Consider the following 57,671-nt stretch of genomic DNA (forward strand, 5'->3'; position numbering starts at 1 on the left):
GCGGAACAGCCCGGCTTCGGCCGGGCTTTTCCGTTACTGCCGCGAGTGCATCGGCTCAGTGTGACACTCGATCGCGCAGCGATCGAGTGGGAGTAGCGGAACAGCCCGGCTTCGGCCGGGCTTTTCCGTTACTGCCGCGAGTGCATCGGCTCAGTGTGACACTCGATCGCGCAGCGATCGAGTGGGAGTAGGCGTGAAGCGAACGGTCACTTCTGACCGTTCGTAGCCTGCCCCGAAGCCGTCTCGGCCTCGGGTGCGATCGAGAGAACAGAAAGGCCCGGCCTCGGCCGGGCTTTTCTGTCGCTGCATGCTGGCGCGACCTATTCTTCGTGCACGGGGCGGGTAGCGAAGCGTGGTCTTCTGAGGCGTCAGGGGCGCGACAGGGGCGTATCAGGGGCGCGACAGGGGCGCGACGGGGGCACGAGAGCGCAGTTGGGCACCATGCAGGTTTGTGCGTGAGCACAAACTGCGCTCTCGCGACGAACAGGAGGGCTCGAAGGCTGGACATGCCGGGCGGCCCCGCGGCGCGCCATCCACCACTGGGGCAGACACACGAAAGCGGGCCCGGCGCCGAAGCACCGAGCCCGCCCGAAAACACCCTCTGGCTTAGTCGCCGCGCAGGATCGCGAGGATGCGCAGAATCTCGACGTAGAGCCAGATCAGCGTGACCATCAAACCGAACGCTGCCGACCATGCCCACTTCTCGGGCACGCGGTTCTTGACGCCGTTCTGGATCAACTCGAAGTCCATGACCAGTGAGTACGAGGCGAGCAGCACGGCGAGCGCGCCGATCGCGAGACCCAGCGGGCCGCTGCGCATGCCCCAGGGGTCCTGGTTCACTCCGGTGAGCATGAGCACGAGGTTGACCACGGAGAACGCGAGGTACCCGAAGATCGCCACCATGAAGATCTTGTTGAGCTTCGGGCTGGTGCGCACCTTGCCGCTGCGGAACAGGATCAGCACGGTGGCGAAGACCGCCAGCGTGCCGATGATGGCCTGCGAGACGATGCCCGACCACTGGGATTCGAAGATGCCCGAGATGCCGCCGAGGAATACGCCCTGGAAGACCGCGTACAACACGATGAGCGGAACGCTCGGCTGCTTCTTGAACGCGTTGACGAGCCCGAGAACGAGCCCGACGATCGCGGCCGGGAGCGCGAGGGCTGGCATGAACCAGCCGACGGCTCCGAATGCGAGCACGATGACGAAGAGCATGACGGTCTTCGAGATCGTGTTCTCGTAGGTCATGGGCTTGTCTGACGGCGCGACCGGCGGATGCTGGATGCCTCCGTACGACGCCTCCGCCGCCGGAGTGTCGACGCCCGGACGCTGCGTCTGCGCGGCGGGCTGTTCGTAAATGCGGCGCAGCTCATCGGCGGTAAGTGATTTACCGTTGAGTGCCGGGTTGTTGCTGAGAGCCGGGTTGCTCATGCGTCAGGATCCTTTCCAGGCGTATGGGTCTGATTCAGTGTATCGAGCGCGCGCTTCGGATCGGCTGTGACTTCTGGACTCTGTTCATCGACGGCGGCATGCGGGTCTGGCCTAGGCTGAGAGCATGGTCAGCCTGGAACGCCGCCCGCTCGTCATCGGCCACCGTGGAGCGTCGGGGTACCGCCCAGAACACACAGCGTCGGCGTACCGGCTCGCCTGCGAAATGGGTGTCGATTTCGTGGAGCCCGACATCGTCGCAACGCGTGACGGAGTGCTCGTCGTGCGGCATGAGAACGAGATCTCGGGCACCACCGACGTGGCCGATCGAGCGGAGTTCATCGACCGCCGCACGACGAAGTCGGTGGACGGCGAGCAGCTCACCGGGTGGTTCACGGAAGACTTCACCTGGGCAGAGCTCGCGACGCTCGGAAGCCGGGAACGGCTGCCGCGTGTACGCCCCGAGAACACTCGGTTCGACGGCGCCGAGGGGATCCTGCGGCTGCGAGACGTCTTCGCGATCGTCGACGAGCAGAGCGCCGCACTGGGTCGCGAGATCGGTGTGGTCGTGGAGGTGAAACACGCCCAGTTTTACGAGGATCGCGGAATCGATCTCGTCGAGATGCTCTGCGTCGAGCTCGCCGGGAGCGGCTGGGCCGATCGGCCGGAGCGGCTGGTGGTCGAGTCGTTCGAACTCGGCGTGCTGAATCGACTGCGTGCTGCCGGCGTACGTGCGGAGTTCGTCTTTCTCGCGGAGCGCTTCGGCTCGCCTGCGGACGAGCCGGTCGGCGACGCGCCGCCCCGCAGCTACTCCTGGTACCGCAGCGACGCGGGTCTCGACTTCCTGGCGACGCGGGTCGACGGGATCAGCGTGGCCAAGGCGAATCTGCTTCGCATCGGCGTGCTCGGCCAGGCGCTCGGACCGACCAACCTGGTGGAGCGAGCGCACGCCAGAGGTCTGCGGGTGTTCACGTGGACGCTGCGACCGGAGAACCGCTTCTTGAATCTGGTGTTTCGGGGATCGGCCGCTGCGGAGCAGTGGGGAGATTGGAACGCTGAATTCGCGATGATCGCGTCTTCCGGAGTCGACGGCGTGTTCGTCGATCATCCCGATCTCGGTGTCGCGATACGCGACGATGCGGTGGCCTGAGGCGAACGCCCGCGGCGCTTCAGACGCTCGCGCTCGTACGTTCGCCCACGAGATTCTGCTGCATCAGCATCCGCAGCTCATCATCGCCGTGGCCGCGGTCGAGCAGAAAGCCGAGTTTTCCCGTGGCCGCCTCGACCGTCATATCGCCGCCATCGATGACCCCCGCTGCCGCGAGTTCTCTGCCGACCGCGTAGCGGTTCAGGTCGACGCCCCCGGTGGTGCACTGCGTCACGGCGACGACGGGCAAGGCAGCGCAGAGTTCCCGCAGCGTGCCGAGCATGCCCGGGCGAGCCATCGGCCCATTGCCGCTGCCGTAGCACTCGAGCACGAGTCCTTGGGGGCGTCCGCCCACCGAGGCGCGCACATCGTCGGAGGTGACTGCGGGAACGAAACGGAACGCGAGCACGCGCGATGGCGCCTCGGGAGCCGGCATATCGTGACCGACGGGTGGTGCCGCCGGCACCCCGGAGGCTCCCGCCGCGAGCGGGAGTTCCGCCCGAAACGCGGAGAGCGCGACGCTGTCGTGCTTGATCGCGCGCACCGCCGGAAGCAGCTCTCCGCCGAAGGCGATGGCGGAGGGTGAGCCGGGGGCGGCCTTCACCGCGGCGCGGATCGCGAGAGTGAGGTTGCCGATCGCATCGGTGTCCATCTCGCCGTGGGGAAGCTGGCTACCCGTGACGACCACGGGCACGCCGAGGTCGCCGAGTTCGAATGCGAGCCGCGCGGCCGTGTAGGCCAACGTGTCGGTGCCGTGGGTGATGACCACCCCGCGGGGGCGCTGGGTGCGCACGCGGGCGCGAACGGCGCGGGCGATCTTCGGAGCGGTATCGGCGTCGGCGTTCGCGCTGTCGATCGCGGGGGAGAGGTGATTGACCCGGGCTTCGACGCCGAGCGGGGCGCAGATGCGCGCCACGAGATCTTCGAGAATCTCGGGGAACTCCGGATCGGGGGCCAGACCGCTGTCGGTGCGGCGCATGCCGATGGTTCCCCCGGTGGCGAAGACGAGCACGGACGGGCGCCGAGTGGCGGAGGCAGACATACCTCCTATTCTGCGGGATCGGAGGGCATCGGCCGTACGCCGGGCCAGCGAGGACGAATGTCGGGTTTGTCTTCTGCGGTGATATGAGCCGAGCGTGCGAGGGGCTTCACGTGTGTGCCTCGAAAGCCCGCGCTCATTGCTGCGTCCGCCTGGTCTCCGGCGAGCGATCAAGGCTCTAGAGATTACTGAAGCCGGTCGTGATTGCTACGGAAACGCGACGGTCCCGTGCTGAACCGGCATCGATGCAAGAAACCAGATCCGTCACGTGGCGCAAGATCGATAGCGAGATCCCGAGGTCGGCGATGTCTGGGAGCTCGCCTCCCGCCCCCTCCGAACTGTTGGACCGGCAGGTCAAGCTCACACCTTTACAACATCATGGAGACAAGAATGCGCACAGACCCCATCGCCATTCCAGACCTGGATGGACCAGTGGTCGTCGAACAGAACCTCTGGAGTGGAAAGCCGCGACTGCTCGTCGGGAGTGTCGAGGTCCCGTCGACTGGACGACGCTCTTTCTCCGTTCGAACACGGGAGGGTTCGTCGGTCGAAGTCACTGTGAAGAGCACGCTTGTGAGGCCATTTCCGACGATTCAGATAGGAGAACGCAATTTTGAAACTGGCCCGGCGCTCCCCGTTTGGCTGGTCATTCTCATGCTCCTGCCCTTGGGACTGCTTGTCATGGGCGGCGCACTGGGTGGAGCAATCGGTGCTCTCGGGGTTGTCGTCAACACGATCATCGCGCGCAGTGCGTGGGGCGGCGTCGCGAAGGCTCTGACGATGCTCGGCGTCTTCGCCGTCGTTCTCGGTCTCTGGTTCTCGCTCGGACTGGCAGCGAGGCTCTTGTAGACCGAGTTCGTCCGCCTGACCGGGCCAGCGAGGCCGAATGTCAGAGGCGCCTCGTAGACTGGGGGCACGATGAGCGACTTCGAACTTCTCGACCCTTCAGGTCTCCCGGTCGGCGGCGGAACAGGCGCGAACGGCACGGCCGACGACCCCCTGGTCGACGGTCTCAACCCCGCGCAGGCACGTGCGGTGACGACTCGCGGGCCCGCGCTGCTGATCGTCGCGGGAGCAGGCTCGGGCAAGACCCGGGTGCTGACGCATCGGATCGCGCATCTCATTCGTGAGCGCGAGGCATGGCCGAGCCAGATCCTCGCCATCACGTTCACGAACAAGGCCGCGGCCGAGATGCGGGAGCGCATCGAGGGGCTGCTCGGAGACGCATCGCAGGGCATGTGGATCTCGACCTTCCACTCGGCGTGCGTGCGCATTCTGCGTCGCGAGGCGGAGCGCTTCGGCTATGTGTCGGGCTTCACGATCTACGATTCAGCCGATTCCCGTGCGCTGCTCAAGCGAATCATCAAGGAACTCGACGCCGACACGTACGGCTTCACTCCGGCGAACTCGGGTTCGAAGATCTCGAAGCTCAAGAACGAGCTCGTCGATGCCGCGACCCACGCGGCCACGATGAACGAGAACGACCCGCGCGAGCGCCTGTTCGTCGAGATCTTCAGAATGTACGAGCAGGAGCTCAAGCGGGCGAATGCCTTCGACTTCGACGACCTCATCGGGCAGACCGTGCACCTCTTCCGCGCGCACCCCGAAGTCGCCGCGGTGTACCAGCGGCGTTTCCGCCACATTCTGGTCGACGAATATCAGGACACGAATCACGCGCAGTACTCGCTGATCCGCGAGCTCACGCGTCCCATCGAGCCGGAAGTGGTCGAGCGTCTGGTGCCGCCGGCGCGTGAGCGCGAGGTCGACGCCTCCGGCCGAATCTCCGCCGCGAGCCTCACCGTCGTCGGTGACTCCGACCAGTCGATTTACGCGTTCCGCGGCGCCGACATCCGCAACATCGTCGAGTTCGAGCGCGATTTCTCCGGCGCCGAGGTCGTGAAACTCGAGCAGAACTACCGCTCGACGCAAAACATTCTGTCAGCAGCGAACGCGGTGATCGGCAACAACTTCGACCGTCAGGAGAAGCGCCTCTGGACCTCGGAGGGCGACGGTGAACGCATCGTCGGGTTCACCGGGTACTCGCAGCACGATGAGGCACGGTTCGTCGCTGAAGAGGTGGAAGACCTGCACCGCGCGGGCGTCGGGTACAGCGATATCGCCGTGTTCTACCGAACCAACTCGCAGACGCGAGCCCTCGAAGAACTGCTGATTCGGTCGGCGATCCCGTATCGAGTGCTCGGCGGTACGAAGTTCTACGAACGTGCCGAGGTGAAAGACGCGATGTCGTATCTCACGAGCATCGCGAATCCCTACGATCCGATCGCATGGTCGCGTCTCCTCGGTGCGCCGAAGCGCGGTGTCGGCGCGATGGCGGAGGCCCACCTCGCGAACTTCCAGGAGGCACGCGGGCTTTCCTTCCACGAGGCCATGCTGCGCGCCGAAGAGGTTACCGCGATCGGGCCGAAGATTCGCGCGACGGTGCGCGCACTGGGCGAGATGCTCGTGAGGGCATCGCGCATGGCGGCTGGCGGGGGAGCGACCGATGTGGCGGGTGAGGAAGCAGTACCCGCACCGGTCGGCGACGTGATGAAGCTCGTGCTCGACGAGACCGACATGATCGAGAAGCTGCGGGCCAAGCGCGACCCGCAGGACGACGCGCGCGCGGAGAACCTCGAGGAACTGCTCGCCGTGGCCCGGGAATTCGACGTGAAGCAGCCCGGCGCCGGACTGCTCGCCTTCTTGACCGAGGTGAGCCTCGTTGCGGCTGCCGATGACCTCGATGATTCGAGCGGCACCGTATCGCTCATGACCATGCACACGGCGAAGGGGCTGGAGTTCAAGGCCGTCTTCATCACGGGAGTCGAGGAGGGACTGCTGCCGCACCAGATGTCAGTCGACGAGATCGGCGGCATCAACGAGGAACGGCGGCTGATGTACGTGGGGATCACGCGTGCGCGCGAACGCCTGTACCTCACGCTCGCCTCGACGCGGGCGACGTTCGGCGATGTGTCAGTCGCGATGCCCTCTCGCTTCTTGCAAGAGATTCCCGAAGGGCTCATCGATTGGCGACAGTCTCCGGGAGAAGTCACCGGCCGCGGCGGCACCGCTTCGCGCGCGCTGAATGCGCCCCGCGCCGCGGGGAGCGGCGGATCCTGGTCGCGCACCCGCAACGACTCTGCGGTCTCGTTCTCCGGTGGGGGAGGCGGATCGGGTTCTGCAGCGGTGAGTGAGCCGGCGAGCGGGAACATGCAATCTGCGCTCGACAAGTGGCGCGAGCGGAAGCGACTCGCAAAGGAGGCGCAGGCCACTGGCGGGGGCTTCCCGAATCTCGTCGGAGGGTCGGTGCGCGACAATGGCGACCTCGAGCTCGCAACCGGAGATCGGATTCGCCACGACGAGTACGGTGACGGAAGAGTCACCGGGATATCGGGAGTTGGCACGAAGCGCATCGCTCATGTCGTGTTCGACAGCGTGGGAGAGCGCAAGCTCCTGGTGAAGCTCGCGCCGATCGAGAAGCTCGAGCCGTAGCCGTAGCTGTGGCCGTAGCGGCGTGGTCGGTCGTCCCAGCCGGGCGATCCGTCGTCTCAGCCGAGCAGTCGTCGGAAGTCGGCCGCGACGCAGAGGAAATCGGACTCGTCGGCACTGACGTCACCGCTTCCGCTCGACCATGCGGTGATCTGCGCCGTCATCGTGCCGTGCACCAGCGCGAGCGCCAGCGTGGATTCGCGCTCGGGCGAATCGAGCTTCGCGTGCTCCGGATGAGCCCGTAGCCACGCAACGGCCACTGCGCCGAGTTGGTGACCCGATTCCAAGATCGAGATCATCATGAGTCGCCCGGCCTCGTACTGCTCCGCGACCAGCCGCATGCGCTCTCGCGCGACGTCGGCGTTGACGCTCCGGTGGCCAATCGCCGCGAACAGCAGGCGGAAGAGGCCGAGCGGCAGGTCGTCGGGCGTGCTGTCGAGCACGGCGAATGCGGCTTCACCGTCCGGGATGTCGATGGCGCGACCCACGATGGCGTCGTCGCGCGAGGGAAAGTAATTGAAGAACGTGCTGCGGGAGATGTCGGCGCTCTCGCAGATCGCGTCGACGGTGACGTTCTCAACGCCGAGTTCGAGTGCGAGCCGCACTGCAGACGACTCGATGGCGTTCTCGGTGCGCCGGCGCTTCCGGGCTCGCAGGCCTTCAGGAGGGGTGCCCTCGGTTGTGCTCACGTGACTTCTTTCCCACCGCGCCGACTCGAATACCTGCCCGGGAGCGGGAGGGCGGCGGTCGCAGCGCCATCGAGTGTATTCTTCATCGCTGAGAGAACGGGTCGAGTGCTGCAACCGTGGCCAGCGGCAAATGTCGGCATATCCTTTGGCCTCTGGAATGTGTACCCTGTATTCGGGCTGTTGGGGAACTCGGGGGATGCACAACAACGGAGGGAGGGTGACTTGTGCCCTCGGTGACCGCATTCCTCCGCAGACAGGACCCTCACTCGTGGTACGTGGCCTCTGCTGCAGCGCTCATGGCGGCCACACTCGCCATCGACCTGGCGTTTCACGACTACATCGAGCATCGCGTGCTGATCTGGGTGCTGCTCGTCATCACCCTGAGCGGTGGTGCGACAGCGATCATCCTGGGGCGCCGGCTGCCGCGCTGGGTCGGAATCGTCGCGGTGTTCATCTTTCTCGCGGCTCAGGCGTACTTCTTGAGCCTCGCACATGACTCGCAGACAGTCATCTCTGCACTGCAGCAGCTTCCCATCGTCGCGTTCTACCTCGGGTGGTTCGTGCGGCCGAGGCTCGCGGTCCCGCTGACCGCGCTGAGCATCACGGTGTTCGGCGCTGTGATGTTCACAAACCCGCTCTTCCACGCTGATGGACGCATCGGTTCACCGGTGGCCGTGCACGGCCTGCTGAGCCTCCTGTTCTGCTACGTCGCCGGAAACTATCTGTGGCGCCGGGCCAAACGTGTGGAATCCACTGACGCACTCACCGGCGCGCTGCATCGAGCGCCGTTCGCCGAGCGAGCCGAGGCCAAGCTTCGACGGAGAGCGGCCCCGCTGTGCTTGCTCGCCGTGGATTTCGACGGCTTCAAGCAGATCAACGATGCCAGCGGTCACGCCGCGGGCGACCGGGCGCTCGAGACGACGGTCGCCGCGTGGCGGGCTGAACTCCGCAGCGCCGACGTTGTCGGGCGTCTGGGCGGCGACGAGTTCGCGATCCTCCTTCCCGACACCGATCGGTCGACAGCGACCGTGATCGCCGAGCGCCTGCAGACAGCGTCGCCGCACCCCTGGTCGTGGGGGCTGAGCGAGTACGCGGCGGGAGATGATGTCGCGGACCTGCTGCGGCGCGCCGACGCTGAGCTGTACGAGCAGAAGCGTTGCAAGCAGAAAGCGGATCGTGCGTAGACGCCGCGCGGGGCGATACATGCTGCACGATGCGCGCGACGCCTGGGAGCGCTTCAACCGCAGGCAGACGCCGTTCTCGTACATGAGCGGGGCGATTCCGCTGCTGCTCGCGACCGTCTTCGTCTCCGACCTGCTCATCGCCCATCCGCACCTCAACCGAGTGACCGTCTCGCTGTGGCTGGTGTTCTACACGGTCGCCACCGTGCTGCCGTTGGCGCTCGGCACTCGATACCCCCGCTGGGCCGGGCTCGTGATGTTCACGGCGATCGAGGCGTGGTCGACCTACTTTCTGCTCTCCTCGATTCATGTGCACGCCGAGATCAACGCGCTCCTCGAGCTTCCGCTGGTCGCGCTGTACATCGGATGGTTCTACCCCGGACTGCTCGGTCGCGCGCTCATCGTGTTCGGCGTGGTGCGGCTGCTACTGGTGCTTCAACTCAACCCCGACCTGGGGAACGGCGTCTCAGACCCGAGGATGCTCGTGGGGTACGCGATCCTCGTCGCACTGTTCTGCTTCGAGGGGGCCCGTACCGTGAGGCGTCAGCTGCGCCGTGAGGCGTGCCTCGATTCGCTCACGGGGGCCCTGAATCGGCGCGGATTGCGCGAGCTCGAGGGGTCCCTGCGCAAGCGAGCTTCCCGCCGGGGGGAAACCGTCACCGTCGCCATGCTCGATTTCGACGACTTCAAGGGCGTGAACGACGCGGGCGGCCACATCGCCGGTGACGCAGCGCTCACGGCGAGCGTGCGCGCGTGGAACGAGCTGGTCGAGCGCCGCGGCACCGGAGCGAAGCGGGGCGGACTCGTCGCGCGATTGGGCGGCGACGAGTTCGTGCTCGTCTTTCGCGGGGATGCGGCAGTCGCCGAGGAGCGACTGCGGCAGCTCAGCGCGGGCTCCGATTTCGCGTGGTCATGGGGGATCGCGACGGCGGAAACGGGGGAGACGCTCGACGCGGTGCTCGCGCGAGCCGATGCGGCGCTCTACCGCTCGAAGCCCGAGAGCGGTCGAGGTTCGCCCATCGCGCGATGATAGGCTGAGCACCGGTCGAGTTACCTCGACATCGAGACATTTTTCTGCCTCGGATCACCCCGACTCCCAAGCAAAGGACAGTACGTGGATCTGTACGAGTACCAGGCACGAGATCTATTCGAACGATACGAGGTGCCGGTACTGGCCGGCATCGTCGCCGACACCCCGGAAGAGGTGCGCGCGGCCGCCGAGAAGCTCGGTGGCGTCGTCGTCGTGAAGGCTCAGGTGAAGACCGGAGGCCGCGGCAAGGCCGGCGGCGTGAAGGTTGCGAAGACTCCCGATGAGGCGTTCGAAGCGGCGAAGTCGATTCTGGGACTCGACATCAAGGGGCACGTCGTCGAGCGCGTCATGGTAGCGGCCGGCGCTGATATCGCCCAGGAGTTCTACTTCTCCGTGCTGCTCGACCGTGCCAATCGCTCGTATCTGTCGCTCGCCTCGGTTGAAGGCGGCGTCGAGATCGAATTGCTCGCGGTGGAGAAGCCCGAAGCGCTCGCCCGCATCGCCGTCGATCCCATTGTGGGCATCGACGCTGCGAAGGCCGAAGAGATCGCTCGGGCTGCGAAGTTCCCCGAGGAGCTCATCTCGAAGGTCGTTCCCGTCTTCCAGAAGCTCTACGACGTGTACGTCGGCGAAGACGCCACGCTCGTCGAGGTGAACCCACTCGTGCTCACCGGCGCTGGCGACGTGATCGCGCTCGACGGCAAGGTGTCGCTCGACGAGAACGCCGACTTCCGCCAGCCGCAGCACGCGGAGCTCGCCGACAAGTCGACCGAGGATCCGCTCGAGGCGAAGGCCAAGGCGCAAGATCTCAACTACGTGAAGCTCGACGGCGAAGTCGGCGTCATCGGCAACGGAGCGGGTCTCGTCATGTCGACGCTCGATGTCGTCGCCTACGCGGGCGAGAACCACGGCGGCGTGAAGCCCGCCAACTTCCTCGACATCGGCGGCGGCGCATCGGCCGAGGTGATGGCGGCGGGTCTCGACGTGATCCTCGGCGATCCGCAGGTGAAGTCGGTGTTCGTCAACGTCTTCGGCGGCATCACCGCGTGCGATGCGGTCGCCAACGGCATCGTGGGCGCGCTGGAGAAGCTCGGCGACGCCGCGAACAAGCCGCTCGTTGTGCGCCTCGACGGCAACAACGTCGAAGAGGGCCGCGCGATCCTCAACGAGGCGGCGCACCCGCTGGTCACGCAGGCTGCCACCATGGACGAGGGCGCCGACAAGGCCGCCGAACTCGCGAACGCCCGCTGATCCGAGACGAAAGACTGTAGGAGAACCACCATGTCGATCTTCCTGAACAAGGATTCCAAGGTCATCGTCCAGGGCATTACCGGCGGCGAGGGCACGAAGCACACCGCACGCATGCTCGCGGCGGGCACCAATGTCGTCGGCGGCGTGAACGCCCGCAAGGCCGGCACCACCGTCTCGCACGTCGACGCCGCGGGCAACGCGGTCGAGCTGCCCGTCTTCGCCTCCGTCGCGGAGGCCATGGAAGCCACCGGAGCGAACGTCTCCGTGGCGTTCGTGCCGCCGGCCTTCACCAAAGACGCGGCGATCGAGGCCATCGACGCGCGCATCGGCCTGCTCGTCATCATCACCGAGGGCGTGCCCGTGAAGGACTCGGCCGAGCTGTGGGCTCACGCCCAGGCGACCGGCAACGAGACCCGCATCATCGGGCCCAACTGCCCCGGCATCATCACGCCGGGCGAAGCGCTCGCCGGCATCACGCCCGCGACCATCACGGGCAAGGGGCCGATCGGCCTCGTCTCGAAGTCGGGCACCCTCACCTACCAGATGATGTACGAGCTGCGCGATCTGGGCTTCTCCACCGCCATCGGCATCGGCGGCGACCCGGTGATCGGCACGACGCACATCGATGCGCTCGCAGCCTTCGAGGCCGACCCCGAGACGCAGGCGATCGTGATGATCGGTGAGATCGGCGGCGACGCCGAGGAGCGCGCTGCCGACTACATCAAGGCGAACGTGACGAAGCCGGTCGTCGGCTACGTCGCGGGGTTCACGGCGCCCGAGGGCAAGACGATGGGCCACGCTGGCGCCATCGTCTCGGGCTCTGCTGGAACCGCGCAAGCGAAGAAGGAGGCCCTCGAGGCCGCCGGCGTGAAGGTCGGCAAGACGCCGACCGAGACGGCGAATCTGCTGCGCGCGGCGTTCAACGCACTCTGAGTGCGCACGCGGTGACGCACGGACAGGGGCGGTCTTCTTCGGGAGGCCGCCCCTGGTGCGTTCACGGGGCGGAGCGGGCGCACGGCGCTGGTCTGCCGTAAACTGGTGAGGTTGTGCGCGAAGCCGCGCCGCCGCGCGCCCCACTGGCCGCGCCATCTCGAAAGGATCGCCGTGACCCGCCTCACCCGCTCGCTCTCCCTGACAGCCGCCGCGACCGCAGCGCTCGCGCTCGCGCTGACCGGCTGCTCGTCGCAGAACGCAGACACCGGTGCCGACGCGTCATCGGACGCCCTGCGCATGGGCACGCAGCCCTGGCTCGGCTACGGCCAATGGTACGTCGCCGAAGACCAGGGGTTCTTCGCCGATCGCGGGGTCGACGTGCAGCTGTCGAGCTTCAACGCCGACTCCGATGTGAATGCGGCACTCGCCGCCAATCGTCTCGATATGGCGAACGTCGGTGCACAGGCCGCACTGCAGTTCATCGAAGAAGGCGTGGACGTGTCGATCGTGCTCATGCTCGATTCCGCGACCGCAGCCGACGCGATTCTCAGTACATCAGGCATTGACGATGTTGCCGGGCTGAAGGGAAAGACGGTCGCGTTCGAAAAGGGGGCCACCAGCGAGATCCTGCTTGCCGAAGCGCTCGAACAGGAGAACCTCGACTTCGACGACATCGAGATCGTGGAGTCGTCCGCCGATAAGGTGACGCCCATGCTCCTCGCCGGTCGCGTGGACGCCGGCGTGACGTACGAGCCGTACATCAGCGAAGCGCTGGGCTCGGATGCGGGTGTCGATACCGTGGTGACGGCGGGCGAGTTCCCGGGACTCATCACCGACGTGCTGGTGGTGCGCAACGAGGTGCTCGACGAACGGCCCGACGAGGTGCGCGAGGTGCTCGCCGCATGGGACGATTCCGTCGCGTACTACGAGAGCGACACGGAAGCGGCGCAGGGCGTCATCGCCGCCGGTGTCGGATCGGACCCCGCCGACCTCGAGACGGCCTTCGCGGGCGTGCACTACTACTCGCTCGCCGAAAACCGTGACGAGCTGTCTGGCGCCTACGCGACCGATACGCTGCCCGCGCTGGCCGAGGTGGCGCAGCGCATCGGCCTGATCTCGGGCGATGTCGACGCGACGAGCGCGATCCGCTCCGAGTTCCTCGGAGAGTAACCGGCACCATGGCGCAACCCATCGCAGCACCTCCCGTGCGCCGGCGTCGGCGCGCGCGCATCGGACGGCCGATCGGGCGCCCTGCGTACCTCGCGATCGCAACCGCCACGTTCGTCGTGCTCATCGTCGCGTGGTGGGCGGCGGGCGCGACCGGCCTCGCAGACCCGATGTTCCTTCCGGGCCCGGGTGCGGTGCTCGATGCGCTGGGCCGACAGGTCGCGAACGGCGAGCTGTGGAGCGATGCCGGGGTCAGCGCCTTCCGCATTCTCATGGGCTTCGCGATCGCCACGGTCATGGCGATCCCGATCGGCACGCTCATGGGCGTGAACGCGCGGGTGGAGGCAGCGCTCGAGCCGCTCATGGATTTCATCAGGTATATGCCGGTGGTGGCATTCGTGCCGCTCACGATCGTGTGGGTCGGCATTGACGAGAACCAAAAGTTCTTGATCATCTGGATGGGCACGTTCTTCCAGCAGGTGCTCATGGTCGCCGACGCGGTGCGACGCACCCCGCGCACCCTGGTGAGCCTGGGCGAGACGCTCGGCCTGAGCTGGGGCCAGCTGCTGGTGCGGATCGTCGTGCCATCGGCGATGCCGCGCATCTGGGACGCGCTCAGGATCACGCTCGGCTGGGCGTGGACCTGGCTCGTCGTCGCCGAGCTCGTCGCAGCGTCGAGCGGCATGGGTTACCGCATCACGGTGGCGCAGCGCTTCTTCGAGACGGACCTGATCATCGGGTACGTGTTCGTGCTCGGTGTGCTCGGACTGATTCTCGATCAGGCGATGCGCGCTGCCGGTCGGCGCATGTTCGCATACCAGGAAGGCCGCCCATGAGCGTGCAGAACGCCGCAGACCTGAAGCTGCGGGCGACGGGGATCGTGAAGCGCTTCGGCGACGTCACCGCACTCGAAGGCGTGGATCTCGAGATCGGCACCAACGAGTTCGTCTCGATCGTCGGCGCGTCGGGCTGCGGCAAGTCGACGCTGCTCTCGCTCATCGCGGGGCTCGAAGAGCCGAGTGCGGGCACGCTCGAGGTGAACGGGATGCCGATCACGGGCCCGGGCAGGGACCGGGGTGTGGTCTTTCAGCAGGCGACGTTGATGCCGTGGCTCACGGTGCAGCAGAACGTCGAATTCGCGCTTCGCGGCGAGACGGATCTCTCCCGCGCCGACCGGGCCGATCGCGCGCGCGAGTTCCTGGGGCTCGTGGGCCTCGAAGGATTCGAGCGCGCTCGGCCGGCGCAACTCTCCGGCGGCATGCAGCAGCGCGTGGCGCTGGCCCGTTCGCTCAGCTATGGCCCCGAGATCCTGCTCATGGACGAGCCGTTCGGCGCGCTCGACGCCCTCACGCGCCGCACGATGCAGGAGCTGCTGCTCGAGATCTGGGACCGCCACCGGCTCACAGTACTGCTGGTGACGCACGACATCGGGGAGGCCGTGGTGACGAGCGACCGAGTCATCGTCATGAGCCGTCGACCCGGCCGCGTGCAGCAGATCGTCGACGTGCCGATCGCGCGCCCGCGTGCGCTGTCCTCCGAGCGAACGGTCGAGTTCCAAGATGTGCAGGATCGCATCCTCGGCCTCATCCACGGCACCGAATAGGGGCGGTTACCGGCTGTACGCCTCGCGCAGAGCGGGTTCGAGCTCGGGGTACCGGAAAGCGAACCCCGCCCCTTCCAGCCGCTTGGGCAGCACCCACCGGCTCTTGAGCACGAGTTCCGTCTCGGTGCGGATCGCGATTGCGCCGACCTCCTGAATCCAGCGGGGCAGCGGCGGGCCGATCGGCACCCCGAGCACTCTGCGCACCGTTCGCATGAACGTGCGGTTGTCGACCGGGTTCGGTGCGCTCAAGTTCACCGCTCCATCGAGCTCTGCCCGCTGCTCCAGGAAATCAAGGGCCCTCGCGGCGTCTTCGATATGGATCCAGCTGAACCTCTGCGAGCCACTGCGCGTCGCGAATCGATGCGCGGTGCCGGCACGCTGGCGGCCCCGGCTCGACGGCCAACGGCCGTCGAATTGTGATCCACCCAGACCGAGGCGAGCCAAACCGCGAATCGTCGGAAGCACCCCGCCGTGGCCGAGCACGATCGCCGTGCGCAGCGCGACGCGTCGCGTGCGAGGCAGATCCTCGCGAAACAGCGCTTCCTCCCACGCCTGTGCGACGTCGACCGAGAAGCCCGAGCCGATCTCGCCGTCGGCCTCGGTCATGGGGCGATCGTCGGCGTGGCGGTAGATGGTCGCTGTGGAGGCGTTCAGCCAGACCGGGGGAGGGTCGGTGGCTGCGGCGATGGCGCGCGAGAGCCGTTGCGTGGTCACGACGCGGGATCGCATGATCTCGGCGCGGTTCGCGGCCGTGTATCGGCAGTTCACGCTCTTCCCGGCCAAGCCGACGACGAGCGACGCGCCGTCGACCGCGTCGCGCAGCGCATCGGCGTCGTCCCAACCGATGTGCGACCCGGTTCGACCCACCGTCACCGCATCACGCCCAGCGTCTCGATACCGCTCGGCGAGATACCGGCCCATGAAGCCGCTCGCCCCGGTGATCACCACCCGTCCCTGTGGCGCGTCGGCCGGGTGTCGGAGAGAAGAATGCGGCACGTGCGACCCGGCCTTCTGTGCGTGATTCGTGGGCTGTCACTTCACCCTACGGCAGTGGGGCCAGGGAATTCGAGGCGCGGCGCGGAGTAAGATTCTGGCAATGAGATCCTTGGTGACCGCGGTGATCGCCGCAATCGAGGCGGTCGCCGTGGCGCTCGCCGGGCTCGCCGTCGTCGCGGTTCCTGCAGTGCTGGTCTGGGTCATCACCTTCGGCCTCGCGGCCGAACCCGCATCGGTTGCGGCCGACGTCGCCGGGGTATGGCTGCTGGCGCATTTCGTGCCCCTGCAGTTCTCGGTCTCGGCCGAAGCCGCTCTGAGCCTGGGGCTCACTCCGGAAGCGCTCAGCTTCAGCCTGTCACTCGCTCCGCTCGGAATCACGCTGATCTCGGTGCTGCTCGCGCTGCGGGCCGGCTGGCGTTTCGCGGGGCGCGGCGGTGTCGGTGCGATGGGCGTGCTTGGAGGGATTGTGGGCTTCGGCGCGGTGTCACTCGGGGCGGCCGTGGTCGCCGCACCGTTGCTCGAATGGACGGCGATGCAGGCGGCGTTCAGCGCGGCAGCGGTCTACGGTGGCGCGTCGGCAGTTGCATTTCTGGTGCGCGCTGGCCGTGACGGCCACCCCTGGTGGGAGGCGGCCGTGCGGCGCATCTTGCGAGGGCTCGAATATCTCGGGGTGCGTTCGGGTGCCGCGTTGCCGCACCGTGCAGCGGACATGATTCGGCTCGCCGCTGCGGCGCTGGCGCTCGTGTTCGGCATCGCCGCCGTCGGCTTCGCCATCGCGGTGGCCACGGGGTACGCCGATGTCACGGCGTTGACGCAAGGCCTCCAGCTCGATCCGATCGGATCGCTCACGCTCTTCCTGGCTCAGCTCGCGCTCGTGCCGCTCGCCATCGTGTGGAGCCTTGCCTGGATGTCGGGCACCGGTTTCGAGATCGGCGCGGGGAGCTCGGTCACGCCGTTCGAAACATTGCTCGGTCCGCTTCCGGCGCTGCCGATGCTCGGGGTGCTGCCCGAAGGATGGGGCGAGCGCGGTGCATTCGCACCCGGACTGCTGGTCGTCGCGGCACTCGCGCTCGGCATCCTCTTCGCGAGAAGGCCCGGCATGCGCCGCGCCTCATGGCCCGCTGCCGTTGCGATCAGCCTGCTCGCAGCGGCGTTGACCGGCCTCGCCGTCGCAGGCATCAGCGCGCTCTCACGCGGTTCGATGGGGCCTGATCGCCTCGCTTCGAACGGTCCGGACGCGTGGCTCACCGGCGGGTTCATCGCTCTCGAGGTGGGCGGCGGGTTGCTCATCGGGACCATCGCGGGACGCTTCGATGTTGCGAAGATCCGCGCAGCGCTGCCGAGCGCGGTGCCAAGCGCGGTGCCGGGAAGCGGAGTGCTGCACCGCCGTCACGAGACCGCGGACACCGCTTCGGTGCACGAAGACGACGTCGACTTCGACTCCGCGGTCGACGAGGCGCTCGACATTGCGGCGGACCGTGATGAGACCGATGCGTTTGCGACGGATGTCTCTGAGGCGGCGACGCTGATGCCGAATGATCAGGAGACCGCGGCGTATGCGACTGAAGAACTGGCGCTGACGGATTCGGGGTTCGAACCTTCCCAAGCGGCGACGACAGAAACGGCCGGCTCCGCTGATCGTGCAGCCGAGGCGCTGACTGACGAGCTGACCGATGAGGCGACGCTCGTTGAGGCGTACGCATGGGACGCCGAAACTCCCGCGGCTGAGGAGAGCGAGGATCATCCGAAGCCCGGCCGCCGCGCGGGTTGGCGCTGGCCGAGCCGAGGGCACTAGGGTAAGAGGGCAATCCACGGGAGTCCCGACGCGCGGGGCTGAGAGGGAGCACGCGAGCTCCGACCGTTCACCTGATCTGGTTCATGCCAGCGGAGGAAGGACGCCTCAATGACACCTACGCCCAATTCCCGTCGAGTGACGCGAGCAGCCGCGCCCGTGGTCACGGTCATCGCCGTGCTGGGTCTCGGTCTCACCGGCTGCACGACCGGGGCCGAAGATCGCACCGACGCGCAGACCGTGACACTCGCCGTGCACGACTCGTTTCCGAATGAGGATTTCGCCGCCGCGGCGAGTGCGGCGACCGGCTACGACGTGCAGGTCGTCTCGGCCGGCGACGGCGGAGAACTGACGAACAAGCTCGTGCTGACGAAAGGCGCACCCATCGCCGATGCGTTCTTCGGCGTCGACAACATCTTCGCCTCCCGTCTGATCGACAACGATGTCGTCGCCGACTACGCTCCTGCGCAGCAGCCAGAAGGCGCCGAGCAGTTCGCCGTCGACGGCGATCCGGGTTCCGGACTCGTCGCAGTGGACCACGGCGCGACCTGCATCAACATCGATACGGCCTGGTTCGCGGATCAGGGGATCCCGGAGCCGCGATCCTACGACGACCTGGCGAAGCCGGAGTATCGCGATCTCACCGTGCTGCTCGACCCGACCGCTTCGTCGACGGGCGCCTCGTTCCTCGTCGGCACCGTCGCCGAGTTCGGGGAGGACGGCTTCGCGGAGTACTGGCAGGGACTTGTCGACAATGGAGCGCGCATCGAGCAAGGCTGGAGCGACGCCTACTACGGCCAGTTCACCCAGGGCGGTGACGACGGCACGCGGCCGATCGTGCTCTCCTACGCTTCGTCGCCCGCCTTCACCGTGGACGAGGCCGGCACCGCCTCGACCACTACGGCTCTGCTCGATACGTGCACGCGGCAGGTTGAATACGCAGGCGTGCTGGAAGGGGCTCCGAACGAAGCCGGGGCGAAGGCGGTCGTCGACTATCTCGTCTCGCACGAGTTTCAGCAGACCATTCCGGATGCGATGTTCATGACCCCGGTCGATGACACGGTCGAACTGCCGACAGTCTGGACCGAATTCGCGCCGTCGCCCGAGGCGGGCCAGACGCACGACCTCTCCTCGCGTGAGATCGAGTCTGGCCGCGAGGAGTGGCTCAAGACGCTGAGCGAGCAGATCGGCCTGTAGATCATTCGTCGCACCGCCCGCAACGCCCCTCGCGCCGCACTCGGCCCGTGGGGCGTTGCGGCATGGGTGCTGGCCGCTGCGCTGCCGCTCGCGTTTCTCGCGCTGTTCTTCGTGTGGCCGGTGCTCTCGCTCATCGCCACCGGGTTCATCGACGAGGGCGCCCTCGATCTGAGTGGGATTCCCGAGGTCTTCGGGGCGGACCGCACGTGGCGGGTCATCGGCCAGACGTTCGCGCAGGCGGGCCTCGCAACGGTGCTCTCGTTGGCCCTCGGTGTGCCGGCGGCATACGCGCTCTACCGACTCGATTTTCCGGGCAAGACGATGCTGCTCGGCTTTCTCACCGTTCCGTTCGTGCTGCCCTCCGTGGTGGTCGGGGTCGCATTCTCGGCGCTGCTCGGGCCGGGCGGACCGCTGGGCGGATGGGGTCTGGACCAGAGCTTCGCGGCTGTAGTGCTCGCTCTCACGTTTCCGAACGTCGGCGTCGTCGCGCGCACCGTCGGAGCCTTCTGGGCCCGGCTCGATGACAGCTCCGAGCAAGCAGCGCGCGTGCTCGGGGCTTCGCGGGCGCGGGCCTGGTGCACGGTGACCCTCCCGGCACTCGGTCCCGCGATCGCCTCGGCCGCCGCCCTGGTGTTCCTCTTCTGCTCGACCTCCTTCGGCATCGTTCTCATTCTCGGCGGCACGGCCTTCGCGAACGTGGAGACCGAGATCTACCGGCTGACCGTGCAGTTTCTCGATCTGCGCGGCGCGGCGGTGCTCTCGATCGCCCAGTTCGCGATCGTCGCTCTCGCACTGATCGTGTCGACGCAGCTGCGCCGCGCGGGTGAGCGAGCGGTGGTGCTGCGCGAGGAGCGCGGGCGCGGCGTGCGACCGAGGCGAGCCGATGCTCCGGTGCTGGCCGTGTTCGGGGCAACCGTGCTGCTGGTGCACGTGCTTCCGCTCGTCGCTCTGGTCACACGCTCACTCAGGGATCGCGATGGAGCCTGGACCGTCGCGAACTATGCGGCACTCGCGGATCCGCCCGACGATCTCCCGATCGACGGAACGGTGGTCGAAGCGATCGTGGCGTCGCTCCGCATCGCGATCGTGGCGGCACTCATCGCGATCGTGCTCGGCATGCTGCTCGCCCTCGTGCTCTCCCGACGGCCGCGAGCACTGATGCTGCGTCGAGGGATCGATGCCTTCGACGCGCTCGTGATGCTGCCGCTCGGAGTCTCGGCCGTAACGCTCGGCTTCGGGTTGCTGCTCACCATGCACCGGCCGCTCGGCATCGGCCTGGATTTGCGCACGTCGACCGCGCTCATCCCGGTCGCGCAGGCACTCGTCGCGCTGCCGCTCGTCGTGCGCACGCTGCTGCCCGTGCTGCGGGGCATTGCGCCGGAATTGCGCGACGCGGCGTCATCGCTCGGCGCCGGCCCGCTGGCGATGCTGCGCACGATCGATCTGCCGCTGCTCGGCCGTTCGGCAGGCCTCGCACTCGGCTTCGCGTGCGCGGCCTCGCTCGGCGAGTTCGGGGCGACGTCCTTTCTCGTGCGGCCGGGGGAGCAGACGCTTCCCGTCGCCGTCGCCGCACTCATCGGTCACCAGGCCCCGGGCAGCTACGGGGCTGGGCTCGCAGGGGCTGTGGTGCTCGGCGCCGTCACGGCCGGAATCATGCTGCTGGCCGAGCGGTGGCGGACCGATGGAAACCGGGAGTTCTAATGCGGGATGCGGATATCAGCGAGTTCAGAGAGTGCGACGTGCTGCTCATCGACGGGCGCTCCGGCTCGGGCAAAACGCGGCTCGCTGAACGACTCGAGGCTGAGGGAGCCGCGGCCGGCCGGGCGATGCAGGTGCTGCACGTGGAGGCGCTGTATCCGGGGTGGGACGGCCTCGCGGAGGGATCAGAAGCGCTCGCCGCAGCGCTGCACGCGGGCACCTATGGGGTGTACGACTGGGTCGCCGCAGAGTTCAGTGAGCGGAAGCGCATTGAACCTCGCCTGCCGCTCGTGATCGAGGGCTGCGGTGCCATCACGGTTTCGAACCTCGCGGCAGCGCGAGAATGGGCAGGCAGGATCGGCGGGGTCGTGTCGCCGTGCGTGCGCAGCGTCTGGCTCGAGGTCGAATCCGAGGTTCGGAAGCGGCGCGCACTCGCACGAGACGGCGAGGTCTACGCGCCGCACTGGGACCGGTGGGCCGCCCAGGAGGAAGCGCTGTACGCGCGGCACCGCCCGTGGGAACTCGCGGACCGCACGATCAGGTTTCAGGAGACCGCGTAGCGGCCAGCTCAGAAGGCCACGGGCACGTCGGCGTCTTCGAGCGCCTGGCGCACCTCGTCGCTGTGGAATGCCTCGGCGAGCGCTGCGATTTCCGGCGAATCCGCGTTGTCTTCGCGCGATACGAGCGACACGGCGAACTGAGAGTCCTGCTCCACGGCGATGGCATCGTCATCCGGTGTGAGCCCGAGCTGACGAGCGAACGTGCCGTGCAAGAACACGGCGTCGGCCTCGGGGTACGCCGCTGAGAGCTGCATGATGTCGACCTCGACGAACTCGAGATCCTTCGGGTTCTTCGTGATGTCATCGACAGTGACGGTCCAGGTGTCGACGTCAGGGTCGAGTTCGATCAGTCCGGCGCTCGCGACCATCTGCAGTGCCCGAGCGGCATTCGAGGTGTCTTGCGGAATCACGATGCGCCCTTCTTGCGGCATGTCGTCCATGCTCGCGTGCGTGCTCGAGTACATGCCGACCACGGTCAGATACACGGGCTCGATGACCACGAGCGAGGCATCGTTGCCCGCGTTGAACTCTTCCATGAATGGCGGATGCTGCACGAAGTTCGCGTCGAGCTCCCCGTGCTGCAGCATCGAGTTGGGCTGTACGTAATCGGCGACCTCGACCATCTCGATCGCATAGGGCTCTTCGATGGCCTCGGCGGCTGCCTGCACCACGTCGGTCATCGGCGTGGTGGTCGCCGCGACCTTCAGCGTCTGGGTGCTTCCGGAGTCGCCCGAGTCCGCGGTATCGGCGGCGTTCTGACCCGAAGCACATCCGACGAGGGTGAAGAGGGCGGCGGTGGCGGCGGTGGCGGTGATCATCAGGCGTTGGCGCATGGTGGGGCTTTCTGTCGTGGTGCGGTGGGGTGGGAAATTGCGGGAACCGACTAGCGGTGATCGATGGCGCGCGAGAGTCGCGTTCCGGCGCTCTGCAGCAGCATGACGCAGGCGACGATGAGCGCGATCGTGACGTACATGAGCGTGAAGTCGTACTGGTGATAGCCGTAGCGCATTGCGAAGTCGCCGATGCCGCCGCCGCCGACGACGCCGAGCACGGTCGAATAGGAGACGAAGCTGATCGTCGCCGAGGTGAGCGCGTAGACGAGACCGGATCGCCCCTCGACGAGGAGGAAGCGGAACACGGTCTGCGGAATGCTCGCGCCCATGGACTCGGCCGCCAGCAGCAACCCGCTCGGAAGTTCGAGCAGGATCTGTTCGGTGAGGCGAGCGTAGATCGCGACCGCGACGAAGCCGAGTGGGAACGTCGCGGCCACGGTGCCGAAGCTCGTATCGAATACCAGGCGTGTCAGGGGAATCATGAAGACCACGAAGAGCAGGAAGGGGAAGGAGCGCACGATGGTGACGTACGCATTCGCCGCAGTCCAGATCGCGCGCCTCGGCATGACGCCGCCCGGTCGTGTGAGGGTGATCACGATGCCGAGCGGAGTGCCGAGGAGTACCGCGACGATGATCGATGCGAGAACCATGTAGCCCGTCTCGCCCAGTGCTCGGGCGATCTCTCCGCCGTGCTCCCCGAAGACGCGGTCGAGCTCGTTCCAGAAGTTCATGATGCGAGCCTCGATTTCACGTGGTCGAGGTATCGGGGCTCCCGGTGCTGTGCGACTCGGGGAACCTCGACGATGTCGAGCAGGCGTCCTCGCTCGAAGACCGCTGCGGCGTCGCACACGGCCTTCACCGCGTCGAGTTCGTGGGTGACCAGTGCGATCGTCGTTCCGAACTCCGCCCGGGTCGCCTGCAGCAGTTCGAGAATCTCCGCCGTCGTGTGCGTGTCGAGCGCGGACGTGGGTTCATCGCATAGCAGCAGTTCAGGGTCAGTGACGAGTGCGCGGGCGATCGCCACTCGCTGCTGCTGCCCCCCGGAGAGCTGAGCCGGATACCGGTCGGAGAGCCCTGCGAGCCCGACGAACTCCATCATGGCGGTCACGCGCGCCGGGTCGCGGCGATGCTGCAGGCGCAGCGGGAGGGCGATGTTCGCGCGCACCGTGAGATTGCCGAGCAGGTTGAAGTGCTGGAAGACGACGCCGATCCGGTGGCGCATGGCGCGCAACTCTCGAGAGCCGAGCGTGGCGAGATCCGTACCGCTGACGATGACGCGTCCGCTGGTCGGCAGATCGAGACCGTTCATGAGCCTCAGCAGCGTGGATTTGCCCGCGCCGCTCTCGCCGAGCACTCCGAAGATCGAACCGCGAGGAATGTCGAGGCTGACGTCGGAGAGCGCGTCGACTTCCGCCTCACCGTGAAGGAAGCGCCGACTCACGCGGTCGAAGACGACCGCCGTCGAAGTACTCGTTGTGTCGCTCATCGGCTCTTCACGGTGCTTTCACGAATCATATTAATTAGACTGGGTCTAACATAGAGTGCGGAGCCCACAATCGCAAGTCACGTCAGGAGCACCATGCCAAGCAGTGAAACGACGCACCGAACACTCGAGCCACCGATCTACACCGCAGTGGCCCGCAACTCCGACGGCATCAGCGGGGAGAGCTTCGTCGACGGCGGCCTGCGCGTGCGCGTCGCATCGCCGACCGCGGAGAACCGGGCGGGAGCCACGAACCCGGAGGAACTGCTGGCCCTGTCGTGGGCGACATGCCTGAACGCGGCAGCTCGCGTCGTCGCGGGGCCGGGCATCGACGTCGAAGCAACCGTGGAGATCTCGCTGCACCCGCTGGCCGACCAGGGTTTCGAATTCTCCGGAGCCGCCGAACTGCACTTCGACGGCGTACCGCTCGACGAGGCGCACGCGCTCGCCGCAGCCGCGCACGAGCGCTGCCCGGTGTCCCGCATGCTCAGCGGTCGCTCGGCGGTACGGGTGACGGCTGTCGCGTAAACTGATGCGGTGCTGAAAATCGCGGTTCTCATCTCCGGTGGCGGCAGCAACCTCAAGGCGCTGATCGACGCGACCGCCGACCCCGATTTCCCGGCAGAGATCGCCTGCGTCGGATCGGACACCGACGCGCCCGGCCTGGAGCACGCGCGCGCCGCAGGGATCCCCGCGTTCGTCGTGCGACCCCGCGACTCGGACTCTCGGGAGGCGTGGGGCGAGATGCTCGCCGCGGCGATCCAAGAGCACCACGTCGGCACCGGCCCGCACCCCGGTCTGGTGGTGAGTGCCGGACTCATGCGAATTCTTCCCCCGGGCTTCGTGCGCGCATTCAGTCCCCGCCTCATTAACACGCACCCGGCACTGCTTCCCGCATTCCCCGGGGCCCACGCGGTGCGCGACGCGCTCGCCGCCGGCGCCGAGCGCACCGGGGTCACCGTGCACGTCATCGATGAGGGCGTCGACACCGGCCCGGTGCTGCGACAAGCCGCCGTCGACGTGCGCCCTGGCGAGACCGAAGCGGAACTCCACGAGCGGATCAAGCAGCTCGAACGCCCCTTGCTCGTGCAGACCGTGCGAGAGATCGCACTCGGAGAGCTCGCGCTGCCCGGCGCGCGGTGATCCTGCGCTCAAACTGCGCACCAGCCCACGAATCGTTTCCCTCCAGCGAACACCGACCTAAGGAGCCCCGCCGCATGGCCGTTCAGAGCCACGACCCCAGCCTCTACGAACACCGCGATCTCGTTCCCGTGCGGCGAGCACTCATCTCGGTCAGCGACAAGACGCGACTGCTCGATCTCGCTGCGGCACTCGCGGAGAGTGGCGTCGAGATCGTCTCCACCGGCTCGACGGCCGCGACGATCCGCGACGCGGGCCACGCCGTCACCGATGTCTCCGAGGTCACCGGATTCGCTGAAGCCCTCGACGGCCGAGTCAAGACGCTGCACCCCGCCGTGCACTCGGGGCTGCTCGCCGACCTGCGCCTCGCCGACCACCGTGCGCAGCTCGACGCGCTCGGATTCGCTGCGTTCGAGCTGGTCGTCGTAAACCTGTACCCGTTCGAGGAGACCGTCGCGTCGGGCAAGCCCGCGGCCGACGTCATCGAGAACGTCGACATCGGCGGCCCCGCGATGGTGCGGGCGAGCGCGAAGAACCACGCGAACGCGGCGATCGTCGTGTCGCCCGGACGCTACGACGAGATCATCGCCGCCGTGCAGGCCGGCGGAACGACGCTCGCCCAGCGCCGCTCGCTCGCCACGGAGGCATTCGTGCACACCGCGCAGTACGACGCCGCGGTGGCGAACTGGTTCCTCGAGCAGGAGGACGCCGAGTGGGGCGAGGCGCCTGCCGCTGAAGCCGATTCGAGCGAGGCGTCGATCGACAGCATCTTCGAAACCACCGAGGGGTACGTCGGCTACGAGGTCTTCGGGCTCCGAGAATCGGTGCTGCGGTACGGCGAGAACAGCCACCAGCGGGCCGCACTCTTCACGGAGAACGAAGGATCGGGCATTGCACAGGCCGCGCAGCTCCACGGCAAGGAGATGTCGTACAACAACTACGTCGATGCCGACGCCGCGCTGCGGGCCGCATTCGATCATGATCGCCCCGCCGTCGCCATCATCAAGCACGCGAACCCCTGCGGCATCGCCGTCGCACCAGAAGGCGCGGCCGACCCGATCGCCGCCGCGCACGAGCTCGCGCACGCCTGTGATCCGGTCTCCGCGTTCGGCGGCGTGATCGCGGCGAACCGCATCGTCACGAAGGCGATGGCGGAGACCGTCGCCGGGATCTTCACCGAGGTCATCGTGGCTCCCGGCTTCGAGCCCGACGCCTTGGCGGTGCTCACGCAGAAGAAGAACGTTCGCCTGCTCGTACTGCCGGCCGACTACCAGCCGAACCCCGTGGAGCTGCGTCAGGTCTCCGGCGGATTCCTGCTGCAGGATTCCGATCGCTCCTTCGCACCGGCATCCGAGTGGACGCTCGCGACGGGCGAGCCCGCTGATGCCGCGACGCTCGCCGATCTCGAGTTCGCGTGGCGTGCGAGCCGCGCCGTGAAGTCGAACGCCATCCTGCTCGCGCAGGGGGGTGCTTCGGTCGGTGTCGGCATGGGCCAGGTCAACCGCGTCGATTCCTGCCGCCTCGCGGTGGAGCGCGCGGGAGACCGCGCGCGCGGATCGGTCGCCGCCTCCGACGCATTCTTCCCGTTCGCCGACGGACTGCAGGTACTGCTCGACGCGGGCGTGCGCGCGGTGGTGCAGCCGGGCGGGTCGGTCCGAGACCCTGAGGTCGTCGATGCGGCTCAGGCAGCAGGCGTGACCATGTACTTCACGGGCGAGCGGCACTTCTTCCACTGATCCTCTGATCTGCGGTTTTTCCGCTCATTCATCTGGTGTGAGCAAGCCTCGCCTTCGTTGCGGCAGGGTGCTCGCCCCGGGAGAATCGAGACGTGGAAATCGTCAAGGGAATACTCATCGTCTTGCACATCGTCGGATTCGGCGCGGTGTTCGGCAGCACGCTCGCACAGCTGTCGGCGGTGAAGCATGCTCGCGCTCGCATCACTCCTGGCATCTTGCACGGCGCGTGGCTGCTGCTGGCGACCGGCCTGCTGCTCGTCGGCATGGTCTACGCGACCGGAGGCCAGCCGAACAACGCGAAGATCGGCGTGAAGCTCGTCGTGCTGCTCGTGCTGATCGCAGTCGTGCTCATCGGCCGGAAGAAGCAGCCGGTGCCGGGTGGATTCCTCGGTGCCATCGCCGGACTCTCGGTGGTGAACGTCGTACTCGCGGTGCTCTGGAACTGACTCTGGTCAGAGACCGGCACAAATCCCCCGGGAGGCTGAGCCTCTCGGGGGATTTTGGTGGGTGTCAGCGGGTTAGTGCCAGCGTGTGCCCCAGTGGTGTGATTGGCCTGCCGGTGCGATGTGTTGGGGGATGCCGAGTGGGTTGGTGTCTTGGAGTGCTTCGGGGAGGAGTGCTTGGGGTGCGTTTTGGTAGGCGACGGGGCGTTGGAAGCGGGTGATCGCTGCGGTGCCGACAGAGGTTGATGCGTCGTTGGTGGTCGCGGGCCAGGGGCCGCCGTGTTGTTGTGCTGGGGTGACGGCGACGCCGGTGGACCAGCCGTTGAACAGAACGCGGCCGACTTGGTTCGCGAGGGCGGTGATGAGGGCGCGGAGGTCGTTCGCGTTGTCGGTTTTGCCGGTGGCTTCGGCGTCGCTGATGTGGAGGGTGCCGGAGAGGTTGCCTTCGTAGAACTCGGGCATGAGGGCTGCGAGGTCGGTGCCTGCGGGGGTTTCGACGAGGATGGAGAGCGGGCCGAAGGATTCTTCGAGGAGGGTGTCGCGTCCGGCTCGGAAGTCGTCGAGGCTGATCGCGATGATGGTGGGGGTGGCCCAGCCCTGCCCCTCGTTGTCGAAGCGGATGCCGCCCTCGATGAGGGGGCGTGCGCCTGGGGTGTTCAAGATGTCGGTGCGGCGCTCGTCGTAGGATTTCGCGATGCGGGGGTCGAGGAGGCGGTGTTCGGGGACGTCGGTCGCGTTCTGGGTGATGGCGTCGGGGAGTGCGCTGCCCGCCGGAACAAATGCGAAGCCGGGTTTGGTGCAGAGCTGGCCGGCGGAGCCGGTGACGCTGGCGAGGTAGCCGGTGGCGATCTCGGTGGCGCGTTCGGTGATGGCGTCGGGGGTGATGAAGACGGGGTTGACGCTGCCGAGTTCGCCGTAGAACGGGATGGGTGCTGGCCGGTTCGCGGCGATGTCGGCGAGGAGGCGGCCGACGCGGATGGAGCCGGTGAAGGATCCGGCTTTGATGCGGGGGTCTTGCAAGATCTGCACTCCGGCTTCGCGGCCGTGGATGAGTTGGAAGGTGCCTTCGGGCATGCCCGCCTCGGTGAGTGCGCGCGCGGCGACTTCCGCGGTGGCGTCGGAGAGGTCTGGGTGGCTGGAGTGGGCTTTCACGATGAGGGGGCAGCCGGCTGCGAGGATCGCTGCGGAGTCGCCGCCCATGACGGAGAACGCGAAGGGGAAGTTGGAGGCGGAGAAGTTGATGACGGGGCCGACGGGGATGTGGGTGCGGCGGATGTCGGGGCGTTGGCCGAGGGCGAAGTCGGGGTCTGCGGGGTCGATGCGGGCGTCGAGGTAGCCGCCGTCGACGATGGTGTCGGCGAAGAGGCGGAGCTGGACGGCGGTGCGGGTGATTTCGCCGGTGAGTCGGGCTTGGGTGAGGCCAGTTTCGCGGAGCGCGATCTGTACGAGGTCGGGTGTTGCGGTTTCCAGGGCGTCGGCGATGGCGACGAGGGCTCGTGCTCGGTGTTCGGCTGTGGTTGCTGCGAGGTGGGGTGCGGCGGTGGTGGCGCGTGCGATGACGGCCTCAAGATCAGGAGAAAGCGCTTCGTGAGTCATGCATCGATCCTTGCGTGTAGAGAGGGGCGGCGACGGAATCTCTGCTCATTCTGTCATTCCGATCGCCGGCGCGAGTCCGCGCTTTCGCACAGTGCGCACGAACTGCACGGTGCGAAAGCGCCCTCGTTCCGCACTGCAGCGGTCAGCTCGTTCGGCTCACTCTCGAGCGCCTGCACGCCGAGGAAGCACGATCTCCATGGTCTCGGTGAACTCCCGGTCGATGTCAGCATCGGGGCGCTTCGTCGCGAGACTCACGAGTACCGCGGCGGCGAGCGCGACGATGAAGCCGGGAAGCAGCTCGTAGAGGCCCGTGTTCAGCGCTTTCCACACGAAGACGGTGAGGGATCCCGCAATCATGCCCGCGAGCGCGCCCCAGTTGGAGAGACGGCGCCAATACAGGCTGAGGAGCACAACGGGACCGAACGCGGCGCCGAATCCCGCCCATGCGAAACTCACGAGGCCGAGCACGGAATCATTGGGGTTGATCGCGAGCAGCGCGGCGATGACTGCGACGGCGAATACCCCGACGCGGCCGAGCAGCATGAGCGTCTGATCGCTCGGCGGGGTCTTGCGCACGATGCGGAACAGATCTTCGACGAGCGCGGAGGAGCACACGATGAGTTGGCTGGACAGCGTGCTCATGATCGCCGCGAGCACCGCGGCGAGCACGAAGCCGGCGACCAGCGGGTGCAGCAGTACTTGCGACATCAGCAGTACTACGGTCTCGGGATCGGTGGGTGCATCGCCGAACCTGTCGAAGTATGCCGCGCCGACGAGTCCCGACGCGACGGCGCCGAGCAGGGAGAGGAACTGCCAACTCGTGCCGATGCGGCGGGCAGAGGCGGCCTCCTGGGGTGATCGCAACGCCATGAATCGAACGATGATGTGCGGCTGCCCGAAGTAGCCGAGGCCCCACGCGAGACCCGAGGCGATGACGAGCGCGACGGCGCCCGTGGTGAGCGTACCGCCGCCGAAGAGCGACAGATGGCCCGCGGGCACGGATGCGTCGAGGCGCGACAGCTCACCCCACCCGCCGATGGTGATGATCGCTACGATCGGCACCACGATGAGCGCGACGACCATCATGAGTCCCTGGACGACATCGGTGAGCGATGCTCCGAGGAAGCCGCCGAAGAGCGTGTATCCCAGTGTGACGGCGGTGACGAGGAGCATGCCGACCCAGTAGTCGCCCCCGAACGTCGACTCGAAGTATTTGCCCCCGGCAACCATGCCAGAGGAGGCGTAGAGGGTGAAGAACACCAGGATGACGATGCTCGAGATGGTGCGGAGGAGGCGGGAGCGATCCCGGGTGCGGTTCTCGAAGAAGCTCGGCACCGTGATGGAGTTGCGCGACACCTCGGAATACGCGCGCAGCCGTGGTGCGACGAGTCGCCAGTTGAGGTATGAGCCGATGAAGAGGCCGATGGCGATCCACCCCTCGATGAGACCTGCCGCGTAGATGGCTCCTGGCAGCCCCATGATGAGCCAGCCCGACATATCCGATGCGCCAGCCGAGAGCGCTGCGACCCAGGGTGGCAGGCCCCGCCCGGCGAGCATGTAGCCCTCGTGGCTGCTGGTGCGCCTGAACGCGAGCCAGCCGATGAAGAGCATGATCGCGAAGTAGATCGCCAGCGCGAGGTAGAGGTAGAACTGGGCAGACATCGTTGTCGCCTTTCTGTGATCAGCGCGTGGCCGGGCTGCCGGCCACGCAGTGGGGAGGGGGCGTTGGAAGGAGTGATGGGGAGGACAGTCGGGATCACATGTGGAGTGTCATAGGTGACAGTAATAGTGAAGCTTGCCCCCCCGAGGCTTACACGATTCCCTCACTGAGGCGGCTGGGCGTGCCGAAGCGGTGGGCCGTGATCGACACCGCCTGTTCGCGAAGGTACGGGAGCATCTCGACGCGCCCCGATGTCACGACCTGAGCCGCGTAGACCGCGATGTCGGGCTTGCCCGCCGCTGCGGCCACGACTTCACGTGAGGCCTCGCCCCGCGACGCCTCGGCGACGATGCGAACCCTGGCTCCTGAATGCGGGCCTCTGCGCGCGGCGAGCGCGGCGACGCGAGCACTCCATGCTGCTGCGTCCTCGAACGCGATGCGCACGCCGGCGCTGTCGAGGGCTGCGACCATGGGAGCCGGCAGCGCGACCGGCGTGCTCAACTCGGGGGGAGAACCCGCCCCGACGGCCGCTGCGACAGTGCGCAGCACCTTGGCGGGCACCGCGTCGGCGGTGGCGCGGATGACGACGGGTGCGGGCAGGTATCTCAGCACGTTGCGTTCGATGCCGATGCCCGATGCGTCACGGTGCGCGCCGAACTCCTGCTCCCAGGCGGCGGCATCCGAACCCAGCGCAGCTCGCAGCCACGCGAGGTTCGCAGAGTCGAAACCAGACTGCTCGGCGGCCGTGAGTAGGCGAGCGGCGGCCGAAAGCGGCGCGCGAAGCGGTGCGATGGCCGGGGCGTCGACCCAGTCTCCGAGCCCGAAGAGGTAGCTCGGCCCTCCGGCTTTCGTGCCCGCGCCGATCGCCGACTTCTTCCAGCCGCCGAACGGCTGCCGGCGAACGATGGCACCGGTGATGCCGCGATTGACGTACAGATTACCCGCTTCGATGCGAGCGAGCCAGCGGTCGAGCTCATCACGGTCGAGGGAGTGCAGACCGCTCGTCAAGCCGTACTCGATGTCGTTCACGATGTCGATGGCTTCGTCGAGCGACTCTGCCGTCATGATGCCGAGGATCGGCCCGAAGTACTCGGTGAGGTGGTATTCGCTCCCGCGCTGCACGCCCGCACGCACCCCAGGCGACCAGAGCTTGCTGTCGCCGTCACGGTCCGTAGCCAGCGGGTGACTGGACGTGACCGGCTTCGGCTCGATGGCCCAGTTCTGTCCGGGCTCGAGCTCCGTGAGTCCGCGCAGCAGCTTGCCCGAGGGAGCAGCGATCATCGGCCCCATTTGGCTGGTGAGCTGGTCCGGGGTGCCGACGCGCAGCGACCGCACCGCGTCGAGCAGCTGGCTGCGGAACCGAGCGGACGCGGCCACCGACCCCACGAGCACGATGAGCGAGGCTGCCGAGCACTTCTGGCCGGCATGCCCGAACGCCGACTGGGCGACGTCGCGGGCAGCGAGGTCGAGGTCTGCGTTCGGCGTGACGATGATGGCGTTCTTGCCGCTCGTCTCTGCCAGGATCGGCAGGTCCTGGCGCAGACTGCGAAACGTCTCGGCGGTCTCGTAGGCGCCGGTGAGGATCAGCCGGTCGATACGCGGGTCGGCGACGAAGCTGGACGCGAGTTCGCGATCACCGAACTGCACGAGTTGCAGCGCGTCTCGGGGCACGCCGGCCTCCCACAGCGCTTCGACCATCACCGCCCCCGATCGCGCGGACTGCGCCGCCGGCTTGATGATGACGCTCGCGCCCGAGGCGAGCCCGGCGAGCACGCCTCCTGCGGGAATGGCCACCGGGAAATTCCAGGGCGGGATCACCGCAACGAGCTGCTGCGGAACGTACCGGGCGCCGTCGACGTGCTCGAGCTCTTGGCCGAGCGCCGCGTAGTAGTGCGCGAAGTCGATGGCCTCCGACACCTCTGGGTCGCCCTGGTCGAGCGTCTTGCCGCACTCGGCGCCCATGACCTCGAGCAGCTCGCTGCGTCGCGCCTCGATCGCCTCCCCGGCGCGGTGCAGGATCCGCGCTCGTTCGTCTGCGCCGAGGGACTGCCACTCCGATGCGGCCGAACGGCCGCGCTCGATCGCGGCATCGAGTGCAGCGCTGTCGGTGATGCGCGCCGTTGCAACGGAGGTCATGCCCAGCTCGGAACTCACCATGCGACCTGCGATCGCTCGGCCCCACGCTCGATTGCCGGGGAGATCGGGATCGGTGTCGGGAGTATTGCGGAATCCGTCGGCGCCCGCGGCGACCCGCTGCTCCACGCGCGCGGCGACATCGGGATCGGCCAGGCGCTCCGACACCGGTATCTCGGCCTCGGCTCCGCGATCCTGGTCGCGATTCGGCGCCGGCACCCGGTAGTGCTCCGGGTCTCCGTCTGCCGTGATCGCCTCGAGATCTGCGAGCGACGCCAGGAAGCGCTCGCGCTCGCGCTCGAACAGCTCGGTGCGGTCGTGGAGCTCGAAAACGGCGGACATGAAGTTCTCGGTGCTCGCGCCCTCCTCGAGACGGCGGATGAGGTAGGCGATCGCCACGTCGAACTCCTCGGGGTGAACGACCGGCACGTAGAGCAGCAGGTGCCCGACCTCGCGTCGAACTGCCTCAGCCTGGCCGGTCGCCATGCCCAGGAGCATCTCGAACTCGATGCCGTCGGTCGCGCTCCGGCGCTGCGCGAGCAGCCACGCGAGTGCGACGTCGAAGAGGTTGTGGCCGGCGACGCCGATCCGCACGTTGCGCACGCGATCCGGGTGGAGCGCGTAGTCGAGCACCGCCTTGTACCCCGTGTCCGAGGCCTGCTTCGTCGGCCACGTGGCCGAGGGCCAGCCGTGAATCGCAGCATCGACGAGTTCCATCGGCAGATTCGCGCCCTTGACCACGCGTACCTTGATCGGAGCTCCGCCGCGCGCCACGCGCTGCGCTGACCACTCCTGGAGCCGCATCATCGCGCTCAGTGCATCGGGCAAGTAGGCCTGAAGCACGATTCCGGCTTCGAGGTTCGCGAACTCGGGGCGATCGAGGATCCGGGTGAAGACGGCGAGGGTGAGGTCGAGGTCCTTGTACTCCTCCATGTCGAGATTGATGAACTTCTGCGGCGCTGCAGCGGCGGCGCGCTCGAACAAGGGCACGAGCTGCTGCTCGATGTGATCGACCGCTTCGTCGAACGCCCAGTGATTGTGCGGGGCGACCGTGGCGGAGACCTTGATCGACACGTAGTCGATGTCGTCGCGTGACAGGAGGCGATGGGTGCCGGCCAGTCGCCGCTCGGCCTCGCCCTGGCCGAGAATGGCCTCGCCGAGCAGGTTCATGTTGAGTCGCACGCCGTCGCGTGCGATCTTGCTGATCGCCGGACCCAGCTTCGCATCGCTGGCGTCGATGATGAGGTGGCTCACGAGCTCTCGCAGCACGCGTCGTGCGATCGGCACGACGATGCCGGGGAGGGGCTTGGAGAGCACCCCGCCGACGCTGATGGCTCCGCGCATCGGCGCGGGCAGGAACGACGGGGTCACCGGCACGAGCTCGCGCAGTTTCTTGGCCGCGACGGAGAGATCTTCTGGGCGCACGACACCATCCACGAAGCCGACGGTGAAGTCGAGGCCGTTCGGGTCGCGCAACACCCCTGCCAAGCGCGCTGCAGAGGCGTCGGCGGGCACTGCCGCCGCTTCGGCCAGCCACCGGCGGACGAGTGAGATCGTCTCGTCGGCGAGATCTTGCGGGCGGATATGGGGAGCGGTACTCATGGCGGGCCTCTCAGAACACGAACGGGGCACGCCGGAACCTGGCGCTGCTCCCATATCGTTCAGTGTCTCGCGCCCAGAGCGTGCAGTACAGCGACGGTTTCTATGGAATAGTCTGAAGCGCAACTACCGAATCGAAGGAGCACGCGTGCTCGAGATGAAGCGCCTGCGGCTGCTGTGGGAACTGAACTCGCGCGGCACTGTCGCCGCCGTCGCCGAGGCACTGAACTACAGTCCGTCTGCGATCTCGCAGCAATTGGCCCTGCTCGAGCGCGAAGCCGGCGTGCCGCTGCTGCGCAAAGCGGGGAGAACCCTCGAGCTCACTCCCGCTGCGCACGTTCTGGTCGCCGAGACTCACGAGTTGCTCGCCGGTCTCGAGCGGGCGGAAGCGGCGCTGCACCGGGCGCACGCAGAAGTCAGCGGTACCGTTCGCATCGCCGTATTCCAAACCGCGCTGCTCGCGCTCATGCCACAAGTGCTCGGGCGCTTGCGCGACACGCACCCCAGCCTGCGCGTGGAGATGGTGCAGCACGAACCGGAAGCCGGGCTCGAGGAGACCTGGACACGAGGCTTCGACCTCGTCATCGCCGAGCAGTATCCGGGGCACGCCGCTCCGCGCTTCGCGGGACTCGACCGGCAGCCGTTGATCACTGATCGCATTCGCCTGGGACTGCCGATGCCGGGCGTGGGAAACCCGGCGTTCGACGCCGTCGAGCAGCTCGCCGACGCCGCAACGCTGCCGTGGGTGCTCGAGCCGGAGGGCGCCGCGTCACGGCATTGGGCACTGCAGGCCTGCCGCAGCGCGGGCTTCGAGCCCGATGTGCGCTACGAGACTGCCGACCTGCAAGCGCATGTGCGCCTCATCGAGACGGGGAACGCCGTGGCGCTGCTCCCCGGCCTGCTGCACGCCGGCGCCGCGCGCGCACTCCGGTTGCTCGACCTCGCCGGAGACGCCGAGCGGACGGTGTTCACGGCGGCCCGGGCCTCGGCTGAAGGGCACCCTGCGCTCACCGCCGTGCGTGAGGCGCTCCGCCAAGAGGCGGCACGACTCGAGGCCGATCGCGCCGCCCCGCAGGTGAGCTGACTACTTCGTCTTCGGCTGCTGCTGCGTGATGCAGTGGATGCCACCGCCGCGTGCGAAGAGCGGGCGTGCATCGATGCCGATCACTTCGCGACCGGGGTATGCCTCGCGCAGGATCGCGAGCGCTCGATCATCGGCCGGATCATCGAACGCGCAGGCGAGCACGGCTCCGTTGATGACGACGTGATTGATGTAGCTGTAGTCGACGTAGCCCTCTTCGTCTTGCAACGTCTGAGGCGCGGGCAGATCGATGATCTCGAAGTTCGCCGAGGTGTTGTCGCGGTAACGATCCGCGACATCTCGGTTCGTTCGCGCGATGATGTGGTCGGGATGCGATTCGGCATCCTGCCGGTGCATGAGCAGCAAGTCGGGGCTCGTGAATGCGGCGAGGATGTCGGAGTGGCCGCGGGTGCCGAAGGTGTCGTGGTCGCGCGTGAGGCCTCGGGGGAGCCAGAGCGCGCTCGTCGCACCGATCGTGCGTTCGAGTTCTGCCTCGACCTGCTCCTGCGTCCATCCCGGATTGCGGCCCGGATCGAGCTGCACCGTTTTCGTGATGACCACGCGTCCGGTGCCGTCCACCTGGATGCCGCCGCCTTCGTTCGTCATCTCGGAGTCGATGAGCTCGGCGCCGGCCGCTTCGGCGACGATGCGGCCGATGTGCTGATCGTGATCCCACTGCGCCCAGTCCTGGCCACCCCAGCCGTTGAAGACGAAGTTGACGGCGCCGAGGCGGCCGTCGTCGCCGATGACGAAGCTCGGCCCGATATCGCGCATCCACGCGTCGTTCAGGGGTGCGACGAGCTGATCGATCTGAGCCGAGAGGTACCGCGACGCCATCGCCTCATCGCCGGGGTTGACCACGACGGTCACCGCTTCGTGCTCGCTCGCGGCATTCGCCACCGCGGCCCAGGTCGAGCGCGCCTCCTCGGCTTCTGCCTCGGTGTCGCCGAGCGTGTACCCGCTCGTCGGCCAGGCGAGCCAGAGGCGCTCCTGCTCGTGTCCTTCGATCGGCATGCGCCACGTGGTCATCGGTGCTCCTTTGTCTGCGAAAAACGACGTCGGCTCAGTCTAATGGGCAGGTGACCAATAGTTCTCCTGGCGGCTCACGAATGCTCGATTCCCGTGGCCCAGAGTGTGCGCGCATGGGAGATGTGCCGGTGCAGCACGTGCTCAGCGGCAGCACCGTCGCCTGCGGCGAGCAGATCGATGAGCTCATGGTGCTCGCGCGCAGATCCGGCGAGCCGACCCTCGCGAGAGAGCGTTCCGATGCCGTAGAGCCGCGTGCGGCGGCGGAGTGAGGTCGCCAGCTCGACCAATTGCGCGTTGCCCGTGTAGCTCAGCACGAGCGCGTGAAACTCCCGGTCGAAGCGGAGGTAGGCTTCGAGGTTGTCGCGAGCCGTTGCCTCGAGGCAGGCGTCTGCGAGCGCGCGCAGATGAGTCAGATCCTCCTCGGGAATACGACCCGCGACGATGCGCATCGCCGGCGGCTCGAGCAGCAGGCGAACCTGAGCGAGGTCGTCGAGATCGCGCTCGCTCATCTCGGTCACGCGGAAGCCCCTGTTTTTCAGCGTTTCGACGAGGCCTTCCCGAGCCAGATCCATCAGCGCCTCGCGCACCGGGGTAACCGATACTCCCAGGCTGGCGCTGAGCGCCGGCGTCGAGACCAGCTCGCCCTCAGCCAGGCGACCGGTGATGATCGCCGTCCGCAGTTGCTCGAGCACCGTTTCTCGGAGGCTGAGCGTTCGCATCTGCGGAACCGCCGCGACGTCGTGTTCGGAATCGTGGTCGAAGATGGGCATCGGGCTCCTCGGAGTCCAGGGCGGCGCAGGAAGATGAGACGGCGCGCGCGATTGTCGTCGCCTCATCTTCCCACGCCGTCACACCCGGCTTGCCGCCCGTTAACCGGCGTCGTCGAAGCGCAGCGCGCGAGAGATGAGCTCTTCCTGCTCGACCGCGTGCACCTTGGCGGATCCGGTCGAGGGGGCCGCGGATGCGGAGCGCGAGACCACGCGGATGCGGTCGTTCGCGAGCTTCTTCGAGAGTTCGAGCGAGATGAAGGGCCACGCACCCTGATTCTCGGGCTCGTCCTGGACCCAGACGATCTCGGCGCCCTGGTACTGCGCGAGCACGCGCCCCAGCTGCGTCGCGGGGATCGGGTAGAACTGCTCGACGCGCACCACCGCGATACGCGGGTCGGGCTGCTTCTCAAGCGCGCTGCGCAGGTCGTAGTAGACCTTGCCCGATACGAGCAGCACGCGTTCGACCTGCGCGGGTTCCGTGGTGTTCGGATCGTCGATCACCGGTTGGAATGCGCCCTCGGTGAAGTCTTCGACCTTCGAGGTCGCGCCGCGCAGGCGCAGCATCGACTTCGGCGTGAAGACGATGAGCGGCTTGCGCGGGCGGGCGTAGGCCTGGCGGCGCAGCAGGTGGAAGTAGTTCGCGGGCGTCGACGGACGGGCCACGATCATGTTGTCCTCAGCGCACAGCTGCAGGTACCGCTCGATACGGGCGGAGGAGTGGTCGGGGCCCTGGCCTTCGTAGCCGTGGGGGAGCAGCATGACGACCGAGGACTGCTGGCCCCACTTCTGCTCGGCAGCGGCGATGTACTCGTCGATGACGGCCTGAGCGGTGTTCGCGAAGTCGCCGAACTGCGCCTCCCACAGCACGAGGGCATCCTCGCGCTGCAGCGAGTAGCCGTACTCGTAGGCCAGCGCTGCGTACTCCGAGAGCAGCGAGTCGTAGATCCAGAATCGCGCCTGCTCCTCCGAGAGGTTGAGCAGCGGAATCCACTCCTGTCCGTTCGCGCGATCGTGGAAGACCGCGTGACGCTGAGCGAACGTGCCGCGCCTGGCGTCTTGCCCGGCGAATCGCACCGCGGTGCCCTCCATGAGCAGCGATCCGAGCGCCAGGAGTTCGCCGAAGCCCCAGTCGATGCCGCCTTCTCGGCTCATCTCGTGGCGCTTGTTCAAGAGCTGCTGCAGCTTCTGGTGCACGATGAAGCCCTCGGGCTTGTTCGCGTGGGCGTCGCCGATGCGTTCGACGACCGTGCGATCCACCGCGGTTTCGAGCTGGTGGTCCGAACGGCCACCCGATTCCGACACCTCGGCGATGCCGCTCGTGTCGATGACGGGGATCGAGCCCGTCTGGGCTGCGTGGGTCTCCTGGAACGCGCGCTCGAGTCGATCCTGGAAGTCTTGCTTCGCCCGGTCGTACTCTTCTTCGGTGATGTCGCCGCGACCGACCAGCGCACTCGTGTAGAGGCGGCGGGTCGAGCGCTTCGCCTCGATGAGGTCGGTCATGAGCGGCTGCGTCATCGACGGGTCGTCGCCCTCGTTGTGACCGCGGCGGCGGTAGCAGACCAGGTCGATGATGACGTCGATGTGGAAGCGCTGCCGGAACTCGTAGGCCAGCTTTGCCACGCGCACGACCGACTCGGGATCGTCGCCGTTCACGTGGAAGATTGGAGCCTGAACGACCTTGCCGATGTCTGACGAGTACGCCGTCGACCGTGAGTCGAGGGGCAGCGTGGTGAACCCGACCTGGTTGTTGATGATGATGTGGATCGTGCCGCCCGTGCGGTAGCCCCGCAGCTGCGACATCTGCATGGTCTCGTACACGATGCCTTGGCCGGCCATCGCCGCGTCGCCGTGGATCAGGATCGGCAGGGTCGTGAAGGAGCCGATGGGCTTCAGATCCTGCTTCGCGCGCACGATGCCTTCGAGCACGCCGTCGACGGTCTCGAGATGCGACGGGTTCGCAGCGAGGTGGATCGGGACCTGCGTGCCGTTCGGAGCGGTGAAGACGCCCGAGGTGCCGAGGTGATACTTGACGTCGCCCGATCCGGCCTTCTGAGCCTGAGCGCCCTCGAACTCGCGGAAGATCTGACCGTACGTCTTGCCCGCGATGTTTGAGAGTACGTTCAAGCGGCCGCGGTGGGCCATGCCGACGTCGACGCTGTCGACCCCGTCCTCGGCCGCGTCGATCAGCATCGCGTCGAGCAGCGGAATCACGGTCTCGCCGCCCTCGAGGCTGAAGCGCTTCTGGCCGACGTACTTGGTCTGGAGGAAGGTCTCGAACGCCTCGGCCTCGTTGAGCTTCTCGAGGATGCGCATCTGCTCGTCGTGGCTCGGCTTGGCGTACGGCACTTCGAGCTGATCGCGGAGCCACAGGCGCTGCGCCGGATCCTGAATGTGCATGTACTCGATGCCGATCTTGCGGCAGTAGGAGTCTCGCAGCACGCCGAGGATGTCGCGCAGCGGCATCGTGCGCTTCCCGCCGATGCCCCCCGTTGCGAACTCTCGGTCGAGATCCCAGAACGTGAGTCCGTGGGATTCGATCTCGAGGTCGGGGTGGGTGCGCTGCACGTACTCGAGCGGGTCGACGTCGGCCATGAGGTGGCCGCGCACCCGGAAGGAGTTGATGAGCTCCTGCACGCGCGCCGACTTGTCGACGGCCCCCACGACGTCGACGTGGATGTCAGACGCCCATTGCACCGGCTTGTACGGAATGCGGAGCGCGGCGAAGATCTCTTCGTAGAAGCCGTGCTTGCCGATGAGGCGTTCGTGCACGAGCTTCAAGAACTCACCGGAGCCAGCGCCCTGGATCACCCGGTGGTCGTAAGTGCTCGTGAGCGTGATGGTCTTGGAAATGCCGAGACGGTTCAGCGTCTCCTGCGATGCACCCTGGAACTCGGCGGGATAGTCGAGGGCGCCGGCGCCGATGATGCTGCCCTGGCCCTGCATGAGGCGCGGCACCGAATGAACGGTGCCGATGCCGCCCGGGTTCGTGAGCGAGATCGTGGTGCCCTGGAAGTCGCCGGCGCCGAGCTTGTTGTCGCGGGCGCGCTTCACGAGATCCTCGTAGGCGGAGAGGAACTCGTTGAAGTTGAGCGATTCGGCGCGCTTCACCGATGGAACGAGCAGTGAGCGCGTGCCGTCGGGCTTCGGCACATCGATCGCGATGCCGAGGCCGATGTGAGCCGGCGTGACGATGGAGGGCTTGCCGTCCACCTCTGCGTAGCTGACGTTCTGACTCGGGAAGTCCTTCAGGGTCTGAATGAGCGCCCAGCCGATGAGGTGCGTGAACGAGACCTTGCCGCCCCGGCTGCGGCGCAGATGATTGTTGATGACGATGCGGTTGTCGATGAGGAGCTTGGCCGGAATGGTGCGAACGCTCGTCGCGGTCGGCACCGTCAGGCTCTGATCCATGTTCTTGGAGAGCGTGCGCGCCATGCCCTTGAGTGCGCTCACCTGGTCGGCTTCAGGCGCTTCCTGCTCGGCGTTGGTGCTGCGGGCCGTGCTCGGTGCATCGGCGGGAATCGGGGCGACGCGCGGGGCCGCCTTCGTCGTCCTGGCCGGCTGCGTCGGCGTCGTGATCGGGCTGGTCGCCGGGGCTGCGCCTCCTGCAGGCGCCGCCGGGGTCGATGCCCCCGACTGTGCCGCTCCGTACTTCTCAAGGACCGGCCACCACGACCGGTCGACCGAGTTCTTGTCGACTTGGAACTGCTTCCAGAGTTCGTCCACTAACCACGCATTCGCGCCGAAATCTCCTGCGGGACCAGCTTGATTGGTGGTCTCCGTGCGCTCCGCCAAAGCGACTTCCTCTCGTTCGTGCATTCGTTGCAAGATTGATGTAGTCGGAGGTAAAGGCTCCTGAGCCGTACCGGCAACAAGCCTACGCCCATCCGTGCGCGCATGCGCGAATACTCTCAGCGCAGGTGCCGGGTTCTGGTGGTAATCTCGGAGGGCTATGGACGTTGATTCTCGAAGACCCTCCGACCCTCCGAGTATCGGCCGCGCTGAGGCGCGGCACATCGTCTTCTGCGGGAGCCGTCGATGAACGACTGGATCCTCCTGCTCATCGGCATCGTACTGACGTTGGGAACGGGCATTTTCGTCGCCTCCGAGTTCTCTCTGGTGGCGCTCGACCGACAAGATCTGGAGCGCCGCCGCACGGCAGGCGAGCGCGGACTCGACCGGGTGATCCGAGGCCTCTCGCGCACCTCGACGCATCTCTCGAGCGCTCAGCTCGGCATCACGTTGACGACGCTGCTCGCGGGCTACACGCTCGAACCCGCGCTGAGCAACTTCCTCGACGGTCCGCTCGGAGCCCTCGGAGTGCCCGAGGATCTGCGCCGGGCGATCAGCGCTCCCATCGCCGTCGCCGTCGCCACGGTCTTCTCGATGATCGTCGGTGAGCTCGTGCCCAAGAATTTCGCGATCTCCCGGCCGCTGGCGACGGCGCGACTCGTGATGCCGGCTCAAGCCGCGTTCACCACGACGCTGAAACCGGCCGTGATGGTGCTGAACGGCAGTGCGAACGGCATCCTGCGCACGATCGGCATCGAACCGCAGGAGGAACTGTCTGGAGCGCGATCGGCCCAGGAGCTCTCGTCGCTGGTGCGCCACTCGGCGAGCGCGGGACTGCTGGAGGCCGACACCGCGACGCTGCTCGACCGCACACTGCGCTTCTCAGAGCTCTCTGCCGGTGACGTCATGACGCCGAGGCTCAAAGTCGAGAGTCTGCAGCGGCTCGAACCCGCGAAGGCGGTGCTCGAGCTGTCGGGCCGCACCGGTTTCTCGCGGTTTCCCGTCATCGATGAGGATCGCGACGACATCGTCGGGGTCGTGCACGTGAAGCAGGCGGTGGCGGTGCCGCGCGCGAAGCGCGACGAGGTGCCGGTGGCCGCACTCATGGAGGACGCGGTGCGCGTTCCCGAGACGATGCACCTCGACCAGTTGCTCGAGGAGCTGCGCGCGAGCGGCTTCCAACTCGCGATCGTGGCCGACGAGTACGGCGGCACCGCCGGGATCGTGACCCTCGAAGATCTGGTCGAGGAGATCGTCGGCGAGGTCGCCGACGAGCACGACCGTGCCGCGGCCGGAGTCGTCGGCACTGCCGAGCAGATGAGCTTTCCCGCCGATCTGCGCCCCGACGAGGTGCGGGAGCAGACGGGCGTCGAGATTCCCGAGGATGATGCGTACGACACCGCGGCAGGCTATGTGCTGCACGAGCTGGGGCGGATCCCCGTCGCAGGCGACGCAGTCGATCTGCCAGACGGCGGAACGCTGCGCGTGATGCGCATGGACGGACGCCGCATCGCTCGGCTGCACTACTCGAGCCCGCCGGCGCGGTCGATGGGCGAGGGAGAAGGCGCATGAGCGACTGGGTAGGAATCGTATGGTTGGTCGTGCTGCTCATCGCCAACGCGTTCTTCGTTGGCGCCGAATTCGCCGTGATCTCGGCGAGGCGCTCGCAGATCGAGCCCAAGGCTGAGGCCGGTTCGAAGCGGGCTCAAACGGCGCTCTACGCGATGGAGCACGCGACGCTCATGCTCGCGACGAGTCAGCTCGGCATCACGGTCTGCTCGCTGCTGATTCTCAATGTCTCTGAGCCCGCGATCCACCATTTGCTCGAGGGGCCGCTGCACTGGACGGGCATTCCCGAGCAGGCCGTGTCAATCGTGGCGTTCGTGCTGACGCTGGTGGGCGTCTCGTACCTCCACGTGGTATTCGGCGAGATGGTGCCGAAGAACGCCGCGTTCTCGATGCCCGACCGCGCTGTGCTGCTCTTGGCGCCCCCGCTCGTCGCAATCTCCCGTCTGCTGCGCCACATCATCGCCGCGCTGAACGCCGTGGCGAACGGAGTGCTGCGATTGTTCGGCGTCGAACCCAAATCGGAGACCAACAGCACATTCACGCTGGAAGAAGTGGCGAGCATCGTCAGCCACTCGACCCGAGAGGGCGTGCTCGAGGATCGCAGTGGCGCGCTCTCCGCGGCGTTCGAGTTCACGACCAAGCGGGCTCAGGATCTGCTCGTCGCTTCGGATCGGCTGGTCGTGCTGCCCGAGGGTGCCACGCCGGAGGACGTGGAGGCCGCGGTCGCGCGCCACGGCTTCTCCCGGTATCCGATCGCGGACGAGAGCGATGAACTCGTGGGATACGTGCACATCAAGGATCTGGTGCGCCTCGGAGAGGATCGCATCGCACAGCCGATCCCGAGCAAGCGCATCCGCGATATGGAGTCGGTGCACGCCGGAACGGAACTCGAAGACGTGCTGGCTCGGCTGCAGGGCAGGGGCATTCACCTCGCGCGCATCCACGACGACGCCGGATCGGTGCTCGGCGTTGTCTTTCTGGAAGACATCATCGAGGAGCTCGTCGGAGAGATCCACGACGCCACGAGACGTCAGCGCTTCGCCTAGAGCGCGCCTGAGCGCTCGCTCGCGCTCCAGGACCGAACGGGCGAAGACCCGGGAGCTACTGCGCCGTGAGCACGAGGTGCGCAGAGATCTCGTCGAACGGGAGACCCGCCGTTGAGACGAGCAGGTTGTCGGGAATCGCAAAGGTCACGTCGAACTGCGCCTGATCCTCGCCGAGCTCGGTGGGCTTGAGCTCGACGCTCGTATTGGGCTGGGCCAGACCGCCCACCGACAGAGTGCCCACGGAGGTCACCGTCTCCTCGATGTCGTCGCGCACCAGCATCGTGGGCTTGGTCTGCACGTATGAGGCCTCTGGCATGTCGTCGATGACCACCTGCAGCTCCGCCGACATGATCATGCCGTCGCGCACGACCATGGTGCCGGTCGACGAGATCCGCTCTCCCAGCGCTTCGTGGAGCGCGGAGGAGCCCAGGGGTGCGATGAGGTTGATCTCGGTGACGTCGTAGGTGCGATCGACCGGCACCGTGAGCAGGTTCGAGTCGGGAGCCGCCCGGAGTTCTGCAGCGTTGGCGTCGTGCTCCACGGATGGAGCACAGCCGACGAGGCAGAGCGGAAGCGCCGCCGACACGGTCGCGACGACTCCCAGAGCGCGCCAGGAAGAACGCGCGTGCACGATAGTCAAGCTGAAGCTCCTCTTCCGGTGACGCAGAGACCCGGCGGTTGAGCCGGTCATGGTATGTGGAGAGACTACGTCCGAAAGGTGGGAGGGCCCCGTGTGGCCCCTGCGAGGTCGCTCAGGCAGCGAGCAATCGCCGCAACTGCGCGCCCACTCGTTCGAATTCGATCAAGAACGCATCGTGGCCGAAGGGCGACTCGATACGGGTGGCGCGCGAGCCGTCGAGACTGCCGGGAGTGTGCCGGGCGATCTCGTCCTGGCCTGCGAGCGTGAAGAGCCGATCGCTGGGAATGCCGAGTACCAGTGTCGGCAGGTCGATGGTGGAGAGCGCGGCACGCACGCCGCCGCGCCCGCGGCCGACGTCGTGCGAGTTCATCGCCTGGACCAGCGTGACGTAACTGTTGGCGTCGAACCGGCGGGTGAATTTATTGCCGTGGAAGTCGAGGTACGACTCCACCGCGAAGCGACCGCCGCCCCCGAGCGGGCTCACCGCGGACTGCCAAGCACGCCCGAACCGCTCGTCGAGCTCAGTGTTGCTCCGGTAGTTGAGCAGCGCGAGTCTGCGGGCGGTGGCCAGACCGTGGTGCGGGCCCACCCCGTCGGGGGCGTCGTAGTAATTGCCGTTGCGGTAGAACGGATCCGAGCGAATGGCTTCGAGCTGCACAAGATTCAACCCGATCTGGTCGGCCGTCGTTACCGGGGGTGCGGCGATGACGGCAAGGCGCGCCGCGCGGTCGCGGTGGGAGATGCCCCACTCGAGCGCGTGCATTCCCCCCATCGAACCGCCGATGACGGCCTCGAAGCGCTCGATGCCGAGTGCATCGGCGAAACGCGCGGCAGCGGAGACCTGATCCCGGATGGTGAGAAAGGGGAATCGCCCGCCCCATTCGCGGCCTGTCGGATCGAGGGATCCGGGCCCGGTCGATCCCTGACACCCGCCGAGCACATTGGGAGCGACGATGCAGTAGCGATCGGTGTCGAGCGGCCGACCCGGTCCCACGATCTCCGACCACCAGCCATCGGTCGGGTGCCCCGCCGCTGCAGGTCCGAGCAGATGACTGTCGCCGGTCAGCGCGTGGAAGACGAGTACGGCATTGTCACGACGCTCGTTGAGCTCACCGAACGTCTCGTAAGCCATGCGCACGTGAGGGATCGTGTCGCCGGCTTCGGTCGTGAGCTCACCGATCGAGACGAACGAGCGCTCGCCCACGGCATCGCCGTCCCGCCAGCCGCCCGAGATCGGCGGCCGTCCCATCAGTGCACGCAGCTGGGCGTCAGTGATGAAGTCGGTCGGGAACGAATCCTCGGGGGTCTGCCAGTCCATAGGCACCTATTCTGTCGTGGGAAGTGAGCCCGGGGGCGAATGTTACGCGCCGCATCCACCCCCGCTCGCTGCCCCGCTGCTATGCGTTCGCCGCCGACTCCGCGACCACCTTGCGGGCCGCTGCAAATCCCTGCTCCAGGTCCGCCTTGATGTCGTCGATGTGCTCGAGACCGACCGACAACCGCACGAGGCCGGGGGTCACGCCCGCGGTCAGCTGCTGCTCCGGGGTGAGCTGCGAGTGCGTCGTGGACGCCGGGTGGATGATCAGGCTTCGCACGTCACCGATATTCGCCACGTGGCTGAAGAGCTCGACGTTCTCGACCACGGCTCGGCCCGCGTCGACGCCGCCCTTGAGCTCGAACGCGAGCACTGCGCCGACGCCCTTCGGCGCGTACCGGTTCGCGGCGGCGTACCACGGGCTCGAGGGCAGGCCGGAGTAGTAGACCGTTGCGACGTCGTCGTGCGAGTCGAGCCACTCGGCGACCTCTTGCGCGTTCTGCACGTGACGCTCGACGCGAAGCGACAGCGTCTCGATGCCCTGGAGGAGCAGCCACGCGCTGAGCGGAGCGATGGACGAGCCGAGATCGCGCAGCAGCTGCACGCGCGCCTTGATGATGTAGGCGATCGGGTCGCCGACCGCGCCGGTGTAGCTGACGCCGTTGTACGACGGGTCCGGCTCGGTGAGGCCGGGGAACTTGTCGACGTGCTTCGACCACTCGAAGACGCCGCCGTCGACGATGACGCCGCCGAGCGTCGTGCCGTGCCCGCCGAGGAACTTCGTGGCCGAGTGGAGCACGATGTCGGCCCCGTGCTCGAAGGGACGCACGAGGTAGGGGCTCGCAACGGTGTTGTCGATGATGAGGGGAAGGCTGTTCTCGTGCGCCACATCGGCGACGGCCCGGATGTCGAGCACGTTCGAGCGCGGATTCGCGATCGACTCGGCGAAGAACAGCTTGGTGTTGGGGCGCACGGCTCGCTGCCATGCGGCGGGATCATCCTGATCCTCCACGAATGTGACCTCGATGCCGAGCTTGGCGAGCGAGTACTTGAAGAGGTTGTAGGTGCCGCCGTAGATCGAGGCGGAGGAGACGATGTGATCGCCCGAATTCGCGATGTTCAGCACCGCGAACGTCGAGGCGGCCTGTCCGCTCGACAGCAGCAGGGCAGCGGTTCCCCCTTCGAGGGCCGCGATCCGCTCCTCGACCACGGCCTGCGTGGGGTTCGTGATGCGCGTGTAGATCGGGCCGAGCTCGGCCAGCGCGAATCGGTTCGCGGCCTGCGTCGTGTCGTCGAACACGAACGAGGTGGTCTGGTGAATCGGCACGGCGCGTGCCCCGGTCTCGTCGGGCTGCTGCCCGGAGTGGATCTGCCGGGTTTCAAAACCCCAGGCGCTCTGGTCGGTCATGGTGACTCCTCGGTGAGTTGGTTTCGATGTGCGAAGTGAAAGGCGGTGTGGTCCGAGCGTACGAGACGCCCATCGAGGCGGCAATGGACGCAGACGTATTGCGTAACGTGTGTCGCATGCCGCGGTGCATCGCTAGGCTCGAAAACAGGCCGAATGGAAGAGGGGCGCATGCAGCGACGGGTCGTGGTGACAGGAGCGAGCTCGGGAATCGGGGCAGCGACGGTGCGCAGGTTCGCCGAGCTCGGGTGGGAGACGGTCGCCGTCGCCCGTCGAGCTGATCGGCTCGAAGCGCTCGCCGCCGAGACCGGAGCGCACGTGGTCGTGTGCGACGTGACCGATGAGGCGCAGGTCGCGCGGCTCGCGGCCGAGGTCGCGGCGAGCGGCGGCGCGACCGGGCTCGTGAACAACGCCGGCGGCGCGTGGGGCACCGAGTCCGTCGAGCGCGCCTCGAACGACGACTGGCGACGCATGTTCGAGGTGAATGTGATCGGGCTGCGCTCGGTGACGGCGGCGATGCTGCCGGTGCTGCGCGAGGGGGCCAGGCGTTCAGGGTGGGCTTCGATTCTGAATCTGACCTCGACGGCCGGCCACGATGCCTACCCGGGCGGCGGCGGCTACAACGCGGCGAAGTACGCGGCGCACGCCGTCACGAACGTGCTGCGGCTCGAACTCGGCGGCGAACCCATCCGCGTGATGGAACTGGCGCCCGGTCTCGTGCACACGGAGGAGTTCACGCTCAATCGGCTTCGCGGCGATGACGAAGCCGCGAAGAAGCCCTACGAGGGCGTGATCCCGTTGCGCGCCGAAGACGTCGCCCGCGTGCTGGTCGGCGCGTTCGAACAGCCCCCGCACGTGAACCAGGACCTCATCGTGCTGCGGCCCGTGGCGCAGACCAGCGTCTTCCATACGCACCGCGGTTCGCTCACCGCCAGAGGCGAGTAGATGGCGCCCGCTGTGCCGACCGGACGCATGGCCGCGGACTGGGCGGCTGCGCTCGATCCCGTGGCTGAGCAGCTCGCGGCCGTCGAGCGCTTCGTCGAGGCGGAGCGGTCGTCGGGTATCGAAGTGCTGCCCGCGGGAGATCGCGTGCTCGCGGCCCTCGAGCGTCCGATGGCGGATGCTCGCGTGCTCATCGTCGGCCAGGATCCGTACCCGACGCCCGGCCATCCGATCGGACTGTCGTTCGCCACGTCGGCCGAGGTGCGTCCCCTCCCGCGGAGTCTCAAGAACATCTACCGCGAGCTCTCCGATGATCTCGGGATTCCTCCCGCGGCCCATGGCGATCTCACCGCCTGGGCGGATCGCGGAGTGCTGCTGCTCAATCGCGTACTGACCGTGCGCGCCGGCGCCGCCGGATCGCATCAGCGCCGGGGCTGGGAGGCGGTCACGGCGCGTGCCATCACCGCGCTCGCCGAGCGGGGCGGGCCGCTCGTCGCGATCCTCTGGGGGAAACCGGCGCAGACCCTCGGCCCGTTGCTCGGCGACGTGCCGCGCATCGAGAGCGCGCACCCCTCACCATTGTCGGCTTCGCGCGGATTCTTCGGCTCGCGGCCCTTCAGCCGCGCGAACGCGGCGCTTGCAGAGCAGGGGGCGGCGGCGATCGATTGGTCGTTACCCGCGTCCGAGCCGGCGCTCTTCTAGGGTGCGCGGGCTCGAAACCACGCCGATGGGCTCCGTGTGGTCGACGAGACGATGCGGCTCGCGGCCGGCGCCTCGTACGAACGCGAAATAGCAGGCGGTCAACAGCGCGACCCACACGAGGCCCACCCAGAGCGCCGGCCGCGAGTCTGGCACGATGCCGACGAGCACGATGACGCAGACGATGAAGGCGACGGTGAGCCAGGATGCGGCGGGCCACAGCGGCACGGGGAACTCGCTGGGGAGCCGCTGCTCGCGAGCGATCTCTGCTTTCATGCGGATGTGAGCAATGAGGATCACCAGCCACACCAGTACCGTCGCGAACGTGGCGAGCGCTCCGAGGAGGAAGAGCACCTGGTCGGGGTACCAGTAGTTGAGCACCACCCCGACGAGGAGCCCCACGATCATGGTGGCGACGGTCATGATCGGCACGCCGGAACGAGTGGTGCGGGTGAATGATCGCGGCGCCTGCCCTTGCTCGGCGAGCCCGTGCAGCATGCGACCGGCGCCGAAGATGTCGGCGTTCATCGCTGAGAGGGCTGCTGTGATGAGGATCACGTTGAAGACGGCAGCTGCCGCCTGGAAGCCGATCGACTCGAAGATGGAGACGAAGGGGCTCGTCTCGCCTGTGATATCGACCCACGGCTGGATGCACATGATCACGCCGAGGGTGAGCACGTAGAAGAGCAGGATGCGGATCGGCACGGAGTTGATGGCTTTCGGGAGTACCTGTTTCGGGTTCTGCGCCTCTCCGGCTGTGACGCCGATGATCTCGATGCCGCCGAACGCGAACATCACGATCGTGAATGAGGCGATCAGACCCCAAATGCCGTGCGGCATGAATCCACCGTGATCGACCAGGTTCTGCGGCCCCATCTGCTCGTGACCGTCAGCCCCGAAGCCGAAGAGGATGATGGCGACGCCGGCGACGATCAGCGCGATGATCGCGACGATCTTGATGAGGGCGAACCAGAATTCGAGTTCTCCGAAGACCTTGACGCCGATGAGGTTGATCGCGGCGATGAAGCAGACGACGGCGAGCACCCAGATCCACTGCGACACGTCGGGAAACCAGAAGCGCATGTAGACGCCGATCGCGGTCGCGTCGAAGACCGCGACGAGAAACATCTCGAAGGCGAACGTCCACCCGACCAGAAAGCCCGCGAACGGGTGGATGTAGCGCGAAGCGTACTGCCCGAAGGAGCCGGATACGGGGTGCCGCACCACCATCTCACCGAGTGCGCGCATCACCATGAAGACCGCGGCGCCTCCGATGATGTAGGCGAGGATCACTGCGGGGCCTGCGGTTTGGATCGCGCCGGAGGAGCCCATGAAGAGACCGGTTCCGATTGCAGAACCGAGCGCCATGAACCTGATGTGCCGCGCGGTGAGGCCGCGCTGCAGGCCGGAATCGGGTGCGGTCATGAGAAACATCCTTTCGTCATTGAACGGGATTCTGGAATTTCGGGCGCGCTCATTGAGCTCGTGCACGCGGGACAGCGCTGGGGCGAAGCGGAGTGGCGCGCGGGGCGGGTCAGCGCCCGAGTCGTCTGGCGAGTCCGGCGGCGGCTTCGAGCACGAGGAGGGCGGCGAGTCGCACGGTGCGGCCATCGGGTGCGTCAGCGGCCGCATCGACCTCTGCGATGTCGATGCCGCGCACTCGCGGGTCCGACGCCAGGAGGCGCGTTGCGCGGCGGAGCTCGTGCGCCAGCAGGCCGCCGGGAATCGACGCGGGGCACCCCGGCGCGACGGAGCGATCGCACACGTCCACATCGAGATCGACGTGAATCGGGCCACCGCCCGCGCCCGCGATATCGAGGGCTTCCGCGACGATGTCGGGCAGGGGGCGGTCGTGAAGCTCGTCTCGATGGATCACCGTCACGCCGAGATCCTTCGCCCGCTGCCGGTACGCACGGGAATTCGCGAAGTCGGCGATGCCGATCTGCACGATGCGGTGGGGATCGAGCCCGGCTTCGATCAGGCGTCGCACGGGAGAACCGTTGCTGCGTCCGTCTCTGAGGTCGTGATGCGCGTCGAAGGTGATCAGGCCGGCGTGCTCGAGCCGCTCTCCGGCAATGCCGAGTGCGGCGGGGACGGTGAGCGCGTTATCGCCCCCGAGCGCCACGACGAGCTCGGCCCGTTCGGCGAGAGCGGCGATGAGACCGGCCGCCGCACGCTCGCCGGCCTCGGAGTCGGGATCAGAGCAGTCGCCTGCGTCGACGATGCGGAGGGCCTCATCGAGCACCACTTCGGCCTCGCCGCCGCGGTGACCCGGCTGGGCATGACCCACCGCGTGGCTCGAATATCGCCGCAGGGCTTCGCGGACCGCGGCGGGAGTCTCGTGGGCATTCGACGGGGAGAGCGAGGTGCGCGAGGTGGGGACGCCGATCAGTGCGAGGTCGATGCGGCCGCCGGTCTCGGGGGAGGGCCAGCCGCCGGTGCGCGGCCAAGACGGGTCGTGTGCCAGTGCGGTCGTCATGGGCGTCTCCTTGTGGTCGGCGGGTGCTGCGGGGAACAGGTGCTCAGGCGCATGGCGCGAACGGCGGTGCTGACACCAGTCTGGAGTGATGCCGAGCGTGTGCGCAGCACCGGCGCTGAGCAATGCGTCCGGGATTCCGGATGCGCCATGCGGTCCGGGATCCCAGACACGCGCATGCTGCGCGTGCTGGTCGTCGGGCACGCCATGCGGTGTGATCGAAGCATGACAGCTTCAGATTCCGCACCCGTCGTGCTCGGCGACGCGCCGCTCGCCATCGCAGACGTCGTCTCGGTCGCCAGGCACGACGCCCGTATCAGCATCTCCGAGGTCAGCCGTGAGCGCGTGCAGGCGAGCCGCAAGGTTATCGAGGACCTGGCGAACGACAGCCGGCCGCACTATGGAATCTCCACGGGCTTTGGCGCGCTCGCCAAGGTGCAGATCCCGGTCGAGAAGCGCCAGCAGCTGCAGCGCAGCCTGATCCGATCGCACGCCGCAGGCGCGGGATCGGAAGTGGAGCGCGAGGTCGTGCGCGCGCTGATGCTGCTCCGGCTGAATACCCTCGCCAGCGGCCGCACCGGCGTGCGACTCGAGGTCGTCGAGAGCTACGCCGCGATCCTGAATGCGGGGATCACCCCGGTCGTGCACGAGTACGGCTCGCTCGGGTGCTCGGGAGACCTGAGCCCGCTCGCGCACTGCGCGCTCACCCTGATGGGAGAAGGCGATGTGCACACGGCGGCAGACCCCCAGGGTGCCCCGGTACCCGCCGCTCGTGCGCTCGCCGAGGCGGGCATCAAGCCCCTCGTGCTCGCGGAGAAGGAGGGGCTCGCGCTGATCAACGGCACCGACGGCATGCTCGGAATGCTCTGTCTCGCGCTCACTGACCTCGCCCACCTGCTGACGATCGCGGACGCCGCCGCCGCCGCCTCAGTCGAAGGCCTCACGGGCACCGACGCGGTGTTCGCTGCGGACTTGCACGCGCTTCGCCCGCACCCCGGTCAGGCGACCTCCGCGGCGAACATGGTGCGCGTGCTCGCGGGCTCCCGCTTGGTGCAGCGACCGCGCGAGGGCGAGTTCACCCGAGTGCAAGACGCGTACTCGCTGAGGTGCGCACCGCAGGTGCACGGCGCCGCTCGCGATACCGCCGCGCATGCAGCCCGCGTCGCAAGTATCGAACTCGTCTCCGCGATCGACAATCCCGTCGTTCTGCCCGATGGGCGCGTCGAATCCAACGGCAACTTCCACGGCGCTCCCGTCGGGTACGTGCTCGATTTCCTCGCCATCGCCGTGGCAGATGTCGCGAGCATCTCCGAGCGGCGCACCGATCGCTTCTTGGATGTGGCGCGGAACCACGGGCTGCCACCGTTTCTGGCGGCCGACGCGGGTCTCGACTCCGGGCTCATGATCGCGCAGTACACGGCTGCGGGGATCGTCTCGGAGCTCAAGCGTCTCGCGGCTCCGGCATCGGTCGATTCGATACCGTCTTCGGCGATGCAGGAGGATCACGTCTCGATGGGGTGGGCCGCCGGGCGCAAGCTGCGCCGCTCCATCGACGGCCTCGCACGCGTGCTCGGCATCGAACTGCTTGCCGCGACGCGAGCCCTCGACTTCCGGGCGGCAGAAGGATTCGGCGATCCTGCGCCTGCGACGGCAGCGATCCACGAACTCTTCCGCACCCGCATTCCCGCGCCCGAGACCGACACCTTCCTCTCGCCGACGATCGCGGCCGCGAACGACCTGATCGTGAGCGGCTCCGTCACCGCCGCGCTCACGAAGGCGCTGGGCGCGCCGCTCGACTGAGCCGTACGAGGCATCGAGCGGATAGGCTGCGCAGGGTGAGCACCCCGAAGGTTCCGGCGGCCGACCAGACGCTGCGGATTCTGAGCCTGCTCGCCGGCTCCCGCGGCCCGCTCGCCGCAAGCATGATCGCGAGCAGGCTCGACCTGCCGCGCTCGACGGTGTACCACCTGCTCGACACGCTGCAGGAGCACGGCTTCGTGATGCATCTGCCAGAGGAGCGGCGCTTCGGTCTCGGCATCGCGGCGGTCGAGCTGAGCTCGGCGTATGCGCGCCAGGAACCCCTCGCGAGGATCGGACGGCCGCTCCTCGCCGCACTCGTCGATCGCGTGCGCCTCAGCGGGCATCTGGCCGTGCCGCACGGGCGCGACGTGCTCTACGTCGTCGAGGAGCGCGCTCCCGGGTCGCCGCCGCTGGTGACGGACGTCGACGTGCGGCTGCCCATGCAGGCGACCGCGAGTGGCCGAGCGATTCTCGCCGCGCTCCCGAAAGCCCAGGTGCGCGCGCTCTTCCCCGACCGCGATGCATTCGTGCACCGACACGACGACCCCGATGGCATCGACCGCTATTCGCGATTGCGGAGCGTGCTCGACGCGACGCGCACCCGTGGCTACGCGCTCGAAGAGGGCTCGGTCACTGCAGGATTGTCGTCGATCGGTGTGGCGGTTCCGGATCACCGGGGGTGGCCCGTCGCGGCGATCGCGGTGACGTACCCGGAGGGAGCGGTCGAGACCGAGGTCGCCGCAGCGCTCGCCGCCGAGGTGCACGCCGCAGCGACGACTCTGTCTGCGCGGATCCACGGGCGCAACGCCTCCTCGCGGATGGTGTAAACTCGGAGGCTGTACTTCGGCGAGGGGCCTGCGAGCCCGTGATCGACGCGGGACGGACTGCCTCAGCGGGCCATCTTGCTGCGTGAATAGCGCAAGTGCGAGACACCAATCCGGCGGCCAGACCGCCCTCATTGGGCGAGAGCCCGCAAGGAGAAATCACTATGAGCGAGACCAGTCAGCTCGTCGGCCACGCACGCGAGAGCTTCGGCAAGGGAGCGGCGCGCAAGCTCCGCGCCGCCGGTCAGACCCCGGCAGTCGTGTACGGCCACGGTTCCGATCCGATCCACGTGTCGGTCGACACGCACCCGCTCAGCCTGATCATCCGTCATGCGAACGCGCTCATCGAGCTCGACATCGCGGGCAAGAAGCAGCTCGTGCTCGTCAAGGATGTGCAGAAGGATCCGGTGCGCCAGATCATCGAGCACATCGACCTGATCGTGATCCAGCAGGGCGAGACCGTCGAGGTCGAGGTGCGCGTGCACGTCACCGGCGAGTCCTTCTCCGGCACGAACGCTCTGCAGGAGCTCAACAGCCTGCACCTGAGCGCTCCGGCTGCGTCGATCCCCGACAGCGTCGAGGTCAGCGTCGAGGGGCTCGAAGAGGGCGCCCAGATCCACGCGGGCGACATCGCCCTGCCCGAGGGCGCGACGCTCCTCGGCGATCCCCAGCAGCTCGTCGTGAACATCGTCGTGCCGCGCGGCGCTGCCGAGGACGAGGACGAGACCGCAGAGGCTGCGGAGTAACCTCCACACGATTACGGGCCCGTCGGCTCGGCGATGCGTCGCCGGCCGACGGGCCGTTCGTCTGTTCGGGCGAGTGTCTGCGGCGGCTGCGATGATGGACGCCGAAGGGGGAACTGATGGTGTGGTGGAAGCGGAAGAAAGCGGAGGATCCCGTGTCGGATGACACCTGGCTCATCGTCGGTCTGGGCAACCCGGGCGCGAAGTACGAGGCGACGCGACACAACGTCGGGCAGATGGCGCTCGACGTGCTCGCGAACCGCATCGGCGGCCGCTTCTCGTCCCATCGCGCGGGTGCGCGCGTCGCCGAGGGGCGCCTGCGTGCGGGCGGGCCGAAGCTCATTCTCGCGAAGTCGAACGGGTACATGAACACGTCGGGCGGGCCGACCTCGGCACTCGCGAAGTACTTCGCGGTGCCGGCCGAGCGCGTCATCGTGCTCCATGACGAGCTCGACCTGCCGTTCGACGCCGTGAAGCTGAAGCAGGGCGGCGGCCATGGAGGGCACAACGGCCTGCGAGACATTGCCAAAGCACTCGACACCCCGGGCTTCTTGCGCGTGCGCATCGGCATCGGGCGCCCCCCGGGCCAGCAGGATCCCGCTGATTTCGTGCTGAAGCCCTTCGCCTCCGCTGAGCGCAGCACGCTGCCGGTGCTCCTCGAAGACGCTGCAGACGCAGCCGAATGCCTCGTCGACGAGGGGCTGCTCGCTGCGCAGCAGCGTTTCCACGGCAGGAGCGCCCAGTGACGCTGCGCGGGCTCGACCGGCTGCTCGAGTCATCGCCGTCTTTCGCCGCTGCACTCGATGCGAGCGCCCAGGATGCAGAGTTCTCGGTAGTCGAGGGCCTGCGGGCGCCCCTCATCGCCGGGCTCCTCCGCAGACGACGCGCTGCCGGGGATCGCGGAGCTCTGCTCGTCATCGCAGCGACGAGCCGCGAGGCCGACGCGCTCCGCACCGCACTCGCGTCATTGCTGCCGGAGGCCGTCACCACCGAGTTCCCCGCGTGGGAGACGCTGCCGCACGAGCGGCTGAGCCCGAGCGCAGAGACGGTCGGGCGCCGCGCAGAGTCACTGCGGCTGCTCCGCGAGTACGATGGCGAGGCCCCGCTCGTCATGGTGGCTTCTGTTCGCGCCGCGCTGCAGCCCGTGTCTCCGCACGCCGCTTCGGCAGAACCCATCGTGCTCGCAGCCGAGCGCGACACGCATGGTCTCGAGACGATCGCGCGGCGCCTCGTCGAGTACGCCTACACGCGTGTCGACATGGTGACGCGACGCGGCGAATTCGCGGTGCGCGGCGGCATTCTCGACGTCTTCCCGCCGACTGCGGATCAGGCCGTGCGCGTCGATTTCTTCGGCGACGAGATCGACCAGATCAAGCGCTTCGCCGTATCCGATCAGCGCAGCGCAGGTGACCCGCTCGATGCGATCGAGCTCTGGCCGGCGCGCGAACTCCTGCTCACCGACGAGGTGCGCGAGCGCGCCGCGGAACTTCTGCCGCGCTTCCCGGCGCTCGGGTCACTGCTCGAGAAGATGAGCCAGGGCATTGCCGTCGAAGGCATGGAAAGCCTGTTGCCCCAGCTCGTTCCCGGTCTCGCGCCGATCACCGCGCTGCTTCCCGACGGTGGAGCCGTGCTCGTCGCGTCGCCCGAGCGCGTTGCGAGCCGCGCAGTGAGCCTTGCCGACACGAACCGGGAGTTCCTCGAGGCGGCGTGGCAGGCGGCGACCGCGGGGGCCGACGCGCCCGTACCGGTCGAAGACAGCGGGATGCTGGCCCTCGGTGAGCTGCGTGCGGTGTCGCAGGGGAGACCGTGGTGGTCGGTGTCGAACTTCGTGCGAGACGACGCGGTTCCCGGCGCTGACGGCATCGACGCGGGAAGGCCGGGCGATCCTGCCGTGGTCGCGGTGCCGGGCGGGGCGTTCCCCAAGCCGGCGCAGGCCGGAGATGCGACCGGCGCGGCGATTCGGTTGATCGGGGAACGCCTGCGCGATGGCTGGCATGCGGTGGTCTCGGCGCAGGGCATCGGTCTCGTCGAGCGCGCCCGCGACGTGCTCTCCGACGCCGGCGCCGCGGCGCGCATCGTGGATGAGCTCCCCGAGGTCTGGGAAGACGGAATCGTGTACCTCGTCACGGGCACCGCCTGGTCGGGGTTCGAGAGCACCGAGGCGAGTCTGCTCCTGGCGACGGAGGCCGAATTCTTCGGTCGATCGGCGGGTTCGCAAGCCGCCTCCGGCCAGAAGCTCGCGAAGCGTCGCGGCAAGAACGTCGTCGACCCGTTGAAGCTCGTCGCCGGCGATTACGTCGTTCATGAGACGCACGGCATCGGCCAGTTCGTCGAGCTCACCCAGCGCATGGTGCCCACGGGAGTCGGTCGCGACGCGACGAAGGCGCTGCGCGAGTATCTCGTGCTCGAGTATTCCTCGACGAAGCGGGGGATGCCGCGCGACAAGCTCTACGTGCCCACCGACCAGCTGGACCAGCTCTCGCGGTACGTCGGCGGCGAAGCGCCGACCCTCTCGAAGATGGGCGGCAGTGACTGGGCGACCGCCAAGAAGAAGGCCCGCAAGGCCGTGCGCGACATCGCCGTCGAACTCGTGAAGCTCTACTCGGCGCGCGTGGCATCGAAGGGCTTCGCATTCTCCTCGGATACGCCGTGGCAGCACGAGCTCGAAGAGGCATTCCCGCACCCGGAGACGCTCGATCAGCTCACCACGATCGACGAGGTCAAGCGCGACATGGAGCGCACGATTCCCATGGATCGCCTCATCGCCGGCGACGTTGGATTCGGCAAGACCGAGGTCGCCGTGCGTGCGGCCTTCAAAGCCGTGCAAGACGGCAAGCAGGTCGCGATCCTCGTCCCCACGACGCTGCTCGTGACGCAGCACCTCGAGACGTTTCAGAACCGGTTCGCCGGGTTCCCGGTGCGCCTGCGGCCGCTCAGCCGATTCCAGTCCGACAAGGAATCGCGAGACACGCTCGAGGGTCTCGCGGCAGGCACCGTCGACGTGGTCATCGGCACGCATCGGCTGCTCTCCGAGAACGTGCACTACAAAGATCTCGGGCTCGTCATCATCGATGAGGAGCAGCGGTTCGGCGTGGAGCACAAGGACTCGCTGAAGAAGCTCAAGACGAATGTCGATATTCTCGCGATGAGCGCGACGCCGATTCCGCGCACACTCGAAATGGCCGTCACCGGAATCCGCGAGATGTCGACACTCGCCACCGCGCCCGAAGACCGTCACCCGATTCTCACGTTCGTCGGGCCGCGCAGCGACAAGCAGATCACCGCAGCAATTCGTCGCGAACTGCTGCGCGAGGGGCAGGTGTTCTTCGTGCACAACCGCGTGCAGTCGATCACGAGGATCGCGAATCAGATCGCCGAGCTCGTGCCCGAGGCGCGGGTCGCGGTCGCGCACGGCAAGCTCGGCGAGCACCAGCTCGAACAGGTGGTGCAAGACTTCTGGGAGCGCAAGTTCGACGTGCTCGTCTCGACGACGATCATCGAGACCGGTCTCGATATCGCGAACGCGAACACCATCATCATCGACAGCGCCGACAAGTACGGTTTGAGTCAGCTGCACCAGCTGCGCGGGCGCGTCGGTCGCAGCCGGGAGCGAGCCTACGCCTACTTCCTCTACGATCCCGACAAGCCGCTCACCGAGCACGCGCATGAGCGCCTGGACACGCTGGCGACGAACAACGAACTCGGCTCCGGAATGCAGGTCGC

At 67.4% G+C, this 57,671-nt stretch carries 46 protein-coding genes and 1 riboswitch (1 of these 47 cut by a window edge); of the genes, 28 read left to right on the forward strand and 18 right to left on the reverse strand.

All coding sequences use genetic code 11. The features are described 5' to 3' along the window. Positions 1-606: 606 nt before the first annotated feature. A complete protein-coding gene (locus AB0O71_RS01940; protein WP_363741244.1) occupies positions 607-1,431 on the reverse strand; it encodes a Bax inhibitor-1/YccA family protein in 825 nt (274 codons plus the stop codon). A 124-nt stretch (positions 1,432-1,555) separates the two neighbouring features. Between AB0O71_RS01940 and AB0O71_RS01945 the strand changes: the two genes are divergently transcribed. Continuing rightward, the gene (locus AB0O71_RS01945; protein ID WP_363741246.1) at positions 1,556-2,578 is read left to right on the forward strand and encodes a glycerophosphodiester phosphodiesterase family protein; all 1,023 of its coding nucleotides are present in this window, start codon (positions 1,556-1,558) and stop codon (positions 2,576-2,578) included. A 19-nt stretch (positions 2,579-2,597) separates the two neighbouring features. Here AB0O71_RS01945 and AB0O71_RS01950 read toward each other — a convergent pair whose 3' ends face one another. Further along, on the reverse strand, positions 2,598-3,617 hold the full coding sequence (locus AB0O71_RS01950; RefSeq protein ID WP_363741248.1) for an asparaginase domain-containing protein: 1,020 nt from the start codon (positions 3,615-3,617) through the stop codon (positions 2,598-2,600). Positions 3,618-4,004: 387 nt separating this feature from the next. On the opposite strand from AB0O71_RS01950, the gene AB0O71_RS01955 reads away from it, so the two are divergent. Together AB0O71_RS01955 and AB0O71_RS01960 are read left to right on the forward strand one after the other, a co-directional pair. Further along, positions 4,005-4,463: a hypothetical protein gene (locus tag AB0O71_RS01955; RefSeq protein WP_363741250.1), complete on the forward strand. Its 459-nt coding sequence runs from the start codon at positions 4,005-4,007 to the stop codon at positions 4,461-4,463. Positions 4,464-4,532: 69 nt separating this feature from the next. Further along, positions 4,533-7,103 (forward strand): UvrD-helicase domain-containing protein, encoded by a 2,571-nt coding sequence (locus AB0O71_RS01960; RefSeq protein WP_363741253.1) that lies wholly within the window; start codon positions 4,533-4,535, stop codon positions 7,101-7,103. A gap of 56 nt (positions 7,104-7,159) precedes the next feature. Here AB0O71_RS01960 and AB0O71_RS01965 read toward each other — a convergent pair whose 3' ends face one another. Continuing rightward, the gene (locus AB0O71_RS01965) at positions 7,160-7,789 is read right to left on the reverse strand and encodes a TetR family transcriptional regulator (protein WP_363741256.1); all 630 of its coding nucleotides are present in this window, start codon (positions 7,787-7,789) and stop codon (positions 7,160-7,162) included. Positions 7,790-8,064: 275 nt separating this feature from the next. Here AB0O71_RS01965 and AB0O71_RS01970 point away from each other — a divergent pair, with 275 nt between their 5' ends. The 7 genes from AB0O71_RS01970 (at position 8,065) to AB0O71_RS02000 (ending at position 14,954) form a co-directional block, all read left to right on the forward strand. Continuing rightward, the gene (locus AB0O71_RS01970; protein WP_363741259.1) at positions 8,065-8,973 is read left to right on the forward strand and encodes a GGDEF domain-containing protein; all 909 of its coding nucleotides are present in this window, start codon (positions 8,065-8,067) and stop codon (positions 8,971-8,973) included. Continuing rightward, entirely contained in the window at positions 8,966-10,000 is a 1,035-nt protein-coding gene (locus tag AB0O71_RS01975) for a GGDEF domain-containing protein (RefSeq protein WP_363741261.1), read from the forward strand. Before AB0O71_RS01970 ends, AB0O71_RS01975 begins: the two co-directional genes overlap by 8 nt. 84 nt (positions 10,001-10,084) lie before the next feature. Continuing rightward, positions 10,085-11,251: an ADP-forming succinate--CoA ligase subunit beta gene (gene sucC / locus AB0O71_RS01980; protein ID WP_363741263.1), complete on the forward strand. Its 1,167-nt coding sequence runs from the start codon at positions 10,085-10,087 to the stop codon at positions 11,249-11,251. A gap of 30 nt (positions 11,252-11,281) precedes the next feature. Continuing rightward, positions 11,282-12,184, forward strand: coding sequence for a succinate--CoA ligase subunit alpha (sucD, locus tag AB0O71_RS01985; RefSeq protein ID WP_363741265.1), 903 nt, complete (start codon positions 11,282-11,284; stop codon positions 12,182-12,184). A 171-nt stretch (positions 12,185-12,355) separates the two neighbouring features. Further along, positions 12,356-13,354 carry an aliphatic sulfonate ABC transporter substrate-binding protein gene (locus AB0O71_RS01990; protein ID WP_363741268.1) on the forward strand — a complete coding sequence of 333 codons (999 nt, stop codon included), beginning with the start codon at positions 12,356-12,358 and terminating at the stop codon, positions 13,352-13,354. 8 nt (positions 13,355-13,362) lie between these two features. After that, on the forward strand, positions 13,363-14,187 hold the full coding sequence (locus AB0O71_RS01995; protein ID WP_363741271.1) for an ABC transporter permease: 825 nt from the start codon (positions 13,363-13,365) through the stop codon (positions 14,185-14,187). Continuing rightward, on the forward strand, positions 14,184-14,954 hold the full coding sequence (locus AB0O71_RS02000) for an ABC transporter ATP-binding protein (protein WP_363741273.1): 771 nt from the start codon (positions 14,184-14,186) through the stop codon (positions 14,952-14,954). Before AB0O71_RS01995 ends, AB0O71_RS02000 begins: the two co-directional genes overlap by 4 nt. 6 nt (positions 14,955-14,960) lie before the next feature. On the opposite strand, the gene AB0O71_RS02005 is transcribed toward AB0O71_RS02000, so the two are convergent. Beyond that, entirely contained in the window at positions 14,961-15,950 is a 990-nt protein-coding gene (locus AB0O71_RS02005) for a DUF1731 domain-containing protein (protein ID WP_363741275.1), read from the reverse strand. 100 nt (positions 15,951-16,050) lie between these two features. Here AB0O71_RS02005 and AB0O71_RS02010 point away from each other — a divergent pair, with 100 nt between their 5' ends. The 4 genes from AB0O71_RS02010 to AB0O71_RS02025 all read left to right on the forward strand — a co-directional run bounded on the left by AB0O71_RS02010 (position 16,051) and on the right by AB0O71_RS02025 (position 21,197). After that, entirely contained in the window at positions 16,051-17,745 is a 1,695-nt protein-coding gene (locus AB0O71_RS02010; protein ID WP_363741277.1) for a DUF6350 family protein, read from the forward strand. Between the two features lie 6 nt (positions 17,746-17,751). Continuing rightward, a riboswitch (TPP riboswitch) is annotated at positions 17,752-17,860 on the forward strand. Then, the gene (locus AB0O71_RS02015) at positions 17,854-18,939 is read left to right on the forward strand and encodes a thiamine ABC transporter substrate-binding protein (RefSeq protein WP_363741279.1); all 1,086 of its coding nucleotides are present in this window, start codon (positions 17,854-17,856) and stop codon (positions 18,937-18,939) included. Its footprint overlaps the riboswitch before it by 7 nt. A gap of 66 nt (positions 18,940-19,005) precedes the next feature. Then, the gene (locus AB0O71_RS02020) at positions 19,006-20,640 is read left to right on the forward strand and encodes an iron ABC transporter permease (RefSeq protein WP_363741281.1); all 1,635 of its coding nucleotides are present in this window, start codon (positions 19,006-19,008) and stop codon (positions 20,638-20,640) included. Next, the gene (locus tag AB0O71_RS02025; protein ID WP_363741283.1) at positions 20,640-21,197 is read left to right on the forward strand and encodes a hypothetical protein; all 558 of its coding nucleotides are present in this window, start codon (positions 20,640-20,642) and stop codon (positions 21,195-21,197) included. The genes AB0O71_RS02020 and AB0O71_RS02025 overlap by 1 nt, the downstream gene beginning before the upstream one ends. An 8-nt stretch (positions 21,198-21,205) precedes the next feature. Here AB0O71_RS02025 and AB0O71_RS02030 read toward each other — a convergent pair whose 3' ends face one another. Genes AB0O71_RS02030 through AB0O71_RS02040 form a run of 3 tightly spaced genes read right to left on the reverse strand, consistent with a single transcriptional unit; the run spans position 21,206 to position 23,516 of the window. Further along, positions 21,206-22,030, reverse strand: coding sequence for a MetQ/NlpA family ABC transporter substrate-binding protein (locus tag AB0O71_RS02030; protein ID WP_363741285.1), 825 nt, complete (start codon positions 22,028-22,030; stop codon positions 21,206-21,208). 50 nt (positions 22,031-22,080) lie between these two features. Continuing rightward, positions 22,081-22,761: an ABC transporter permease subunit gene (locus AB0O71_RS02035; RefSeq protein ID WP_363741287.1), complete on the reverse strand. Its 681-nt coding sequence runs from the start codon at positions 22,759-22,761 to the stop codon at positions 22,081-22,083. Further along, complete coding sequence (locus tag AB0O71_RS02040) at positions 22,758-23,516, reverse strand: ATP-binding cassette domain-containing protein (protein ID WP_363741289.1); 759 nt, start codon at positions 23,514-23,516, stop codon at positions 22,758-22,760. Before AB0O71_RS02040 ends, AB0O71_RS02035 begins: the two co-directional genes overlap by 4 nt. Positions 23,517-23,609: 93 nt before the next feature. Here AB0O71_RS02040 and AB0O71_RS02045 point away from each other — a divergent pair, with 93 nt between their 5' ends. From AB0O71_RS02045 to AB0O71_RS02060, 4 genes are all read left to right on the forward strand, one after another. Beyond that, positions 23,610-24,041, forward strand: a complete 432-nt coding sequence (locus AB0O71_RS02045; RefSeq protein ID WP_363741291.1) for an OsmC family protein — start codon at positions 23,610-23,612, stop codon at positions 24,039-24,041. Positions 24,042-24,050: 9 nt separating this feature from the next. Next, positions 24,051-24,656, forward strand: coding sequence for a phosphoribosylglycinamide formyltransferase (gene purN / locus AB0O71_RS02050; RefSeq protein ID WP_363741293.1), 606 nt, complete (start codon positions 24,051-24,053; stop codon positions 24,654-24,656). Positions 24,657-24,730: 74 nt separating this feature from the next. After that, a complete protein-coding gene (purH, locus tag AB0O71_RS02055; RefSeq protein ID WP_363741295.1) occupies positions 24,731-26,389 on the forward strand; it encodes a bifunctional phosphoribosylaminoimidazolecarboxamide formyltransferase/IMP cyclohydrolase in 1,659 nt (552 codons plus the stop codon). Positions 26,390-26,481: 92 nt separating this feature from the next. Continuing rightward, positions 26,482-26,835 carry a hypothetical protein gene (locus AB0O71_RS02060; RefSeq protein ID WP_363741297.1) on the forward strand — a complete coding sequence of 118 codons (354 nt, stop codon included), beginning with the start codon at positions 26,482-26,484 and terminating at the stop codon, positions 26,833-26,835. 72 nt (positions 26,836-26,907) lie between these two features. Here AB0O71_RS02060 and AB0O71_RS02065 read toward each other — a convergent pair whose 3' ends face one another. The 3 genes from AB0O71_RS02065 to AB0O71_RS02075 all read right to left on the reverse strand — a co-directional run bounded on the left by AB0O71_RS02065 (position 26,908) and on the right by AB0O71_RS02075 (position 33,823). Beyond that, the gene (locus tag AB0O71_RS02065; protein ID WP_363741299.1) at positions 26,908-28,428 is read right to left on the reverse strand and encodes an aldehyde dehydrogenase (NADP(+)); all 1,521 of its coding nucleotides are present in this window, start codon (positions 28,426-28,428) and stop codon (positions 26,908-26,910) included. Positions 28,429-28,584: 156 nt separating this feature from the next. Next, positions 28,585-30,090 (reverse strand): sodium/proline symporter PutP, encoded by a 1,506-nt coding sequence (putP, locus tag AB0O71_RS02070; protein WP_363741301.1) that lies wholly within the window; start codon positions 30,088-30,090, stop codon positions 28,585-28,587. A gap of 148 nt (positions 30,091-30,238) precedes the next feature. Next, complete coding sequence (locus tag AB0O71_RS02075) at positions 30,239-33,823, reverse strand: proline dehydrogenase family protein (protein WP_363741303.1); 3,585 nt, start codon at positions 33,821-33,823, stop codon at positions 30,239-30,241. A gap of 145 nt (positions 33,824-33,968) precedes the next feature. Here AB0O71_RS02075 and AB0O71_RS02080 point away from each other — a divergent pair, with 145 nt between their 5' ends. After that, the gene (locus AB0O71_RS02080; RefSeq protein WP_363741305.1) at positions 33,969-34,904 is read left to right on the forward strand and encodes a LysR family transcriptional regulator; all 936 of its coding nucleotides are present in this window, start codon (positions 33,969-33,971) and stop codon (positions 34,902-34,904) included. Here AB0O71_RS02080 and AB0O71_RS02085 read toward each other — a convergent pair whose 3' ends face one another. The 3 genes from AB0O71_RS02085 to AB0O71_RS02095 form a co-directional block, all read right to left on the reverse strand. After that, positions 34,905-35,930 carry an agmatine deiminase family protein gene (locus AB0O71_RS02085; protein ID WP_363741307.1) on the reverse strand — a complete coding sequence of 342 codons (1,026 nt, stop codon included), beginning with the start codon at positions 35,928-35,930 and terminating at the stop codon, positions 34,905-34,907. 74 nt (positions 35,931-36,004) lie between these two features. Then, entirely contained in the window at positions 36,005-36,700 is a 696-nt protein-coding gene (locus AB0O71_RS02090; RefSeq protein ID WP_363741310.1) for a GntR family transcriptional regulator, read from the reverse strand. Positions 36,701-36,799: 99 nt separating this feature from the next. Then, positions 36,800-40,516, reverse strand: a complete 3,717-nt coding sequence (locus tag AB0O71_RS02095) for a multifunctional oxoglutarate decarboxylase/oxoglutarate dehydrogenase thiamine pyrophosphate-binding subunit/dihydrolipoyllysine-residue succinyltransferase subunit (RefSeq protein WP_363741313.1) — start codon at positions 40,514-40,516, stop codon at positions 36,800-36,802. A 219-nt stretch (positions 40,517-40,735) separates the two neighbouring features. Between AB0O71_RS02095 and AB0O71_RS02100 the strand changes: the two genes are divergently transcribed. Both AB0O71_RS02100 and AB0O71_RS02105 read left to right on the forward strand, forming a co-directional pair. Continuing rightward, positions 40,736-42,061 (forward strand): hemolysin family protein, encoded by a 1,326-nt coding sequence (locus tag AB0O71_RS02100; protein ID WP_363741316.1) that lies wholly within the window; start codon positions 40,736-40,738, stop codon positions 42,059-42,061. Then, positions 42,058-43,104, forward strand: a complete 1,047-nt coding sequence (locus tag AB0O71_RS02105; RefSeq protein ID WP_363741319.1) for a hemolysin family protein — start codon at positions 42,058-42,060, stop codon at positions 43,102-43,104. Before AB0O71_RS02100 ends, AB0O71_RS02105 begins: the two co-directional genes overlap by 4 nt. Positions 43,105-43,159: 55 nt before the next feature. Here AB0O71_RS02105 and AB0O71_RS02110 read toward each other — a convergent pair whose 3' ends face one another. The 3 genes from AB0O71_RS02110 to AB0O71_RS02120 form a co-directional block, all read right to left on the reverse strand. Beyond that, positions 43,160-43,744, reverse strand: a complete 585-nt coding sequence (locus AB0O71_RS02110; protein WP_363741322.1) for a hypothetical protein — start codon at positions 43,742-43,744, stop codon at positions 43,160-43,162. Between the two features lie 112 nt (positions 43,745-43,856). Then, positions 43,857-45,062: a homoserine O-acetyltransferase gene (locus AB0O71_RS02115; protein WP_363741324.1), complete on the reverse strand. Its 1,206-nt coding sequence runs from the start codon at positions 45,060-45,062 to the stop codon at positions 43,857-43,859. A gap of 79 nt (positions 45,063-45,141) precedes the next feature. After that, complete coding sequence (locus tag AB0O71_RS02120; protein ID WP_363741327.1) at positions 45,142-46,467, reverse strand: bifunctional o-acetylhomoserine/o-acetylserine sulfhydrylase; 1,326 nt, start codon at positions 46,465-46,467, stop codon at positions 45,142-45,144. 168 nt (positions 46,468-46,635) lie between these two features. On the opposite strand from AB0O71_RS02120, the gene AB0O71_RS02125 reads away from it, so the two are divergent. Both AB0O71_RS02125 and AB0O71_RS02130 read left to right on the forward strand, forming a co-directional pair. After that, complete coding sequence (locus tag AB0O71_RS02125; protein WP_363741329.1) at positions 46,636-47,409, forward strand: SDR family NAD(P)-dependent oxidoreductase; 774 nt, start codon at positions 46,636-46,638, stop codon at positions 47,407-47,409. Next, complete coding sequence (locus AB0O71_RS02130) at positions 47,410-48,108, forward strand: uracil-DNA glycosylase (RefSeq protein ID WP_363741332.1); 699 nt, start codon at positions 47,410-47,412, stop codon at positions 48,106-48,108. It begins immediately after the preceding gene. Here the strand turns inward: AB0O71_RS02130 and AB0O71_RS02135 are convergent. Then, complete coding sequence (locus AB0O71_RS02135) at positions 48,079-49,530, reverse strand: amino acid permease (protein WP_363741335.1); 1,452 nt, start codon at positions 49,528-49,530, stop codon at positions 48,079-48,081. The genes AB0O71_RS02130 and AB0O71_RS02135 overlap by 30 nt on opposite strands. Positions 49,531-49,639: 109 nt before the next feature. Beyond that, complete coding sequence (locus AB0O71_RS02140) at positions 49,640-50,584, reverse strand: arginase family protein (protein ID WP_363741338.1); 945 nt, start codon at positions 50,582-50,584, stop codon at positions 49,640-49,642. A 222-nt stretch (positions 50,585-50,806) separates the two neighbouring features. On the opposite strand from AB0O71_RS02140, the gene hutH reads away from it, so the two are divergent. The 5 genes from hutH to mfd form a co-directional block, all read left to right on the forward strand. Further along, positions 50,807-52,381, forward strand: a complete 1,575-nt coding sequence (hutH, locus tag AB0O71_RS02145; protein WP_363741341.1) for a histidine ammonia-lyase — start codon at positions 50,807-50,809, stop codon at positions 52,379-52,381. Between the two features lie 35 nt (positions 52,382-52,416). Beyond that, a complete protein-coding gene (locus AB0O71_RS02150; protein WP_363741343.1) occupies positions 52,417-53,208 on the forward strand; it encodes an IclR family transcriptional regulator in 792 nt (263 codons plus the stop codon). A gap of 161 nt (positions 53,209-53,369) precedes the next feature. After that, the gene (locus AB0O71_RS02155; RefSeq protein WP_363741346.1) at positions 53,370-53,951 is read left to right on the forward strand and encodes a 50S ribosomal protein L25/general stress protein Ctc; all 582 of its coding nucleotides are present in this window, start codon (positions 53,370-53,372) and stop codon (positions 53,949-53,951) included. Between the two features lie 116 nt (positions 53,952-54,067). After that, positions 54,068-54,694, forward strand: a complete 627-nt coding sequence (gene pth / locus AB0O71_RS02160; RefSeq protein ID WP_363741350.1) for an aminoacyl-tRNA hydrolase — start codon at positions 54,068-54,070, stop codon at positions 54,692-54,694. Next, positions 54,691-57,671, forward strand: partial view of a transcription-repair coupling factor gene (mfd, locus tag AB0O71_RS02165; protein ID WP_363741352.1) — the 5' portion only. Its footprint extends 658 nt past the window's final position; the window shows 2,981 of its 3,639 coding nt (coding positions 1-2,981); it begins with the start codon at positions 54,691-54,693; its stop codon lies off the right edge, out of view. The genes pth and mfd overlap by 4 nt, the downstream gene beginning before the upstream one ends.

This window comes from Leucobacter sp. NPDC077196, from assembly GCF_040687075.1.
Lineage (GTDB): Bacteria > Actinomycetota > Actinomycetes > Actinomycetales > Microbacteriaceae > Leucobacter.

Excerpts from the sequence above, each read along its gene's own strand:
- AB0O71_RS02025 (WP_363741283.1), top strand. The coding sequence starts at position 20,640 with ATGCGGGATGCGGATATCAGCGAGTTCAGAGAGTGCGACGTGCTGCTC.
- AB0O71_RS01955 (WP_363741250.1), top strand. The coding sequence starts at position 4,005 with ATGCGCACAGACCCCATCGCCATTCCAGACCTGGATGGACCAGTGGTC.
- AB0O71_RS01950 (WP_363741248.1), bottom strand. The coding sequence starts at position 3,617 with ATGTCTGCCTCCGCCACTCGGCGCCCGTCCGTGCTCGTCTTCGCCACC.
- pth (WP_363741350.1), top strand. The coding sequence starts at position 54,068 with ATGGTGTGGTGGAAGCGGAAGAAAGCGGAGGATCCCGTGTCGGATGAC.
- AB0O71_RS02000 (WP_363741273.1), top strand. The coding sequence starts at position 14,184 with ATGAGCGTGCAGAACGCCGCAGACCTGAAGCTGCGGGCGACGGGGATC.
- AB0O71_RS02140 (WP_363741338.1), bottom strand. The coding sequence starts at position 50,584 with ATGACGACCGCACTGGCACACGACCCGTCTTGGCCGCGCACCGGCGGC.
- AB0O71_RS02135 (WP_363741335.1), bottom strand. The coding sequence starts at position 49,530 with ATGACCGCACCCGATTCCGGCCTGCAGCGCGGCCTCACCGCGCGGCAC.
- AB0O71_RS02115 (WP_363741324.1), bottom strand. The coding sequence starts at position 45,062 with ATGGACTGGCAGACCCCCGAGGATTCGTTCCCGACCGACTTCATCACT.
- hutH (WP_363741341.1), top strand. The coding sequence starts at position 50,807 with ATGACAGCTTCAGATTCCGCACCCGTCGTGCTCGGCGACGCGCCGCTC.
- putP (WP_363741301.1), bottom strand. The coding sequence starts at position 30,090 with ATGTCTGCCCAGTTCTACCTCTACCTCGCGCTGGCGATCTACTTCGCG.
- AB0O71_RS01945 (WP_363741246.1), top strand. The coding sequence starts at position 1,556 with ATGGTCAGCCTGGAACGCCGCCCGCTCGTCATCGGCCACCGTGGAGCG.
- AB0O71_RS02100 (WP_363741316.1), top strand. The coding sequence starts at position 40,736 with ATGAACGACTGGATCCTCCTGCTCATCGGCATCGTACTGACGTTGGGA.
- AB0O71_RS01940 (WP_363741244.1), bottom strand. The coding sequence starts at position 1,431 with ATGAGCAACCCGGCTCTCAGCAACAACCCGGCACTCAACGGTAAATCA.
- AB0O71_RS02030 (WP_363741285.1), bottom strand. The coding sequence starts at position 22,030 with ATGCGCCAACGCCTGATGATCACCGCCACCGCCGCCACCGCCGCCCTC.
- AB0O71_RS01995 (WP_363741271.1), top strand. The coding sequence starts at position 13,363 with ATGGCGCAACCCATCGCAGCACCTCCCGTGCGCCGGCGTCGGCGCGCG.
- AB0O71_RS02095 (WP_363741313.1), bottom strand. The coding sequence starts at position 40,516 with ATGCACGAACGAGAGGAAGTCGCTTTGGCGGAGCGCACGGAGACCACC.
- AB0O71_RS01960 (WP_363741253.1), top strand. The coding sequence starts at position 4,533 with ATGAGCGACTTCGAACTTCTCGACCCTTCAGGTCTCCCGGTCGGCGGC.
- AB0O71_RS02065 (WP_363741299.1), bottom strand. The coding sequence starts at position 28,428 with ATGACTCACGAAGCGCTTTCTCCTGATCTTGAGGCCGTCATCGCACGC.
- AB0O71_RS02085 (WP_363741307.1), bottom strand. The coding sequence starts at position 35,930 with ATGACCACGTGGCGCATGCCGATCGAAGGACACGAGCAGGAGCGCCTC.
- AB0O71_RS02015 (WP_363741279.1), top strand. The coding sequence starts at position 17,854 with ATGACACCTACGCCCAATTCCCGTCGAGTGACGCGAGCAGCCGCGCCC.
- AB0O71_RS02040 (WP_363741289.1), bottom strand. The coding sequence starts at position 23,516 with ATGAGCGACACAACGAGTACTTCGACGGCGGTCGTCTTCGACCGCGTG.
- AB0O71_RS02090 (WP_363741310.1), bottom strand. The coding sequence starts at position 36,700 with ATGCCCATCTTCGACCACGATTCCGAACACGACGTCGCGGCGGTTCCG.
- AB0O71_RS02045 (WP_363741291.1), top strand. The coding sequence starts at position 23,610 with ATGCCAAGCAGTGAAACGACGCACCGAACACTCGAGCCACCGATCTAC.
- AB0O71_RS02075 (WP_363741303.1), bottom strand. The coding sequence starts at position 33,823 with ATGAGTACCGCTCCCCATATCCGCCCGCAAGATCTCGCCGACGAGACG.
- AB0O71_RS02035 (WP_363741287.1), bottom strand. The coding sequence starts at position 22,761 with ATGAACTTCTGGAACGAGCTCGACCGCGTCTTCGGGGAGCACGGCGGA.
- AB0O71_RS02105 (WP_363741319.1), top strand. The coding sequence starts at position 42,058 with ATGAGCGACTGGGTAGGAATCGTATGGTTGGTCGTGCTGCTCATCGCC.
- purH (WP_363741295.1), top strand. The coding sequence starts at position 24,731 with ATGGCCGTTCAGAGCCACGACCCCAGCCTCTACGAACACCGCGATCTC.
- AB0O71_RS02125 (WP_363741329.1), top strand. The coding sequence starts at position 46,636 with ATGCAGCGACGGGTCGTGGTGACAGGAGCGAGCTCGGGAATCGGGGCA.
- sucD (WP_363741265.1), top strand. The coding sequence starts at position 11,282 with ATGTCGATCTTCCTGAACAAGGATTCCAAGGTCATCGTCCAGGGCATT.
- AB0O71_RS02130 (WP_363741332.1), top strand. The coding sequence starts at position 47,410 with ATGGCGCCCGCTGTGCCGACCGGACGCATGGCCGCGGACTGGGCGGCT.
- AB0O71_RS02010 (WP_363741277.1), top strand. The coding sequence starts at position 16,051 with ATGAGATCCTTGGTGACCGCGGTGATCGCCGCAATCGAGGCGGTCGCC.
- AB0O71_RS02155 (WP_363741346.1), top strand. The coding sequence starts at position 53,370 with ATGAGCGAGACCAGTCAGCTCGTCGGCCACGCACGCGAGAGCTTCGGC.
- AB0O71_RS02120 (WP_363741327.1), bottom strand. The coding sequence starts at position 46,467 with ATGACCGACCAGAGCGCCTGGGGTTTTGAAACCCGGCAGATCCACTCC.